The 56,465-nt window shown below is 67.7% G+C and carries 52 protein-coding genes and 1 tRNA gene (1 of these 53 running past the window's edge); 19 read left to right on the top strand and 34 right to left on the bottom strand.

The annotated features are described in order from the left end of the window. Nucleotides 1-778 carry the 5' portion of a ketol-acid reductoisomerase gene (gene ilvC / locus QLQ85_RS01890; RefSeq protein WP_282737440.1) on the bottom strand. Its footprint begins 239 nt before the window's first position, so 778 of the gene's 1,017 nt are visible here — the first part of the coding sequence; it begins with the start codon at nt 776-778; its stop codon lies beyond the left edge, outside the window. A gap of 174 nt (nt 779-952) precedes the next feature. On the opposite strand from ilvC, the gene ilvY reads away from it, so the two are divergent. Then, on the top strand, nt 953-1,840 hold the full coding sequence (ilvY, locus tag QLQ85_RS01885) for an HTH-type transcriptional activator IlvY (protein ID WP_282737439.1): 888 nt from the start codon (nt 953-955) through the stop codon (nt 1,838-1,840). A 57-nt stretch (nt 1,841-1,897) separates the two neighbouring features. Here ilvY and ilvN read toward each other — a convergent pair whose 3' ends face one another. Beyond that, nucleotides 1,898-2,389, bottom strand: a complete 492-nt coding sequence (gene ilvN, locus QLQ85_RS01880) for an acetolactate synthase small subunit (RefSeq protein ID WP_102626691.1) — start codon at nt 2,387-2,389, stop codon at nt 1,898-1,900. Then, nucleotides 2,389-4,113 carry an acetolactate synthase 3 large subunit gene (locus tag QLQ85_RS01875; protein ID WP_282720157.1) on the bottom strand — a complete coding sequence of 575 codons (1,725 nt, stop codon included), beginning with the start codon at nt 4,111-4,113 and terminating at the stop codon, nt 2,389-2,391. The genes ilvN and QLQ85_RS01875 overlap by 1 nt, the downstream gene beginning before the upstream one ends. A 485-nt stretch (nt 4,114-4,598) precedes the next feature. Between QLQ85_RS01875 and QLQ85_RS01870 the strand changes: the two genes are divergently transcribed. Then, on the top strand, nt 4,599-6,053 hold the full coding sequence (locus QLQ85_RS01870; RefSeq protein WP_282737438.1) for a sugar porter family MFS transporter: 1,455 nt from the start codon (nt 4,599-4,601) through the stop codon (nt 6,051-6,053). Between the two features lie 170 nt (nt 6,054-6,223). On the opposite strand, the gene clpB is transcribed toward QLQ85_RS01870, so the two are convergent. The 3 genes from clpB to rluD all read right to left on the bottom strand — a co-directional run bounded on the left by clpB (nt 6,224) and on the right by rluD (nt 10,730). Continuing rightward, nucleotides 6,224-8,806, bottom strand: coding sequence for an ATP-dependent chaperone ClpB (gene clpB, locus QLQ85_RS01865; protein ID WP_282737437.1), 2,583 nt, complete (start codon nt 8,804-8,806; stop codon nt 6,224-6,226). Nucleotides 8,807-9,004: 198 nt separating this feature from the next. Beyond that, the gene (gene pgeF, locus QLQ85_RS01860) at nt 9,005-9,760 is read right to left on the bottom strand and encodes a peptidoglycan editing factor PgeF (protein WP_282737436.1); all 756 of its coding nucleotides are present in this window, start codon (nt 9,758-9,760) and stop codon (nt 9,005-9,007) included. A gap of 10 nt (nt 9,761-9,770) precedes the next feature. Continuing rightward, nucleotides 9,771-10,730 carry a 23S rRNA pseudouridine(1911/1915/1917) synthase RluD gene (gene rluD, locus QLQ85_RS01855; RefSeq protein WP_282737435.1) on the bottom strand — a complete coding sequence of 320 codons (960 nt, stop codon included), beginning with the start codon at nt 10,728-10,730 and terminating at the stop codon, nt 9,771-9,773. A 157-nt stretch (nt 10,731-10,887) separates the two neighbouring features. Between rluD and QLQ85_RS01850 the strand changes: the two genes are divergently transcribed. Beyond that, nucleotides 10,888-11,712, top strand: a complete 825-nt coding sequence (locus QLQ85_RS01850; protein WP_282737434.1) for an outer membrane protein assembly factor BamD — start codon at nt 10,888-10,890, stop codon at nt 11,710-11,712. Between the two features lie 84 nt (nt 11,713-11,796). On the opposite strand, the gene QLQ85_RS01845 is transcribed toward QLQ85_RS01850, so the two are convergent. Beyond that, on the bottom strand, nt 11,797-13,428 hold the full coding sequence (locus QLQ85_RS01845) for an NAD+ synthase (protein WP_282737433.1): 1,632 nt from the start codon (nt 13,426-13,428) through the stop codon (nt 11,797-11,799). Nucleotides 13,429-13,529: 101 nt separating this feature from the next. On the opposite strand from QLQ85_RS01845, the gene QLQ85_RS01840 reads away from it, so the two are divergent. After that, nucleotides 13,530-13,790, top strand: a complete 261-nt coding sequence (locus QLQ85_RS01840; RefSeq protein WP_102626699.1) for a PP0621 family protein — start codon at nt 13,530-13,532, stop codon at nt 13,788-13,790. A 2-nt stretch (nt 13,791-13,792) separates the two neighbouring features. On the opposite strand, the gene thiO is transcribed toward QLQ85_RS01840, so the two are convergent. After that, nucleotides 13,793-14,878, bottom strand: coding sequence for a glycine oxidase ThiO (gene thiO, locus QLQ85_RS01835; protein ID WP_282737432.1), 1,086 nt, complete (start codon nt 14,876-14,878; stop codon nt 13,793-13,795). 80 nt (nt 14,879-14,958) lie between these two features. Between thiO and QLQ85_RS01830 the strand changes: the two genes are divergently transcribed. After that, complete coding sequence (locus QLQ85_RS01830; protein WP_282737431.1) at nt 14,959-15,522, top strand: GspH/FimT family pseudopilin; 564 nt, start codon at nt 14,959-14,961, stop codon at nt 15,520-15,522. A 16-nt stretch (nt 15,523-15,538) separates the two neighbouring features. Here the strand turns inward: QLQ85_RS01830 and QLQ85_RS01825 are convergent, their stop codons facing one another. From QLQ85_RS01825 to rplU, 18 genes are all read right to left on the bottom strand, one after another. Further along, on the bottom strand, nt 15,539-16,672 hold the full coding sequence (locus tag QLQ85_RS01825) for a pilus assembly PilX family protein (RefSeq protein ID WP_282737430.1): 1,134 nt from the start codon (nt 16,670-16,672) through the stop codon (nt 15,539-15,541). A gap of 30 nt (nt 16,673-16,702) precedes the next feature. After that, nucleotides 16,703-17,308, bottom strand: a complete 606-nt coding sequence (locus QLQ85_RS01820; RefSeq protein WP_282737429.1) for a PilW family protein — start codon at nt 17,306-17,308, stop codon at nt 16,703-16,705. Then, nucleotides 17,305-17,706 carry a type IV pilus modification protein PilV gene (gene pilV / locus QLQ85_RS01815; RefSeq protein WP_282737428.1) on the bottom strand — a complete coding sequence of 134 codons (402 nt, stop codon included), beginning with the start codon at nt 17,704-17,706 and terminating at the stop codon, nt 17,305-17,307. Before pilV ends, QLQ85_RS01820 begins: the two co-directional genes overlap by 4 nt. A gap of 47 nt (nt 17,707-17,753) precedes the next feature. Beyond that, entirely contained in the window at nt 17,754-18,218 is a 465-nt protein-coding gene (locus QLQ85_RS01810) for a GspH/FimT family pseudopilin (RefSeq protein WP_282737427.1), read from the bottom strand. After that, nucleotides 18,199-18,621, bottom strand: a complete 423-nt coding sequence (locus QLQ85_RS01805; RefSeq protein WP_282737426.1) for a type IV pilin protein — start codon at nt 18,619-18,621, stop codon at nt 18,199-18,201. The genes QLQ85_RS01810 and QLQ85_RS01805 overlap by 20 nt, the downstream gene beginning before the upstream one ends. Before the next feature lie 164 nt (nt 18,622-18,785). Next, nucleotides 18,786-19,754: a 4-hydroxy-3-methylbut-2-enyl diphosphate reductase gene (ispH, locus tag QLQ85_RS01800; RefSeq protein ID WP_282737425.1), complete on the bottom strand. Its 969-nt coding sequence runs from the start codon at nt 19,752-19,754 to the stop codon at nt 18,786-18,788. Between the two features lie 157 nt (nt 19,755-19,911). Continuing rightward, nucleotides 19,912-20,373, bottom strand: coding sequence for an FKBP-type peptidyl-prolyl cis-trans isomerase (gene fkpB / locus QLQ85_RS01795; protein ID WP_282720172.1), 462 nt, complete (start codon nt 20,371-20,373; stop codon nt 19,912-19,914). 98 nt (nt 20,374-20,471) lie between these two features. Then, on the bottom strand, nt 20,472-21,032 hold the full coding sequence (gene lspA, locus QLQ85_RS01790) for a signal peptidase II (protein ID WP_282737424.1): 561 nt from the start codon (nt 21,030-21,032) through the stop codon (nt 20,472-20,474). A 9-nt stretch (nt 21,033-21,041) separates the two neighbouring features. Further along, the gene (gene ileS, locus QLQ85_RS01785) at nt 21,042-23,876 is read right to left on the bottom strand and encodes an isoleucine--tRNA ligase (protein WP_282737423.1); all 2,835 of its coding nucleotides are present in this window, start codon (nt 23,874-23,876) and stop codon (nt 21,042-21,044) included. A 10-nt stretch (nt 23,877-23,886) separates the two neighbouring features. Further along, nucleotides 23,887-24,933: a bifunctional riboflavin kinase/FAD synthetase gene (ribF, locus tag QLQ85_RS01780; protein ID WP_282737422.1), complete on the bottom strand. Its 1,047-nt coding sequence runs from the start codon at nt 24,931-24,933 to the stop codon at nt 23,887-23,889. A 108-nt stretch (nt 24,934-25,041) separates the two neighbouring features. Next, nucleotides 25,042-26,109: a TPM domain-containing protein gene (locus QLQ85_RS01775; protein ID WP_282737421.1), complete on the bottom strand. Its 1,068-nt coding sequence runs from the start codon at nt 26,107-26,109 to the stop codon at nt 25,042-25,044. Between the two features lie 2 nt (nt 26,110-26,111). Then, complete coding sequence (locus tag QLQ85_RS01770; protein WP_282737420.1) at nt 26,112-26,723, bottom strand: LemA family protein; 612 nt, start codon at nt 26,721-26,723, stop codon at nt 26,112-26,114. Between the two features lie 73 nt (nt 26,724-26,796). Beyond that, a complete protein-coding gene (gene murJ, locus QLQ85_RS01765) occupies nt 26,797-28,320 on the bottom strand; it encodes a murein biosynthesis integral membrane protein MurJ (RefSeq protein ID WP_282737443.1) in 1,524 nt (507 codons plus the stop codon). Between the two features lie 226 nt (nt 28,321-28,546). Continuing rightward, a complete protein-coding gene (gene rpsT, locus QLQ85_RS01760; RefSeq protein ID WP_102626712.1) occupies nt 28,547-28,813 on the bottom strand; it encodes a 30S ribosomal protein S20 in 267 nt (88 codons plus the stop codon). 225 nt (nt 28,814-29,038) lie between these two features. After that, complete coding sequence (proB, locus tag QLQ85_RS01755) at nt 29,039-30,178, bottom strand: glutamate 5-kinase (RefSeq protein ID WP_282737419.1); 1,140 nt, start codon at nt 30,176-30,178, stop codon at nt 29,039-29,041. 179 nt (nt 30,179-30,357) lie between these two features. Next, nucleotides 30,358-31,545: an Obg family GTPase CgtA gene (cgtA, locus tag QLQ85_RS01750; protein ID WP_282737418.1), complete on the bottom strand. Its 1,188-nt coding sequence runs from the start codon at nt 31,543-31,545 to the stop codon at nt 30,358-30,360. A 101-nt stretch (nt 31,546-31,646) separates the two neighbouring features. Continuing rightward, on the bottom strand, nt 31,647-31,904 hold the full coding sequence (rpmA, locus tag QLQ85_RS01745) for a 50S ribosomal protein L27 (RefSeq protein ID WP_102626715.1): 258 nt from the start codon (nt 31,902-31,904) through the stop codon (nt 31,647-31,649). A 32-nt stretch (nt 31,905-31,936) separates the two neighbouring features. Beyond that, nucleotides 31,937-32,248 (bottom strand): 50S ribosomal protein L21, encoded by a 312-nt coding sequence (rplU, locus tag QLQ85_RS01740; RefSeq protein WP_102626716.1) that lies wholly within the window; start codon nt 32,246-32,248, stop codon nt 31,937-31,939. 245 nt (nt 32,249-32,493) lie between these two features. Here rplU and ispB point away from each other — a divergent pair, with 245 nt between their 5' ends. Then, nucleotides 32,494-33,495 (top strand): octaprenyl diphosphate synthase, encoded by a 1,002-nt coding sequence (gene ispB / locus QLQ85_RS01735; protein ID WP_282737417.1) that lies wholly within the window; start codon nt 32,494-32,496, stop codon nt 33,493-33,495. Between the two features lie 92 nt (nt 33,496-33,587). Further along, a tRNA-Pro gene (locus tag QLQ85_RS01730) sits at nt 33,588-33,664 on the top strand. A gap of 88 nt (nt 33,665-33,752) precedes the next feature. On the opposite strand, the gene QLQ85_RS01725 is transcribed toward QLQ85_RS01730, so the two are convergent. Next, on the bottom strand, nt 33,753-35,327 hold the full coding sequence (locus QLQ85_RS01725) for a phospholipase D family protein (RefSeq protein WP_282737416.1): 1,575 nt from the start codon (nt 35,325-35,327) through the stop codon (nt 33,753-33,755). After that, complete coding sequence (locus QLQ85_RS01720) at nt 35,311-35,553, bottom strand: hypothetical protein (RefSeq protein ID WP_282720182.1); 243 nt, start codon at nt 35,551-35,553, stop codon at nt 35,311-35,313. The genes QLQ85_RS01725 and QLQ85_RS01720 overlap by 17 nt, the downstream gene beginning before the upstream one ends. A 124-nt stretch (nt 35,554-35,677) precedes the next feature. Here QLQ85_RS01720 and QLQ85_RS01715 point away from each other — a divergent pair, with 124 nt between their 5' ends. Both QLQ85_RS01715 and rapA read left to right on the top strand, forming a co-directional pair. Then, a complete protein-coding gene (locus tag QLQ85_RS01715; protein WP_282737442.1) occupies nt 35,678-36,478 on the top strand; it encodes a TlpA disulfide reductase family protein in 801 nt (266 codons plus the stop codon). Nucleotides 36,479-36,595: 117 nt separating this feature from the next. After that, nucleotides 36,596-39,544, top strand: coding sequence for an RNA polymerase-associated protein RapA (gene rapA, locus QLQ85_RS01710; RefSeq protein WP_282737415.1), 2,949 nt, complete (start codon nt 36,596-36,598; stop codon nt 39,542-39,544). 226 nt (nt 39,545-39,770) lie between these two features. Here rapA and QLQ85_RS01705 read toward each other — a convergent pair whose 3' ends face one another. After that, the gene (locus tag QLQ85_RS01705; RefSeq protein WP_282737414.1) at nt 39,771-40,676 is read right to left on the bottom strand and encodes a TIGR01777 family oxidoreductase; all 906 of its coding nucleotides are present in this window, start codon (nt 40,674-40,676) and stop codon (nt 39,771-39,773) included. 148 nt (nt 40,677-40,824) lie between these two features. On the opposite strand from QLQ85_RS01705, the gene QLQ85_RS01700 reads away from it, so the two are divergent. The 8 genes from QLQ85_RS01700 (at nt 40,825) to QLQ85_RS01665 (ending at nt 48,406) form a co-directional block, all read left to right on the top strand. Beyond that, nucleotides 40,825-41,205, top strand: coding sequence for a sirohydrochlorin chelatase (locus QLQ85_RS01700; protein ID WP_282737413.1), 381 nt, complete (start codon nt 40,825-40,827; stop codon nt 41,203-41,205). 123 nt (nt 41,206-41,328) lie between these two features. Then, nucleotides 41,329-42,243: a MerR family transcriptional regulator gene (locus QLQ85_RS01695; protein ID WP_282720187.1), complete on the top strand. Its 915-nt coding sequence runs from the start codon at nt 41,329-41,331 to the stop codon at nt 42,241-42,243. 20 nt (nt 42,244-42,263) lie between these two features. Beyond that, entirely contained in the window at nt 42,264-43,682 is a 1,419-nt protein-coding gene (gene phrB / locus QLQ85_RS01690; RefSeq protein ID WP_282737412.1) for a deoxyribodipyrimidine photo-lyase, read from the top strand. Nucleotides 43,683-43,710: 28 nt separating this feature from the next. Next, nucleotides 43,711-44,151: a nuclear transport factor 2 family protein gene (locus QLQ85_RS01685; protein WP_282737411.1), complete on the top strand. Its 441-nt coding sequence runs from the start codon at nt 43,711-43,713 to the stop codon at nt 44,149-44,151. Between the two features lie 55 nt (nt 44,152-44,206). Further along, on the top strand, nt 44,207-45,010 hold the full coding sequence (locus QLQ85_RS01680; RefSeq protein WP_282737410.1) for an SDR family NAD(P)-dependent oxidoreductase: 804 nt from the start codon (nt 44,207-44,209) through the stop codon (nt 45,008-45,010). After that, complete coding sequence (locus tag QLQ85_RS01675) at nt 45,007-46,377, top strand: NAD(P)/FAD-dependent oxidoreductase (RefSeq protein ID WP_282737409.1); 1,371 nt, start codon at nt 45,007-45,009, stop codon at nt 46,375-46,377. The genes QLQ85_RS01680 and QLQ85_RS01675 overlap by 4 nt, the downstream gene beginning before the upstream one ends. Further along, entirely contained in the window at nt 46,374-47,138 is a 765-nt protein-coding gene (locus QLQ85_RS01670; RefSeq protein ID WP_282737408.1) for a DUF1365 domain-containing protein, read from the top strand. Before QLQ85_RS01675 ends, QLQ85_RS01670 begins: the two co-directional genes overlap by 4 nt. Beyond that, entirely contained in the window at nt 47,135-48,406 is a 1,272-nt protein-coding gene (locus tag QLQ85_RS01665) for an SAM-dependent methyltransferase (RefSeq protein WP_282737407.1), read from the top strand. Before QLQ85_RS01670 ends, QLQ85_RS01665 begins: the two co-directional genes overlap by 4 nt. A gap of 41 nt (nt 48,407-48,447) precedes the next feature. Here QLQ85_RS01665 and QLQ85_RS01660 read toward each other — a convergent pair whose 3' ends face one another. Beyond that, nucleotides 48,448-50,319 (bottom strand): putative bifunctional diguanylate cyclase/phosphodiesterase, encoded by a 1,872-nt coding sequence (locus tag QLQ85_RS01660; RefSeq protein WP_282737406.1) that lies wholly within the window; start codon nt 50,317-50,319, stop codon nt 48,448-48,450. Nucleotides 50,320-50,551: 232 nt separating this feature from the next. Here QLQ85_RS01660 and fabA point away from each other — a divergent pair, with 232 nt between their 5' ends. Both fabA and fabB read left to right on the top strand, forming a co-directional pair. Further along, entirely contained in the window at nt 50,552-51,067 is a 516-nt protein-coding gene (fabA, locus tag QLQ85_RS01655) for a 3-hydroxyacyl-[acyl-carrier-protein] dehydratase FabA (RefSeq protein WP_282720195.1), read from the top strand. Nucleotides 51,068-51,080: 13 nt separating this feature from the next. Then, on the top strand, nt 51,081-52,298 hold the full coding sequence (gene fabB, locus QLQ85_RS01650; protein WP_282737405.1) for a beta-ketoacyl-ACP synthase I: 1,218 nt from the start codon (nt 51,081-51,083) through the stop codon (nt 52,296-52,298). 79 nt (nt 52,299-52,377) lie between these two features. Here the strand turns inward: fabB and QLQ85_RS01645 are convergent, their stop codons facing one another. The 4 genes from QLQ85_RS01645 to QLQ85_RS01630 all read right to left on the bottom strand — a co-directional run bounded on the left by QLQ85_RS01645 (nt 52,378) and on the right by QLQ85_RS01630 (nt 56,184). Then, nucleotides 52,378-53,142, bottom strand: a complete 765-nt coding sequence (locus QLQ85_RS01645) for a lysophospholipid acyltransferase family protein (protein WP_282737404.1) — start codon at nt 53,140-53,142, stop codon at nt 52,378-52,380. A gap of 2 nt (nt 53,143-53,144) precedes the next feature. Beyond that, nucleotides 53,145-54,032: a sugar nucleotide-binding protein gene (locus QLQ85_RS01640; RefSeq protein WP_282737403.1), complete on the bottom strand. Its 888-nt coding sequence runs from the start codon at nt 54,030-54,032 to the stop codon at nt 53,145-53,147. Between the two features lie 49 nt (nt 54,033-54,081). Continuing rightward, nucleotides 54,082-54,708, bottom strand: coding sequence for a single-stranded DNA-binding protein (locus QLQ85_RS01635; RefSeq protein ID WP_282737402.1), 627 nt, complete (start codon nt 54,706-54,708; stop codon nt 54,082-54,084). A gap of 81 nt (nt 54,709-54,789) precedes the next feature. Then, nucleotides 54,790-56,184, bottom strand: a complete 1,395-nt coding sequence (locus tag QLQ85_RS01630) for an MFS transporter (protein ID WP_282737401.1) — start codon at nt 56,182-56,184, stop codon at nt 54,790-54,792. Between the last annotated feature and the right edge of the window lie 281 nt (nt 56,185-56,465).

Below are 56,465 nucleotides of genomic sequence, written 5' to 3'. Positions count from 1 at the left end.
CGTACTCGCCATACTCCGCGTTGTTGGAGATGGAGTAGTTCATGTTGGCGATGCCACCCTCGTACATCAGGTCGACGATCAGCTTGAGCTCGTGCAGGCACTCGAAGTAGGCCATCTCCGGGGCATAGCCGGCCTCGGTCAGGGTCTCGAAGCCGGCCTTGACCAGCTCGACCGCACCACCGCACAGCACGGCCTGCTCGCCGAACAGGTCGGTCTCGGTCTCGTCCTTGAAGGTGGTCTCGATGATGCCGCTACGACCACCGCCGACGCCGGCGGCATAGGAGAGCGCCAGCTCCTTGGCGGTGCCGGAGGCGTCCTGATGGATGGCGATCAGGTCGGGGATGCCGCCGCCCTTGACGAACTCGGAGCGCACGGTGTGGCCCGGCGCCTTGGGCGCGATCATGATCACGTCCAGGTCCTTGCGCGGCTCGATCTGGTTGTAGTGGATGTTGAAGCCGTGGGCGAAGGCCAGGGTGGCGCCCTGCTTCAGGTTCGGCTCGACTTCCTGCTCGTAGATCGCCTTCTGGTTCTCGTCCGGCGCCAGGATCATCACCACGTCGGCGGTTTCGCAGGCTTCCGGCACGCTGGCGACCTTGAGGCCGGCGGCCTCGGCCTTGGCGGCGGAAGAGGAACCGGCGCGCAGGGCGACGGTGACGTCGACACCGGACTCCTTCAGGTTGTTGGCATGGGCATGGCCCTGGGAACCGTAACCCACGATGGTGACCTTCTTGCCCTGGATGAGGGAGAGATCGCAGTCCTTGTCGTAGTAAACGTGCATGCTGTGCTCCTTGAAGTAAGCGGTTGGAAATCGTCTCAGCGTTGATGGCCACCCGCGCCGTCTGCCGCGGCACTGGGATTCTGTCGACCGATGTCGATACCTTACGCCAGCCGCCCCATTGCGTAAAACGCGATATTTGCAACGCTACATGCCACAATATGCAATACTTTCCCCATGGACATGCGCCCCCTGAAGCACTTCCTGGCCCTCGCCGATACCCTGCACTTCGGCCGCGCCAGCGATGCCTGCCACGTCAGCCCCTCGACGCTTTCCCGTTCGATCCGTCAGCTCGAGGAGAGCCTCGGCGTGCGCCTGTTCGACCGCGACAACCGCCACGTCAGCTTGACCCGCCAGGGCCAGACCTTCCAGCGCCATGCCCGGGAAACCCTGGAGCAGTGGGAGCATCTGCGGCTGTCGCTGATGAGCGAGGCACGCACCCTGACCGGCGAGATCAGCATCTACTGCTCGGTGACCGCCAGCTACAGCTTCCTCTACGAGCTGCTCAGCGAATTCCGGACCCGCCACCCCGGCATCGAGCTCAAGCTGCACACCGGCGACCCGGCCGAGGCCATGGCACGTGTACTGAGCGGCGACGAGGACATGGCGATCACTCCCCGCCCCCGCGGGGTGCCCGAGGCGCTGGCCTTCAAGTCGCTGACCCGCTCGCCGCTGGTGTTCATCGCCCCCCATGACCACCATCACTGGATACCGCCGACCCCCGAGTCACCCTCCGCCGAGCAGTGGCGCGAGGTACCGATGATTCTCTCCGAGGCGGGACTGTCGCGGGAGTACAGCAACACCTGGTTCCGGGCGCTGGGGATCGCGCCGCGGATCTACGCCCAGGTGGCCGGCCATGAGGCGATCGTCAGCATGGTCGGGCTGGGGTTCGGGCTCGGGGTGGTACCGAAGATCGTGCTCGACAACAGCCCGCTGGTGGAGCGGGTACGGGTCTTGCCGGTCAAGCCGGAACTGCCCCACTACGATGTCGGGCTCTGCGTGCTCGAGCGGCGCCTCAGGAGCCCCCTGATCCAGGCACTCTGGGATGAAGTGGTGGAGCGGTGAGGCACAAGAAAGCCGCCCCGAAGGGCGGCTTGTCGATTGGGCGGGCAGCGCCCTCGCTCAGAGGGACAACACCTTGTCGCCGCGGGCAATCCCCGACACCCCGGTACGCGCCACCTCGAGGATGCCCACCGGCCCCATGGCCTGCAGGAAGGCATCCAGCTTGCCGGCGTCCCCGGTGATCTGCACCGTGTAGAGGCTCGGCGATACGTCGACGATCTGCGCGCGGAAGATGTCCACGGTGCGCTTGACCTCGTCGCGGGCCGCGCCCAGCGCCTTGACCTTGATCAGCATCAACTCGCGTTCGATATGGTTGCCCTCGGTGAGGTCGACCAGCTTGACCACGTCGATCAGCTTGTTGAGGTGCTTGGTGATCTGCTCGATCACCCGGTCGTCGCCCACGGTGGTGACCGTGAGGCGCGACAGGCTCGGGTCCTCGGTGGGCGCCACGTTCAGCGTCTCGATGTTGAAGTTGCGCTGAGAGAACAGCCCCACCACGCGTGACAGGGCGCCCGGTTCGTTTTCCATCAGGATCGAGATGATATGGCGCATCAGGTCCGCTCCGTCTTCGAAAGCAGCATGTCACGCATGGAGCCCAGGGGCACCTGCATCGGATAGACGTGCTCGTGAGGATCCACGGCGACGTCGAGGAACACCAGCTCGTGCTTGTCGGCAAAGGTTCTCTCCAGTGCCGGCTCGAGCTCCTCGAGCGTCTCGACCTTCAGGGCGGTGAAGCCATACGACTCGATCAGTTTCTGGAAGTCGGGCAACGACTCCATGTAGGAGTGCGCATGACGGGACTTGTAGTTGAGGTCCTGCCACTGGCGCACCATGCCCAGGGAGGCATTGTTGAGGTTGACGATCTTCACGCCGCCCCCGAACTGCTTACAGGTCGACAGCTCCTGCATCATCATCTGGAAGCTGCCCTCGCCGGTGACGCAGATCACCTGCTCGTCCGGGAAGTTCTGCTTGATGCCCATGGCCGCCGGGAAACCGAAGCCCATGGTGCCGAGCCCCCCGGAGGTGATGAAGCGGTTGGGCTTGTCGAACTTGTAGTACTGGGCCGCGAACATCTGGTGCTGGCCCACGTCGGTGGTCACGTACGCCTCGCCGCGGGTGATCCGACACAACGCCTCGATCACCTCCTGGGGCTTGATCGCCTCGCCGGGCTGCGACGGCTCATAGAGCTTGCCGCGGCGCTCCTCGCGCCAGCCGTCGATCTTCTGCCACCACTCGGCCAGGGCCTCGGGGTTGGCGGCCTCCTTGCCCTGCAGCAGGCTGATCATCTCGTCGATGACGCCGGCCGCCGGCCCGACGATGGGCACGTCCGCCCGCACCGTCTTGGAGACCGAACTGGGGTCGATATCCACATGGATGATCTTGGCGGTGGGACAGAACTTGGAGGTGTTGTTGGTCACGCGGTCGTCGAAGCGGGCGCCGATGGCGATGATCAGGTCGGCATGGTGCATCGCCATGTTCGACTCATAGGAGCCGTGCATGCCGAGCCAACCGAGGCATTGGCGGTCGCTCTGCGGGTAGGAACCGATCCCCATCAGGGTGGTGGTGATCGGGAAGCCCAGCCGCTTGACCAGGTCGGTCAACCCCTCGCTGGCCCGGCCGGTGACCACGCCGCCGCCGGTGTAGAACACCGGGCGCTTGGCCTTGAGCATCAGTTCCACGGCCTTCTTGATCTGACCGGTATGCCCACGGGTGACCGGGTTGTAGGAGCGCAGCCTGACCTTCTTCGGATAGACGTACTCGTAGCGCTCGGTGGGGGCGGTCATGTCCTTGGGAATGTCCACCACCACCGGACCGGGACGCCCGGTCGCGGCCAGGTAGTAGGCCTTCTTGAGGACTTCCGGAATCTCGGTCGGGTGCTTGATCGAGAAGCTGTGCTTCACGATCGGGCGGGTCACGCCGATGATGTCGGTTTCCTGGAAGGCGTCGTCGCCGATCAGATGGCTCATCACCTGACCGCACAGCACCACCATCGGAATCGAGTCCATGTAGGCGGTGGCGATGCCGGTGACCGCATTGGTGGCCCCGGGGCCCGAGGTCACCAGCACCGTACCCGGCTTGCCGGAGGCCCGGGCATAGCCGTCGGCGGCATGGGTCGCGGCCTGTTCATGGCGCACCAGGATGTGCTTGACCTTGTCCTGACGGAACAAGGCGTCGTAGATGTGCAGCGCCGCGCCACCTGGATAGCCATAGATGTATTCGACGCCCTCATCCTGAAGGAAGCGGGCGATCATATCCGCGCCGGAAAGCAGTTCCACAGATGTTTCTCCCCTGGAGGTCTCGAGTGCGATCCGTGCCCGCTGATCGGGTCACGGGTTCGAGTGCGGCGGTATGCCGCTGCCGGCCTTGCCGGCACCTGATGCCAAACCCTGGCAGTAAGGGCCCTGTTGGGGCCTGCACTCTCATCACGGCGGATCGCCGCGTCGGGGCGTTGGCCAGGTCGGGCGGTTGGCCCGGACCCGGAAGTCCTTCGGCGGGTAGAGGCCAGGTGGCCTACCCTTCGCGCGGTAATGGGGGGTCGCCCGCAGGAGTCCGCGCCCGCAATCAGGAACGCTCAAGATTCCATTAGCATCACGAAGGTGTCAACCGGAGTGAGCCCCTACGGGCCTCGCCACGGCGGTTCCGGCCGTTTCGTCGACCACGAACTATACCAAAGTCTAGGGCGATCGAGTCGCACACGGCGGTCTTTGCTGCTGTAATAGCTTCTCAAGTGACACGATTCACCTGTCGTCTACGCCACGCGATGAGGCCCGAACAGCCCTTGCAGCCGCCAGATGAATCGATTCACTCGTTCGCCATCCCCCTCGAGAGGACAATGACAATGTCGCGTATCGTGCAATGGTCGATCACCGTGGCCCTGGCCGGTTTCCTGTTCGGCTTCGACACCGCGGTGATCTCGGGCGCCGACAAGCCCATCCAGGCCCTGTGGGGCCTCAGCGACCTCCAGCATGGCCTGCTGATCATGTCGATGGCGCTGTGGGGTACCGTGCTGGGCGCCATCTTCGGCAACTGGCCCACCGACGCCCTCGGTCGCCGCGCCACCCTGATCATGATCGGCGCGCTCTACCTGGTGTCCGCCATCGGCTCAGCGGTGGTCTCGGACCCGGTGCTGTTCGCCATCTTCCGCCTGCTCGGCGGCATCGGCGTGGGCATCTCCTCGGTGGCCGCTCCCACCTATATCTCCGAGATCGCCCCGCCGAAGTACCGCGGCTTCCTGGTCGCCATGTACCAGTTCAACATCGTCTTCGGCATCCTGATGGCGTTCATCTCGAACTACCTCATCGGTAGCCTGATGACCGAGGACGCCTGGCGCTGGATGCTCGGCATCGAGGCCGTCCCCGCCCTGCTCTACACCCTGTTGATCACGCGGGTACCGCGCAGTCCACGCTGGCTGATTCTCAAGCGCAACGACGTCGAGGAAGCCTCTCGCGTGCTGCGCCTGATCAATCCCGAGGCAAACGTCGACGCGGAGATCGCCACCATCCGCGCCGCCGAGGACGACGAGCGCAACGCCCACGCGCGCTTCTTCTCGCGTCGCTATCGGCTGCCGATCCTGCTGGCCTTCCTGATCGCCTTCTTCAACCAGCTCTCGGGCATCAACTTCATCATCTACTACGCCCCCCGGGTGCTCGAGGCCGCCGAACTCGGCAGTCAGGCGGCCCTGCTATCCACCGCCGGGATCGGCGTGGTCAACCTGGTGTTCACCATGATCGGCATGTCGCTGATCGACAAGCTGGGGCGTCGGACCCTGCTCTACATCGGCTCGCTCGGCTACCTGGTCTCGCTGGTGCTGATCTCCCGGGCCTTCTTCAGCGATGCCCTGGGGGGGCTCGAGGTGCCGATGCTGCTGGCGCTGTTCATTGCCGCCCACGCCATCAGCCAGGGCGCCGTCATCTGGGTATTCATCTCGGAGGTGTTCCCCAACCACGTGCGCGCCCGCGGCCAGTCCTTCGGCAGCTCGATCCACTGGATCTTCGCGGCTCTGATCACCCTGGTCATGCCCTGGGTGCTGGGCACCTTCAGCGGCGGCCCGGTGTTCGCCTTCTTCGCGGTGATGATGCTGCTGCAACTGGTGTTCGTGATGTTCCTCATGCCCGAGACCAAGAACGTCTCCCTCGAGGACCTGCAGAAGCACCTGGTCGGCGACGACGTCAGCCTGCGTCGCGTCCATCTGTCCAACGCTCGGGCCTCGACCTGATCGAATGCCCCTCCCGAGGCCCCGGGCGATAGGCCCGGGGCCTTTTCGTGCCCGCAAAAAAACCCGCCGGCATGGGGAACCGGCGGGCAATAGGGTTACAGGACGCAACCTGATTTCAGTGTAGCCAGTCGTCGACCGGATGACCGAGCGACAACGTAACGCTTTGTGTATCAGTGATGAAACACCAGGTGATCCTCCTCCGCGTCGACATGGATGACATCACCCGGAGCAAACTTCCCGGCCAGCAGGTCCTGGGCCAGCGGGTTCTCGATGCGGCTCTGGATCGCCCGCTTGAGCGGCCGCGCCCCGAATACCGGGTCGAAGCCCACCACGGCCAGCTGCGCCAGGGCGGCGTCGCTGACCTCGAGCGACAGGTCGTGCTCGGCCAGGCGTGACCGCAGGCGGTCGAGCTGGATGCCGGCGATGGCCTGGATCTGCTCCTGGCCAAGGGCGTGGAAGACCACCACCTCGTCGATGCGGTTGATCAGCTCCGGGCGGAAGTGGTCGCCGACCACCGCCATCACCATCTCCTTCATCTGCTCATAGTCCGCGTCGTCGCCGCCCATGCGCTGGATGATGTCCGAGCCCATGTTGGAGGTCATGACGATCACGGTGTTGCGGAAGTCCACGGTGCGTCCCTGGCCGTCGGTCAGGCGGCCGTCCTCGAGCACCTGCAGCAGGATGTTGAAGACATCGGCGTGGGCCTTCTCCACCTCGTCGAGCAGCAGCACCGAGTAGGGCTTGCGGCGCACCGCCTCGGTCAGGTAGCCGCCCTCCTCGTAGCCGACGTAGCCGGGGGGCGCGCCGATCAGTCGCGCCACCGAGTGCTTCTCCATGAACTCCGACATGTCGATGCGTACCATCGCCTCCTCGGTGTCGAAGAGGAAGTTGGCCAGCGACTTGCAGAGCTCCGTCTTGCCCACCCCGGTCGGGCCGAGGAACAGGAAGGAGCCGTTGGGCCGGTTGGGGTCGGCGAGTCCGGCGCGGGAGCGCCGCACGGCGTTGGCCACCGCGGTCACCGCCTCGTCCTGGCCGATCACCCGCTCGTGCAACGCCTCCTCCATGCGCAGCAGCTTGTCGCGCTCCCCCTCGAGCATCTTGGCCACCGGGATGCCGGTCCAGCGCGACACCACCTCGGCGATCTCCTCCTCGGTAACGTTGGAGCGCAGCAGCCGGTGCTTCGCGGTGTCGGCCTCGGCCTCGCTGCTCTCGGCGATCTTCTTCTCGAGCTCGGGAATCACCCCGTACTGGATCTCGGACATGCGCGCCAGGTCGCCCTGGCGACGCGCCTGCTCCAGGTCGACGCGCGCCCGGTCGAGCTCGTCCTTGAACTGGGCCGCCCCCTGGATGCTGGCCTTCTCGGCCTTCCAGATCTCGTCGAGGTCCGCGTACTCGCGCTCGAGTTCACCGATCTGCTCCTCCAGGCTCTCCAGGCGCTTCTTCGAGGCCTCGTCGGTCTCCTTCTTGAGGTGTTCGCGTTCCATCTTCAGCTGGATCAGCCGGCGATCGAGGCGGTCCATCTCCTCGGGCTTGGAGTCGAGCTCCATGCGGATGCGCGAGGAGGCCTCGTCGATCAGGTCGATGGCCTTGTCGGGCAGCTGACGGTCGGTGATATAGCGGGTCGACAGCTTGGCCGCGGCGATGATCGCGCCGTCGGTGATATCGACGCCGTGGTGCACCTCGTAGCGCTCCTTGAGGCCGCGCAGGATCGCCACGGTGTCCTCCTCGGAGGGCTCGTCGACCAGCACCTTCTGGAAGCGGCGCTCCAGGGCGGCGTCCTTCTCGATGTACTTGCGGTACTCGTCCAGGGTGGTGGCGCCCACGCAGTGCAGTTCGCCGCGGGCCAGGGCGGGCTTGAGCATGTTGCCGGCATCCATCGAGCCCTCGGCCTTGCCGGCGCCGACCATGGTGTGCAGCTCGTCGATGAACAGGATCACCCGGCCCTCCTCCTGGGCCAGCTCCTTGAGCACCGACTTGAGACGCTCCTCGAACTCGCCGCGGAACTTGGCGCCGGCCAGCAGCGCGCCCATGTCCAGCGACAGCACCCGCTTGTCCTTGAGCCCTTCCGGCACCTCGCCGTCGACGATGCGCTGGGCCAGCCCCTCGACGATGGCGGTCTTGCCCACGCCGGGCTCGCCGATCAGCACCGGGTTGTTCTTGGTGCGCCGCTGCAGCACCTGGATGGTGCGGCGGATCTCGTCGTCGCGGCCGATCACCGGGTCGATCTTGCCGCTGGCCGCCCGCTCGTTGAGGTCCAGGGTGTACTTCTCCAGCGCCTCGCGCTGGTCCTCGGCGTTGGGGTCGTCGACCCGCTCGCCGCCACGCACGCTGTCGACGGCGGTCTCCAGGGCCTTGCGGGTGACACCGGCCTGGGTCAGCAACTTGGTCACCGCTTGGCCCATCTCCAGCGCCGCCAGCAGCACCAGTTCGCTGGCGATGTACTGGTCGCCACGCTTCTGGGCCTCGCGGTCGGTGAGGTTGAACAGCTTGACCAGGTCGCGGGAGGGCTGCACCTCGCCATCGAAGTTGGCGACCCTGGGCAGGTCATCGAGGTGGCCCACCAGGCCGTCGCGCAGCCGGGCGGCATCGCCGCCGGCCTTCTGCACCAGCGCCTTCACGCCGGTGTCGGTGGCATCGAGCAGCGCCAGCAGCAGGTGACCGGGCTCGAGCTGGTTGTGGCCGCGGCCCACGGCCAGGGACTGGGCATCGGCCACGGCGTTCTGCAGCTTGGCGGTGAACTTGTCGAAACGCATGCGCTTTCCTCCATCGGGGTGGCGACGCGTTCGGACACGCCGCTCGTCCCTGTCGATTCGTCTTGACACACTCAATGGAGTCAGGGTGGGCCGCTTTCAAGGCGGCTGCCGGGGAAAGCGGATGCGGGTTGATGTAAATCAAGTTCAGTGAGAGAGCGGCGCCGGGACAGCCGCGTCTTCGATCGGTACCACGTTGGCCTATCTTAGCCAGATCACACTGGCCATCCGCCCGGTCTTGCCGTCGTCGCGGCGGTGGGAATAGAAGCGCGGCTCGCAGGCGGTGCAGAAGTGCCCGCCGCTGATGTGCGAGACGCCCAGCCGCTCAAGGCGCAGGCGCGCCAGCTTGTAGAGGTCGGCCATGTAGTGGCCGAGCCGGTAGGGGCTGGGTTCGAAGGCCTCGACCGTCTCGGGGTGCACGCCGACGAAGGCCCGCTGCACCTCGGGCCCGACCTCGAACTGGGCATTGGAAATGGCCGGACCGAGCCACGCCAGCACCTCCTCCGGCGGCACGCCGAGGGCGGCCACCGAGGCCTCGAGCACGCCGCCGGCCAACCCGCGCCAGCCGGCATGGGCCACCCCCACCCGCTGCCCGCGGCGATCACAGAAGAACACCGGCAGGCAGTCGGCGGTGAGCACCACGCAGGCGTGCCCCTGGTCGATGGCCACCGCGGCATCGGCCTCGGGCGGTTCAGCCGAGTAGTGTTGCTGGACCCGGGCGCCATGGACCTGGTTCAACCACAGCAGTGGCCGCTCGTCCTTGAGCTCCTTCTGCAGCAGGCGTCGGCACAGGGCCACATGCGCCTCGTTGTCGCCGACATGCCCGGCCGGATTGAAGGCGGCGAAGTCGTCCTGACTGGGGCCGGTCTCCCGGGTGGTGACGAAGGCCCCCACGGTGGCGGGGGCCGGCCAGTCGGGCAGGATCAGGGTCGGACGCAGGTCCGGGGCATCGCTCATTGCAGGGTCCTCAACGCATGGTCTCGACGTCGTCGCGGAGGTAGTCGAGCAGCAACAGGATGTCATCCGGCAGCGGCGCGCGGAAGGTCAGGGTCTCGCCGGAACCGGGGTGGACGAAGGCCAGCTTGCGGGCGTGCAGCGCCTGGCGGGGAAACTCGCGCAGCAGCGTCTTCAGCGCCTCGCCGGCGCCCCCCGGCAGCTTGAGCCGCCCACCGTAGACGGGGTCACCCACCAGCGGAAAGCGCAGATGCGCCAGGTGCACGCGAATCTGATGGGTGCGACCGGTCTCGAGCCGGCAGCGCACATGGGTATGGGCGCGAAAGCGCTCCACCACCCGGTAGTGGGTCACCGCCGGCTTGCCGGAGGCCGTCACCGCCTGGCGCTTGCGATCACGCGGGTGGCGACCGATGGGCGCGTCCAGGCTGCCGCCGGCGGTCATCACCCCCACCGAGACCGCATCATACTCCCGCGATACCGTGCGCGCCTGGAGCTGCTCCACGAGCGCGGTCTGCGCCGCCAGGGTCTTGGCCACCACCATCAAGCCGGTGGTGTCCTTGTCGAGCCGGTGCACGATGCCGGCCCGCGGCACGGCCGCCAGCGCCGGGCAGTGGTAGAGCAGCGCATTGAGCAGGGTGCCATCGGGGTTGCCCGCGGCCGGATGAACCACCAGCCCCGCCGGCTTGTCGATCACCAGCACCTCGTCGTCCTCGAAGACCACCTCCAGCGGGATCTCTTCGGGCTCGAAACGGGTATCGTCCTCGATCTCGGCCAGCAGTTGCAGCCGCTCGCCACCGTAGACCTTGTCCCTGGGCCTGGCGGGGCTGCCGTCGACGGTCAGGGCGCCGTTCTTGATCCAGCCCTTGAGACGCTCCCGTGAAAAATCGGTGAACAGTTCGGCAGCGGCCTGGTCTAGACGCAGGCCGGCCATGCCATCGGGAACGCGTTGCTGTGCTTCCAGGGTCTGGGACATGAGCGAGAGAGAGGCCCGTATGCAGATGGCGGAAAGGATTCGGCGGCGGCGCCTGTCGCGCAGGATGACTGCGTTTTGCCGCGCGGTGCTTTATAGTGAGCGAGTTTGCGGCCGATTCTAGCACGGCCAATCCGGGTTGTTTGATACGAGGATCACGATGCGCGTTTTCACCACCCCTGCCCGCCTGGCCTCCCTGCTGCTGGCCACGGCCCTGCTGGCCGGCTGCGCCAGCAATGGTTCCCAGGATGAAGAGGAAGACGAGTTTGCCGGCGTCGCCGAGCGCGAGCTCTACGAAGAGGCCCGTGAATCCCTGGATCGCGGCCGCTTCCCCTCGGCGATCACCCGGCTGGAGGCCATCGATACCCGCTTCCCGTTCGGCAACCACGCCGAGCAGGCCCAGCTGGAGCTGATCTACGCCTATTACGAGACCAGCGACTGGGAGGCCACCCGCGCCGCCGCCAGCCGCTTCATCCGCCTGCACCCCAGCCACCCCCAGGCCGACTACGCCCTCTACATGCGCGGCCTGGCCGCCTGGCAGGCCGGACGCTTCAGCCTCGAACGGCTGCGCCTGATCGACATCTCCAAGCGTGACCTGGGGGCCTCGCGGGACGCCTATACCGACTTCCGCGAACTGGTCAACCTCTACCCCGACAGCGAGTACGCACCGGATGCCGAGCAGCGCATCGTCTACCTGCGCAACCTGATGGCCCGTCACGAGCTGCACGTGGCCGACTTCTACCTGCGCAAGGGCGCCTATCTCGCCGCCGTGGAGCGCGGCCGCTGGGTGGTCGAGAACTTCCCGGAAACCGAAGCCACCCGCGATGCCCTGGCGGTGATGGTGGAAGGCTACCTCGGCCTGGATATGCGCGACCGGGCCCGTGAGGTGCTGACCGTGCTGCTCGAGAACGCGCCACGCCACAAACAGCTGCGCGGGCGCACCTTCGCGCCGAAGCATGTCAGGGCGCAGTCGCTCTCGGCCTGACGCCCGCCCAGACGTAAAAAAACCGGCGCTGCCATCGCAGCGCCGGTTTTTTTCTGCAAGCTTACGGCTTCAGGCTTCCAGCTCTCACTCCCCCGGCTGCCAGCCGTTGACGATGGGGTAACGGCGGTCGCGGCCGAAGCCGCGCGGGGTGACACGCACGCCCACCGGGGCCTGGCGGCGCTTGTATTCGCAGCGGTCGACCAGCCTGACCACCTTGTAGACGTCGTCGCGCTCGAAGCCGGCCTCGATGATCGCCTCGGCACTCATGTCGCCCTCGATGTAGCGCACCAGGATGGCGTCGAGCACGTCGTAATCGGGCAGCGAATCGCTGTCTTGCTGGTCCGGTGCCAGTTCGGCGGAGGGCGGCCGCTCGATGACCCGCTGAGGAATGGCCGGCGACTGGGTGTTGCGCCAGCGGGCCAGGCGGTACACCCAGGTCTTGTAGACATCCTTGATGGCGTTGTAGCCGCCCACCATGTCGCCGTAGAGCGTCGCGTAGCCCACCGCCATCTCGCTCTTGTTGCCGGTGGTGAGCACCATCAGGCCCTTCTTGTTGGAGATCGCCATCAGCAGCACGCCGCGACAGCGCGACTGCAGGTTCTCCTCGGTGGTGTCGCGCTCGGTGCCGGCAAAGCTCTCGGCGAGGGTCTCCATGAACGCCTCGACCATCGGCTCGATGGGCAGCACCTCATAGCCGACGCCGAGCAGCTTCGCCTGTTCGGCGGCGTCTTCCTTCGAGATGTCCGCCGTGTAGCGATAGGGCATCATCACCGCCTGCACGCGCTGCGGGCCCAGGGCATCCACGGCAATGGCCAGCGACAGGGCCGAGTCGATGCCGCCGGAAAGCCCCAGCACCACGCCCTCGAAGCCGCTCTTGTTGACGTAGTCGCGCAGCCCCGTGACCAGCGCGCAGTAGAGGTTCTCTTCCGGCGCCACTTCCGGGTCGGTCTCGCCCGGTTGAGGCACCCACTCCCCCTGCTGAAGCACGAACTGCACCGGCATCAGCCCGACCGCCCAGTGGGGTGCCTGCACGCACAGCTTGCCCCTGGCATCCACGCAGGCCGACCCCCCATCGAACACCAGCTCGTCCTGGCCACCGATCATGTTGACGTAGACCAGCGGTCGCGCCGCCTCGGCGGCACGCTCCTTGAGCAGGCGCAGGCGCTCCTCGGGCTTGTCCTGATGGAAAGGCGAGGCGTTGAGACTGATCAGGATATCGGCACCGGCATCGCGGGCCTGGCGCACCGGCGCCTCGTCCCAGATGTCCTCGCAGATCAGGAGCCCCAGCTTCGCCCCCTTGTGGTCGATCACCAGCGGCTGGGTGCCCGCGGCGAAGTAGCGCTGCTCGTCGAACACCTGGTAGTTGGGCAGCGCCTGCTTGGCATACTCGCCGAGCCATTCGCCGTTGTAGAGCGCGCCGGCCAGGTTCCAGAGGTGTCCCTCGCGGCGACCGGGGTAGCCGACGATCACCAGCACATCACGCACCACCTTCTCGGCCATGCGGGTGCGGGCATGGCGCAGGCGGCTCTCCATGGCGGGTCGCAGCAGCAGGTCTTCCGGCGGATAGCCGGTCAGGAACAGCTCGGGCAGCACCACGATGTCGGCACCATGCTCGATGCGGGCCTCGCGCACCGCCTCGATGGCACGGTCGGTATTGCCGGGAATGTCCCCGACCAGCGGGTCCAGCTGAGCCATCACCAGCGTCAGGTCTTGCATGGGCGTAGAAATCTCTCGAGAATCCGTGGGTACCCTCATTGTCCCGCAAGGGCGGCCAAGTGGCAAAGACGGCCGCCCTTCATCAGGGAGTCTCACAAAGGATGAACCTGTTGCTCATTCGCCTGATCATTTTCGCCGTGCTGTTCTTCGCCGGCCTCAAGCTCTACCGCATGTACCGGGAGTGGAAGCTCGAACGCCAGGAACTGCTCGAGGATGACGAACGGCAGGAGGGCAACCAGATGGTGCGCTGTACCTGGTGCAAGGTCCATGTGCCGGAGAACGAGGCGCTGCGCGAGAAGGAGGAGTGGTTCTGCTGCAGCGCCCATCGTGACAAGTATCTGGAAGAGCAGAAGTCCGAGTAGCGTTATCGCGCCACACGATAGGGAGCCGGATCGAGAATCGGCTCGCGCCCCAGCAGCAGATCCACCAGCACCCGGGTCGAGGCCGGGGCCAGCACCAGGCCGTTGCGGTAGTGCCCGGCGTTCACGCTCAGGTTATCCACCCCCGGTACCGTGCCGATGAAGGGCACGCCATCCGGCGAACCGGGACGCAGCCCCGCCCAGTGGTGCTCCACCTCGCAGTCGGCCAGCGCCGGGATGATCGTCACCGCGCTCTGCCAGAGGGATTCCCGGGCCTCGTTCGTCGTGCTCTTGTCGAAGCCGCACTCTTCCAGGGTGGAGCCGGCCAGCACCCGGCCATCGGCCCGGGGAATCACGTAGCGCCCGTCCATCAACACCACCCGCTTCACCAGACCCGGCGGCGCCTTGAACAGGATCATCTGCCCCTTCACCGGCCGCACCGGCAGCCGGACATCGACCCGCTCGAGCAGGCCCGCCGCCCAGGCACCACCACAGACGATCACCTGCCCCCCCGAGACCGCCCCGGAAGCGGTACGCACCGCGCTGATCCGCCGGCCGGCCCGCTCGAAACCGGTGACCTCGCACTGCTCGCGCAGGGTGACCCGGGGCATGGCAGCCAGCCGAGCGCGCAGCGCCTGCACCAGCCGCGGGTTGCGAATGCTGCCCAGGGTCGGCATCCACAGCGCCTCGGCAAGCCCCGGGGCCGCCTGCGGTTCCTTGGCGTAGAGGAAGTCCGCATCGACCCGCTCGAGCGGCTTGCCCACATCCCGCGCCCAGGCCATGGCGTGCGCTTCGTCATCGACCCGCAGGTAGAGCAGCCCCTTCTGGCGGTACTCCGGATCGATGCCGGTCTCCTCCAGCAGACGCAGCGCCAGCTCGGGGTAGCTGCCCTCCGACCAGGTGGAGAGCCGCGAGATCGGCGTGCTGTAGCGCCAGGGATAGAGCGGCGAGACGATGCCGCCGCCGGCCCAGGAGGCCTCGCGACCGCAGTCGCCACGTTCGAGCAGGGTCACCGAATGGCCGGCATCGGCCAGTTGCAGCGTCGTCATCATGCCGATGACGCCGCCACCCACGACAAGGAATTCACTCACAGGCATTGTCCGAAATGGCTTACAGAGAGGCGCGGTGGCTTGGCTAGGGTGAAGTGACCACCCCAGGGAAGGAGGGAGCCATGCGCCCCGTCACCGCGCGCGCCTTGTACCTTACCGGCAAGCGAGAGCCGCTGGCAAAGCACCGCCAGCGCGGCCTGACGCTGATCGAGCTGGTCGTCGCCATCGCCGTGCTCGTCATCCTGGTCACCTGGGCCATCCCGGGCTTCCAGAACTTCACCGCCCGCAACGAGGTCGCCGCCGAGGTCCTGCGCCTCAAGACCGCCCTGGCCATGGCGCGCAACACCGCCATCACGCGGAGAACGGCCATTTCGATCTGTGCCAGCCCGGGGCCAGCCTACGACACCTGTACATTCGACAACTGGGGGCACGACTGGGTCATCGTCGACGGCGAGGTGACGGAAGGCGTCCTGGCGGGAAACACCGTCCTCAGCGTGCTGGAAGCCTCAGATCAGGTCGAGGTCAGCTTCAACAGGGATGACCGCCCGATACGGTTCTCCGCCATGGGCTGGTCACAAGGTTACAACGGCACTTTCAATGTGTGCGGAAAACATGGTGCAAGCACATCACTTGTACTAAACAATGCTGGAAGGGTTCGCGCAACAGCCGCTCCCCCCAGTTGCTAATACCTAACCGAAACCATTAATCAACAACCTCTCGCCAGCTGCTGACGTAGTAAGAACTGTGAGTGCTAACATTCTGGGTATTCCACATTGTTTCGGCAGAAGTCCCCGAAAGCAACTCGAAGGCATCATCCAGTGCTTCACCATCATAAGCATAGTCGGCATTACCGCCACCCGAAACGGTCACATTGGCACTATCATAAACCAGAGTCGAAGCACTCGAGTCGATAGGCGCCGCTATCATCGCTCCATTGATGCCACCATCACCACCACCACTCAGGCTATAGTTATTCCCGAGAACGATCACCAGCCCTTCGAAATAGGGGGTTCCGCTAACATCGAAATCGCCATTGACAACCAGCAGCCCTCTACCCGACCAATTACCGGACACAGTGAAGTCACCGTCTATATAAGTCAACTTAGCATCCGGAGAGCCATCTAGGGTGGTTGTACCATAAGTATCAACATCTGACGACGCAGAGAAGGTCCGCCCCGAGCCATCGGCAACACTCTTCACCTCAGTAATGAAGCTTTCAAACGCGACTGGATCCTGCAAAATGCTCTCACTAATCGAGTCAGAAATTCCACCAGAGTAATTATCCTCCCTATCACCAATCTCTGCCAAGACATCGTCCCTGTTGCCCGCAGTTGAAATAGCCGGGAGGTGGCCACCATCCCCTCCACTCGATATCTGCCCTTCGACGACAAAGGCATTTGAGTTTGCCGCATTGAATGCAGACAACGGCGTAGGAAGATTAATGGGTGATAAACCAAGAAATCCTGATGACAGGATGTATTCTATCACTACCTCTCTGACCACCCCACCTACACTCCCTTGCGCATTAATCGTCGCGATCCCTCCCCCCGAGCTCTTGCAGGCATCATAGCTGTATGACACAACTGCCTGGGTGTTACCAACGTTGCCTGAACCGCTTGTACAAGTACCATTTCCCAACGAAGCAAAGCTGACGGTATTCAGTGCTTCATCACCACCATACTCGGCAGCCATATAGGCGCTGGCAGCTGCTCTCCGGTTCCCCGAAGCTGACTCCTCGATCTGCGCCGATTGCATTCCTGACACCCCAACCATCAAGGCCGCAGTCACCAGCACTAGGCTGACTATTAGAGCGGAACCTCGCTGCCGTTTTTTCATACCGCCTCCTGTGCTACAAACTCACATTGTTCAGTTGAGGCTTTCTATGACCTTTTTTCGATTCGTCACGACATAACTCACATCGGCTGTCGTAGAACTCTCACCGGACATCAAAGAAAATCCGATATCAACCTCAATATAGGGCGAGCCTCCCGAAGTGACATCTCCGCGAAACTCCAGCGACCTCACTCCTTCTATGACCTCGACCCCTCCCGTTGGGTAAAGATCATACTCTGACGCCGAAGAACACTTTACCTGCACTCTCAACGAATCATCATCTGTCGGCTTGAAGTATTCCACCCCCACGAGCTGGTCTCCACCACAATAGGGATCATAACCAGACGAGGACTCATCAAACTCGATAAGCAGATTCGCAGAACTTGACACTCGACTACCTCCAGAAACAGGAGCCACTTGGCCATTGGCAATGCGAATTTCTCGAAAAAGCGTTTCGGCAACATAGTCAAGATTGCTCTGTCGCCACGTCAGCTCTTCTACACGGTTTAGTGCCAGCCTCCCTGACACGAACAATTGAGTTGCCCCCAGTATCACAAGAAGCCCTATCACCAATGCCACCATCAACTCGACGAGCGTAAAGCCTCGCTGCTTTTCCCGCCCCCGACTAAGAGCCTTCATGACACATCTCCAGGCAAGCGAATTACATACACTAGATTCGACACATTCTCTCCACCGAATCTGTCATCTTGCCATTCGACGGTTATGGTATAGGTACAATCATTCTTTGAAATAGTGCTGCCATCATGAACCAGCCCGGGAAGGAGCTGACTCCATTCACCATACCAAGCCACCGACCATGCATCACCGGTATTCGTTGTCGGACAAACAGGTGGGTTATTGGCCAATTCCGCCCATAGCCTTTCTCCCGCATCCTGAGCCGCCAAGGTGGCAATTGAACGCTGATAGGATACATGAGCTGCCTGCATGGATTTAACTTGCATCGCAGCAACCCCCAGAAAACCAAAACTGAGTACCAAGAGGGCCACCAGCACCTCAAGCAAAGTAAAACCATTCATCGACCTATTATTCATAATCAGTCGCCAATCGAGTATATGTGAAACGCTTACTTTGCCACCCTTCCCGTCACATTAATTTCTATAACACCTGTTAGCGAAGCACTGCTGACAGTCACAGTGCAGCCCTCCTCCCAGCCACTACAACTATCACGCCGCCCGAGACTATTGAAAGAAACGGAGCCTGACGGAACACTCACGTCACCATCTTCCCCCTCCCTCACCATGAGCTCGTTGGCAGGCGAGGCGGAGTCAGTCACCACAAGCCTCCAGGTTCCATCGGCCTGAGAAATGGTCGCGGTAACGTTCTCACGACGCTTGATGGCCTCGCTTCGAGCATAATAGAAACCAGAAAGCACCTCGTTATACTCGATGGCGAATTGATTCCGCTCCAACAGACCCCGAAAATTAGGCACGGCCACGGTCGCCAGGATTACTGCCACGGCAAGTGTCACCAACAACTCAACCAGAGTGAAGCCGGCACGTTTTTTATCATTACCAGCAGTCGGTTCCACCTGCCCCCCTCACGCCTTGGTGGTTCAGCGTAAAGTTGCCACAAGCATCCCCAGACTGGGCTCCCTGTGGGGCGGCTTGCAATGTGAATGTCGATGCCGTCAACGTCGTAGCCGTGATTTCATAAAATTCCTCTTCCGAGTCAACGGGAAAAGTGACGCAGTCCGTGTAGTCACTGGATACCGTGTAGCACCGCTCGAGCTGTCCGGCGACGCTGGTCAACGTCGACATGGCATCGGTTCGCCGCGCCTCCTGCACATACCTTGTGTAACTGGGATAGGCGATCGCGGCGAGAATCCCGATCACGGCTACCGCAATCATCAGTTCGATGAGCGTGAAGCCGGCGGCTCGCCGGGTGGTGCCTGAAGGGCCCTGGGGCCTGCGTCGGGTGCTCTGCTCGGTCACGCGGCGCGTCTCCATGGTGTCGTTACATTTGGTTTCAGTATGTATCAAGAAACTCATTCTCGATAGGGCACGGGACCAAAAAAGCCGGGCCTGAGCCCGGCTTTCCTGCCTTGCGGTTCTTGCGGCTCCAGCGACAGCCGGTTAGCAGCCACTCGCCCTGCAGTCTAGTCGCTGGCGATCACCCGCTCACGCAGCTCCCGCGGCATCGAGAAGGTGATGGTCTCGGCGCGACCATCGAGTTCCTGCGGGGCCGCGGCGCCGAGCGCCTGCAGCCGCTCGATCACTCCCTGCACCAACACTTCGGGGGCACTGGCCCCGGCGGTCACGCCCACGGCCTTCACCCCGTCCAGCCAGGCGGCATCGATCTGCTCGGCGCTGTCGATCAGGTAGGCCGGGGTGCCGACCCGCTCGGAGAGCTCGCGCAGCCGGTTGGAGTTGGAGCTGTTGGGGCTGCCCACCACCAGCACCAGGTCGCTGCCGGCGGCCAGTTCCCGCACCGCATCCTGACGATTCTGGGTGGCGTAGCAGATATCGTCATTGCGCGGCCCCTGGATCTCGGGAAACCTGGCGCGCAACGCCTCGATCACCCGGGCGGTGTCATCCATGGACAGGGTGGTCTGGGTGACGAAGGCGAGTCGACTCGCCTCCCTGACCTCGAGCCGTTCGACGTCGGACTCGTCCTCCACGAGATAGATGCGGCCGCCATGGGAAGTGTCGTAGCGCCCCATGGTGCCCTCCACCTCGGGATGGCCCTCGTGGCCGATCAGGATGCACTCCTGGCCACGCCGGGCGTAGCGCAGCACTTCCATGTGCACCTTGGTGACCAGCGGGCAGGTCGCGTCGAAGACACGCAGCCCGCGGCGGTCGGCCTCTTCCTGCACCGCACGCGAGACGCCGTGGGCGGAGAAGATCACGATGACGTCGTCGGGCACCTCGTGGAGTTCCTCGACGAACACCGCGCCGCGCTGGCGCAGGGTATCGACCACGAAGCGGTTGTGGACCACCTCGTGGCGCACGTAGATCGGCGGGCCGAAGACATCGAGGGCGCGGTTGACGATCTCGATGGCGCGGTCGACGCCGGCGCAGAAGCCGCGCGGGTTGGCCAGCCTGATCTGCAAAGAATTAGCTTGCATGGTTGCCTTGCCTTGATGCTCAACGCACCGGTAACGAATTGCGGGCGCCGGGGTGGGCCCCTATGGGGTCAGACCGCCGGATCATCATGTCTGTCGCAGTGCCACTTACCCAGCCTGACCGACTCCGCCGGGGTCTGACCCCAACGCCGCGGTGCCCTCAATGGGTGGTGGCGGGCTTCACGTCGATCACTTCCACCTCGAAGGTCAGGGTACGCCCCGCCAGCGGATGATTGAAGTCCACTTCCACCTGGTCGTCGTCGATGCGGGTGATCACGCCGGGCAGTTCGCCGCCGGCGGCATCGGCGAATGACATCACCATCCCCACTTCCGGCTCATCGCTCTCGAAGTCGTCGCGCTTGAGCAGTTGGATGTTCTGCGGATTGTGCTGGCCGAAGGCGTGCTCCGGGGTGATCTCGAAGCTGCCGGTGTCGCCGTCGGCCAGCCCCTTGAGCGGCGCCTCGAAGCCCGGCGGCAGGTTGCCGTCGCCGACCTGGAAGGTGGCGGGCGCCTTGTCGCGGGTGGAGTCCACCACGGTGCCGTCTTCCAGCTTGAGGGTGAAGTGCAGGGTCACTTCCATGCCCTCGTCGATACGATGCCCCTGTGACTGTTGGTCGCTCATTGCGTTCTCTCGAAACTCGCGGGTTGCCGCCTGGCCCATCGCCATGGGACGCCGCAACCGTGAATGAATTCGCTCAGCGGGGCGTGTCGTGGCCGCCGCTAGCCCTGGCGCCGCCGTGCCCGGCGCCGCTCGCCGAGGGTGGACTCCCAGATCAGCCCGATGGCCCCCAGGGTGATGCCGATGTCCGCCACGTTGAAGGCCGGGTAGTACCAGCCGGCGACGTGGAAGGAGAGGAAGTCGACCACATAGCCGTGTACCAGTCGATCGTAGAGGTTGCCCAGGGCACCACCGATGATCAGCGCCAGCGACACGGCGAGCAGTTTCTCGTCGGCCTTGAGCCGCGTCATCCAGATCGTCAGGCCGATGCTGGCCCCCACCGCGATCACGGCGAAGAACCAGCGCTGCCAGCCGGGGTGGCCGGCCAGGAAGCTGAAGGCCGCACCGGTGTTGTGCAGCAGCGTCAGGTTGAAGAACGGCAGCACTTCCACCGGCTGGGCATAGCTCAGCAGGCCGGCGGCCAGCGCCTTGGTGCCCAGGTCGAGCACGATCACCGCCGCGGCCAGCCACAGCCAGCGCAGCGGGCGGCGCAGGGGTTCCACCTGGGTATCCTTCCGGGGCTCTCGCTTGCCGCTCACGCTCAGTTCGCCTCTCTCGGCCATCTCATCGACTCATGCAAAATGTCGGGTTTCACCGGGACCATCCGGCAGGTTGCTGATGCAGCGCCCGCACAGATCGGGGTGCTCGCCGTGCGACCCCACATCCTCGCGATGGTGCCAGCAGCGCTCGCACTTCTTGTGTGCGCTCGCCGCCACGGCCACCTTCAGGCCGTCGAGGTCGGTGGCTTCGGCGGCCTGGCCGTCGGCGAGCGGTGCCAGGTGCACCTCGCTGGTCAGCATCACGAAGCGCAGTTCGTCGCCCAGCTTGGTCAGGGTCGCCCGCAGCTCGTCGTCGACGAACAGCGTCACCTCGGCGGCCAGGCTGCCCTTGATGGTCTTGGCGTTGCGGGCGTCTTCCAGGCACTTGTTCACCGCCTGCTTGACCTCGAGCACCTGCTCCCAGAAGTCGCGCCCCATCTCGGCACCGTCCGCCAGGGTCGAGAGTCCGCCATAGTAGCTCTCGAGCAGCACGCTGTCGCCGCGCTTGCCGGGGATGTTCTCGAAGATCTCCTCGGCGGTGAACGACAGGATCGGCGCCACCCAGCGCGACAGCGCTTCCACCACCTGGTAGAGCGCGGTCTGGGCACTGCGGCGCGCCACCGACTCGGCCTGGGTGGTGTACTGGCGATCCTTGATCACGTCCAGGTAGAAGCCACCCAGCTCGCGGGCACAGAAGCCATGCACCTGCTGGTAGACATCGAGGAAGCGATACTCCTCATAGGCGCGCTCGATGCGCGCCTGGAGCTGGGCGGCGCGGTCGACCACCCACTGGTCCAGCACCAGCATGTCGTCGAAGGCCAGGGCGTCGCGCTCGGGCTCGAAGCCGTTGAGGTTGGCGAGCAGGAAGCGCGCGGTGTTGCGGATGCGACGGTAGACGTCGGCGGTGCGCTTGAGGATCTCGTCGGAGACCGCCATCTCGCCGGCGTAGTCGGTGGAGGCGACCCACAGGCGCAGGATATCGGCGCCGAGCTTGTCCATCACCTCCTGGGGCGCCACCACGTTGCCCACCGACTTGGACATCTTGCGGCCATGGGCATCCACGGTGAAGCCGTGGGTCAGCAGGCCGCGATACGGCGGATGGCCGTCGATGGCGCAGCCGGTCAGCAGCGAGGAGTGGAACCAGCCGCGGTGCTGGTCGGAGCCCTCCAGGTAGAGGTCGGCCCGCGGCCCCTGGTCGTGGCCGTGGGGGTGGGAGCCGCGCAGCACGTGGCGGTGGGTGGTGCCGGAGTCGAACCAGACGTCCAGGGTGTCGGTGACCTTGTCGTAGTCGGCGGCCTCCTCGCCCAGCAGCTCGGCCGGGTCGAGACGGAACCAGGCGTCGATGCCCTCGACCTCGACGCGCTGGGCGGCCAGCTCCATCAGCTCGACGGTGCGCGGATGCAGCTCGCCGGTGGCCTTGTGCAGGAAGAAGGGGATCGGCACGCCCCAGTTGCGCTGGCGCGAGATGCACCAGTCCGGGCGGTTGGCGATCATGGCGTGCAGCCGCGCCTGGCCCCAGGCCGGGGTGAAGCGGGTCGCCTCGATGCCCTCCAGCGCCTTTTCACGCAGGGTCTTGCCGTCCTTGCCCTCGATGTCCATGCCCACGAACCACTGGGCGGTGGCCCGGTAGATCACCGGGGTCTTGTGGCGCCAGCAGTGCATGTAGCTGTGGGTGATGGTCTTGTGGGCCAGCAGCGCCCCGACCTCGGCGAGCTTCTCGACGATCCGCGGGTTGGCCTTCCAGATCAGCTGGCCGCCGAAGTACGGGAGGTCGTCGGCGTAGACACCATCGCCCTGCACCGGGCTCTTGATCTCGCTGAAGTCCATGCCGTGGGCGCGGCAGGTGACGAAGTCGTCGACGCCGTAGGCCGGGGCCGAGTGGACGATGCCGGTGCTGCCGACCTCGGACTCGACGTAGTCGGCCAGGTAGACCGGCGACAGGCGATCGTAGAGGGGGTGGCGGAAGGTGACGCCGTCGAGCCGCTCGCCGGTGGCGGTGGCGATGATCTCGCCCTCGAGCTCGAAGCGCTCGAGGCACGACTCCACCAGCTCCTCGGCCAGCACCAGCAGCCGTTCGCCGGCATCGACCAGGGCGTAGGTGAACTCGGGGTGGACGTTCAGCGCCTGGTTGGCCGGCACGGTCCAGGGGGTGGTGGTCCAGATGACGATGGCGGCGGGCTTGGGCAGCGCCTCCAGGCCGAAGGCGGCGGCCAGCCCGGCCTCATCGGCGGCCGGGAAGGCCACGTCGATGGCATCGGACTGCTTGTCGGCGTACTCCACCTCGGCCTCGGCCAGGGCCGAGCCGCAGTCGAAGCACCAGTTGACCGGCTTGAGGCCCTTGAAGACGAAGCCCGCCTCGACCATGTCGGCGAGCGCACGGATCTCGCCGGCCTCGTTGGCGAAGTCCATGGAGCGGTAGGGGTTGCCCCAGTCGCCGACCACCCCCAGGCGCACGAAGTCACTCAACTGCGCCTGGATCTGCTCACCGGCGTACTCGCGGCACAGCGCGCGGGCGCGCTCGGGGGCGAGGTGCTTGCCATGGGTGGTCTCCACCTTGTGCTCGATGGGCAGGCCGTGGCAGTCCCAGCCCGGCACGTAGGGGGCATCGAGGCCGGCCAGGTTCTTCGACTTGACGATGATGTCCTTGAGGATCTTGTTGACGGCGTGACCGATATGGATGCTGCCGTTGGCGTAGGGAGGACCGTCGTGCAGCACGAACAGCTCCCGTCCCCGGCGCTCCTCGCGCAGGCGATGGTAGAGATCCAGCTTGTCCCACTGGGCCAGCCGTTCGGGCTCACGCTTGGGCAGCATGCCGCGCATGGGAAAGTCGGTTTCTGGCAGGTTCAGAGTGTGCTTGTAGTCGCTCATATCCTGGGGGTCAGCCGTCGTCGTGGTCGGCGGGCAGGCCCGCCGAGGAATCGGAAATCACGGCCTCGCGCGCCAAGGGCGCCGATGCCAGAGGAAGGGTGTCGTCCGCCGCCTGCTCGCCGGCGGCAGCGTGTTCGAGAAAGTACCGCCGCGCACGCTGCAGGTCGGTGCCGATCTGATGCTTGAGGGCGTCGAAATCCGCGAACTTCACCTCGCCGCGCAGCTTGGCGCAGGGGAAGACCGTCAGTCGCTGGCCGTAGAGGTCGCCGTCGAAATCGAACAGGTGCACCTCCAGCACGGGTCGCTGACTCCCCAGGGTGGGACGCCAGCCGATGTTGCCCACGCCGGGCAGACGGCGGCCGTCGGGCAGCTCGCCGATCACCGCATAGACGCCCTGCAGCGCCAGCGGCCGGGGCGGCTGGGGCAGGTTGGCGGTGGGCACGCCGATGGTGCGGCCGAGCTGCTGGTCGGGCACCACCCGGCCGCCCAGGCGGTAGGGGCGCCCCAGCATGCGCGCCGCGCCGCTGAAGTTGCCGCTGGCCAGCAGGGTGCGCACCCGGCTGCTGGAGACCCGCTCGTCGTCGAGGGTGAAGGTGCGGGTATGCTCGACGCTGAAGCCCCGCGCCTCGCCCACCTCGGTGAGCAGGTGGAAGTCGCCGCGACGGTCGCAGCCGAAGCGGAAGTCGTCGCCCACCACCAGGTGGCGCACGCCCAGGCCGTCGATCAGCACCCGGTCGATGAATTCCTCGGCGGTCAGGCTGCGCAGGGCGTCGTTGAACGGCAGGCAGAGGATGCGCTCGACGCCGGCCTCGACCAGCAGGCGCACCTTCTCGCGCAAGCGGGTCAGCCGCGGCGGGGCCTGGTCACCGGCGAAGAACTCGCGGGGCTGGGGCTCGAAGACCACCACCGTCACCGGCAGGCCGAGCACGGCGGCCTGCTCGCGGCACTGGTCGAGGATCGCCTGGTGGCCGCGGTGCACCCCATCGAAGTTGCCGATGGTGGCCACGCAGCCGCGGTGTTCCTCGCGCAGATTGTGCAGTCCTCGAATCACTCGCATGGGAATCGCCACGGGCCCCGTAGAGGTTGGAACATGTAAAGTGCAGGATTATACCGGACAGCCGGCCCCTTGACAGCCGCGGCCGGTTGGTCTTTGCTCCGGGCCGACCTAAGGCACCACGGGATAACCATTGGCATCCAGCGCCATGCCCTCGAAACCGAACCCGTAGGGGCCGAGGGCCCCGACCTCCAGGCGCCAGCGATTGTCGCGGCCGAAACGCACGGCCTGCATCATGCCGGCCAGGTCCAGGCGCCAGGCCCCGCCCTCGCGAACGAAGAAGTACGGCGGGCAGCGGCGCTCGGCCAGGGGGGCGAGCAGCACCACGCGACGGGCGTCGGCGGCGATCAGCTCCCGGGCGACCGGACAGCCCGCCAGGCTGCGTGCCATGTTGTCCATCTGCGCCGGGGTCATCACCCAGTCGGCCAGCATGCGTCGCGTCTCGCGGCCGTAGATCACCAGCTCGGGGTTGTCGTTGCGCTGCTGCATGGCGCGGCGATAGGCCGCCAGCACATCGTGCGGTGTGGCACCGTCGCCGATCGCCACCTGTGCCTCGTCGGCAGCCGTGGCCCCCTCCCCCAGGCGCGCCGGCATGCGTGCCCCGGCCCCCCCACTGCCCGCGAGGGCCGGGAGCACCTCGCCCTCGGCGGTCTCGGCCTGCGCCACGATCAGCTCCGTACTGGCCAGGATGCCGTCGGCGACCCGCCCCACGGCGAAGAACTCGGTCATCTGGCGCGCCTCGACATAAGCGACGAAGGCATCGACGAAGACCGCCTCCAGCCCATGCCCCACCTCGAGGCGCACCTCGTTGGCCGCCACGTCCAGCACCAGCAGCAGGCCCCGGCCGGCGTCCCCGCCCGCCCCCAGCTCGTGGCGCCGGAAATGATCGACGGCGAAGCGGTCCAGGTCGCCGAGCTCGCGCCCGATCACCACCCGGTAGTCGATGCCGTGGTCGGCCCGCAGCAGCGCATGGTAGTCACTCAGGCGCTCCCGCTCGGCGTCCGCCAGCAGCCCGACCCGATCCTCCACCAGCTCGGGGCCCCGCGGCCACCAGGGCGAGCCGAGCAGCACCAGCGCCGCCAGCCCCAGGAGCCCCCACCAGGCAAAGCGCCACCCCCACCCGGCCAGCAGCAGCGCCAGGATCAACAGCCCGGCGCCGACCACCGGCACGACGGCCACGGCTAGAACTCCACCGCGAAGGGCTCGGAGGCGGCGGGGCTCGCCTCGAAGTAGTCCCGCGACCGCAGCCCCATCGGCTCGGCGACCCAGCGGCCCACGAAACCGCGCAGGCCGGCGTTGTATTCGCGCACCGCCTCGTTGTAGCGCATGCGCGCCACATTGAGGCGATTCTCGCTGCCCTCGAGCTGGGCCTGGAAGCGCAGGAACTGGTCGCCGGAGCGCAGTTCGGGATGCTCGCCGGCTTGCCGCATCAGCCGGCCGAGGTCCTGGGACAGGGCCGCGTCCAGCCCGGCGATCCGCGAGGTCTCGATCTCGCGGGTCTTCTCCAGCGCCTCGCTCAACGCCTCGGCACGCTCACGGACCAGGCGCACCAGGGTCTCGCTCTCGTGCGTCATGTATTGCCGCAGGCTGCGCACCAGGTTGGGCACCAGGTCGGCGCGGCGCTGCAGGTTGCTCTCGACATCGGCCCAGGCCGCGTCGACGGCCTCTTCACCCGCCACCAGCCGATTGTGGGCCAGCCAGGGCACGCTGATCAGCCCCACCCCCAGCAGCACGATGATCAGCAGCCGCACGATCCCACCATCGATGCGGCGCTTCCCGTTCCCTGCGTCCATGCCGGCCCCTCCCGATCTTTGCGATGTACCATCCCATGATAGTAGCGCCGGTCGACACCGCCTGCAGGAGCTCCTAGCCCTTCATCCGGAAATGCCGGACCCGCACGCCGAACGCCGCCAGCCAGGCGAAATAGACCGCCGCGCCTGCCGCCACCAGCGCCGCCAGCCACTGCACCCGGGTCCACACGCCCCAGCCCAGCCACTGCTGCCAGTCGGGCGCGAGCCACGCCAGGCCCACGCCCATCACCGTGCACCCGCCCAGCAGTTGCACGGCGTAGCGCCCCCAGCCGGGCTGGAACACCAGCACCCGCTCCTTGTGGAGCAGCCAGCCCAGCAGGCCGGCGTTGAGGAAGGCCGAGAGCGCCGTGGCCAGGGCCAGGCCGGCGTGGGCCAGCGGCCAGATCAGGATCAGGTTGAACACCATGTTGGCGACCATGGCGATGATGCCGATCTTCACCGGGGTCCGGGTGTTCTGGCGGGCGAAGAAGCCCGGCGCCAGCACCTTGATCAGCATGAAGGCGACCAGGCCCAGCGAATAGGCGCGCAGGCTCATGGCGGCCATGGCGATGTCGCGCTCGGTCATGGCGCCGTAGTGGAACAGCGAGATCAGCAGCGGCTCGGCGAGCACCGCCAGGGCCAGCGCTGCGGGCAGGCCCAGCAGCAGCACGGCGCGGATCGCCCAGTCGAGCATGGCGGCGAAGTGCTCGCCGGACTGTTCGGCATGCCGCTTGGAGAGCGCCGGCAGGATCACGGTACCGATGGCGATGCCGAACACCCCCAGCGGCAGCTCCACCAGGCGGTCGGAGTAGTAGAGCCAGGAGACGCTGCCCGGCGCCAGCAGCGAGGCCAGCACGGTGTCCAGCAGCAGGTTGATCTGGGAGACCGAGACGCCGAACAGTGCCGGCGCCATCAGCACCAGGATGCGCCTCACCCCGCTGTGGGCGAAATCGGGCCAGGGCCTGGGCATCAGCCCCAGCCGCACCAGGAAGGGCACCTGGAAGGCGAGTTGGGCGACCCCCGCGATCAGCACCCCCCAGGCCAGCGCCATGGCCGGCTCGTCCATCACGGGGGTGAGCAGCAGTGCCGACCCGATCAGCGAGAGGTTGAGCAGCACCGGGGTGAAGGCCGGCACCGCGAAGCGATTCCAGGTGTTGAGCACGCTGCCGGCGAAGGCGGTCAGCGAGACCAGCAGCAGGTAGGGGAAGGTCAGCTGCAGCATGTCGGCGGTGAGCGCCAGCTTGGCCGGGTCGCGGCCGAAGCCGGGGGCGAAGACCCACACCAGCCAGGGAGCCGCCAGCATGAAGACGGCGGTGATCAGCGCCAGCACCGCGGTGAGGCTGCCGGCCACCGCATCGAGCAGCTCGCGCACCTCGCGCTTGCTGCCGCGGGTGGCGTATTCCGAGAGCACCGGCACGAAGGCCTGGTTGAAGGCCCCCTCGGCGAACAGGCGGCGCATGAAGTTGGGGATCTTGAAGGCCACGAAGAAGGCGTCGGCACCGTTGCCGGCACCGAACAGGGCGGCCACCACCACGTCGCGCATCAGCCCCATGACCCTCGAGAGCAGGGTCATGACGCTGACCACCAGCCCCGAGCGCATCAGGCCACCGCCCTTGGGCGCCACCACGCGGTCGTCGTCGGCCGGCACGGCAGGCGTGTCGCGGGCCGGCACGGGAGGCTGTCGATCCTGTTCGCGGTCGTTCACGGCTCTCTTCCTTGGGAGACCTCGGGGTGACGGGCACAAAAAAACCGGCCACAGCCGGTTTTTCTGTTCAAGTGCCTATCCGGCCGTAAGAAACATCCGCCCCCGAGGGAGCAGGCGAGTCTCAGGCGGCCAGGGCCTTGATACGCTTGTTCAGGCGGCTCTTCAGGCGCGCGGCCTTCTTCTTGGAGAGCACGTCCTTGTCGGCGATGCGATCGATGACCGGCTGCGCCTTCTGGAAGGCGGTCATGGCCTCGGCGTGATCACCACCGTTGATGGCCTTGATGACGCGCTTGATGTAGGTGCGCACCATGGAGCGCTGGCTCGCCTTCAGGACACGACGACCTTCCGCCTGGCGGGCACGCTTGCGGGCTTGCTTGCTGTTTGCCACTGAACTGTCTCCTTGGAGATTCTGTCGCCGCCGGCTTCTTGACGGCTTCGATAACGTATTGATCCGGCAGGAAGGTTTGAGCCTTTCCGCCGGTGTGGCCATCTGGCCGACCGCTTGACATCAGCGATCGTTCACGGGCCGTGTCTGAGAGGATGGCGTATTCTATCACGCACCCCGCCCCCTGGCCATACTCGCGAACGGCGACAGGCCGCCGTCGGCGCGCCCTCAGAGGACGACGAGGTTGTCCCGGTGGATCAGCTCCGGCGCCTCCATGAAGCCGAGGACCGCCGCGATCTGGTGGCTCGGCTTGCCGAGGATCTGAGCGGCGTCCTCGGCGCCATAGTTGACCAGTCCCTTGGCGACCCGGTGCCCCTGCTCGTCGACACAGAGCACCATGTCGCCGCGGACGAAGCTGCCCGACACCGCCTTGACGCCGACCGCCAGCAGGCTGGAACCGCTGCCACGCAACACCTTCACCGCGCCGGCGTCCAGGGTCAGGGTGCCGCGCACCTGCAGCTGGCCGGCCAGCCAGCGCTTGCGCGCCGCCATCGGGGCCTGCTCCGGGCTGAGCAGGGTGCCCAGCCGCTCGCCCGCGGCCAGCCGGGTGAGCACCTCGGGCTGGCGGCCGCTGGCGATCGCGGTATAGGCCCCGGAGCGCGCCGCGAGCCGCGCCGCCTGGACCTTGGTGGTCATGCCGCCACGCCCCAGGGCGCCGCCCCCCCCGGCCACCGCGGCCAGGCTCGGGTCGTCGGCGCGCCCCTCGTGGATCAGCCGGGCCCCGGGGTCGTGGCGCGGGTCGGCGTCGAACAGCCCCTCCTGGTCGGTGAGGATGACCAGGGCATCGGCCTCCAGCAGGTTGGCCACCAGGGCGCCCAGGGTGTCGTTGTCGCCGAAGCGGATCTCGTCGGTGACCACGGTATCGTTCTCGTTGACCACCGGCACCACGCGCAGGCCGACCAGGGTGCGCAGCGCCGAGCGGGCGTTGAGGTAACGCTTGCGATTGGAGAGGTCGTCGTGGGTCAGCAGCACCTGGGCGGTGAGCAGGCCATGGCGAGCGAAGTGGTGCTCGTAGCACTGGGTCAGGCCGTTCTGCCCCACCGCGGCGGCGGCCTGGAGCTCATGCACCGCCGAGGGGCGGGCCTGCCAGCCGAGGCGCACCATGCCGGCCGCCACCGCGCCGGAGGAGACCAGCACCACCTCGATGCCGCGCCGGTGCAGCTCGGCGATCTGGTCAACCCAGCCGCCGATGGCCGCCTCGTCGAGGCCGCGACCGTCGTTGGTCAGCAGCGCACTGCCGATCTTCACCACCACCCGGCGGGCACCACTCAGCGCCTCGCGGCCGACCACCTGCCCGTTGCTTTCCATTCGCTCCTCAACCCTGACGTGATATCCGCTAGCCCGGAGCAGGGAGCTATGCCGAGGTCGCCCCTATGGGGTCAGACCCCAGCCAAACTGCCCGGACCGTCTTCGTGCCCTTCGCCAGCGAGTGACGCCACCGCCGGGGTCTGACCCCATAGGAAGCACCAGCGCCGGCGACCGATTCCTCAAGGGGCGTACTCGACCTCGACGTCGTAGTCATCATCATCGAAGTCGTCGTCGTCCTCGTCGTCCCGCTTGCGCTTACGGCCCAAGCGCGCCTCGGTGCGGGCCACCGCCTCCTCTTCCATGCGGGCGCGCATCTCGCGGGCGCGCTCGGCGGCCTCCTCGTCCTCGTTTTCCAGCCGACGCTGCTCGGTGAGCCAGCGATGGGCGGCCTGGACCAGCACCTCGGTGCCGTCACTGGAGATGGCGGAGATGCGAAACACCGGGCCCTCCCAGCCGAGGCGACGCACGATCTCGTCGACCCGCGCCTCGCGCTCCTCTTCCGGCAGCAGGTCGAGCTTGTTGATCACCAGCCAGCGAGGCAGTTCGGCGAGCGCCGGCGAGAACTGGCCCAGTTCGCGGATGATCGCCTCGGCGGCCTCCACCGGGTCGGACTCGTCGAAGGGGGCCACATCGATCACATGGAACAGCAGGCGGGTGCGGGTCAGGTGCTTGAGGAAGCGCAGCCCCAGGCCGGCGCCGTCGGAGGCGCCCTCGATCAGCCCCGGCACGTCGGCCATCACGAAGTGCTCGTGGGTGCCGAGCTTCACCACGCCGAGGTTCGGCACCAGGGTGGTGAAGGGGTAGTTGGCGACCTTGGGCTTGGCCGCGGAGACGGCCCGGATCAGCGTCGACTTGCCGGCATTGGGCATGCCCAGCAGGCCCACGTCGGCCATCACCTTCATCTCGAAGCGCAGGTTGCGGCGCTCACCCTCGGTGCCCGGGGTGGTGCGCCGCGGCGCCCGGTTGGTCGACGACTTGAAGTGGATGTTGCCGAGCCCGCGGCGCCCCCCCTGGGCCACCAGCACCACCTGGCCGATCTCGGTGACGTCGGCGATCACCTCGAGGGTGTCCTCGTCGATCACCGTGGTGCCCACCGGCACCTTGACGTGCAGGTCCTCGCCGGCCTTGCCGCTCATCTGCCGCCCCATCCCGGGCTTGCCGTTCTGGGCCTTGTAGAAGCGCTGGTACTTGAAGTCGATCAGGGTGTTGAGCGCATCGTCACCGATCAGGTAGACGCTGCCGCCATGGCCCCCGTCGCCACCGTCGGGCCCGCCCTTGGGCACGTACTTCTCGCGGCGGAAGCTCAGGCAGCCGTTACCGCCATTGCCGGCTTCCACGATGATCGAGGCTTCGTCGACGAACTGCATCTGTCACTCTCCAGGCGGCAACCAGCCACCCCAACCGCCATGATATAAGTACAAGAAGGCCCCGCCTGGGCGGGGCCTTCCTGCTGCAAATCCGCGCGCTCTCAGGCAGAGACGACGCTGACGAACTTACGGTTCTTCGGCCCCTTGGTCTCGAACTTGATCACGCCATCGTTCAGGGCGAACAGGGTGTGATCGCGGCCGAGGCCGACGCCAGTGCCGGCGTGGAACTTGGTGCCGCGCTGACGCACGATGATGTTGCCGGCGGTTACCGCCTGGCCACCATAGAGCTTGACGCCAAGGCGTTTGGATTCGGAATCGCGGCCGTTACGTGTGGAGCCGGCTGCCTTCTTATGTGCCATGGAATAAACCTCCGTTCAGGGGAGTGGACCGCTTACGCGGAGATCCCGGTGATCTTGACTTCAGTGAACCACTGACGGTGGCCCTGACGCTTCATGTGGTGCTTGCGGCGGCGGAACTTGATGATGGTCACCTTGTCGCCACGGCCGTGGGAGACGACCTCGGCGGCCACCTTGGCACCGTCGACCAGCGGCGCGCCGACCTTGACGTCGTCGCCATCGGCCACCAGCAGCACTTCGTCGAACTCGACGGCTTCGCCGGTCGGCACTTCCAGCTTCTCGAGCTTGAGGGTCTGGCCTTCCTGAACGCGGTACTGCTTGCCACCGCTCTTGATAACTGCGTACATGCTTCTCTCTCCGGAACTCATCCTGGGTTGGCTCTTCATCGGCCTGCTTCGAGTGGCGCCCCTTCCGGCAGCCATCTGACAGGGAGCGTGATGAGTGGGCCGCGCATTATAACCATGCCCGCGACGCCATACAACCCGCCGCCCCCTTCTCCTCGCCCCCCGACCGCTTCGCCTTGACGCCCCCATGGGGGCCCCATAGCATGGCCGGCAACCCAAGGCCCCTCCTTACTGTCGATAACGCCCACATGCCTGCCAACGCCTCGCCGCCGACCACCGCTGCCGCCCCCTCGCCCATCCATGCCGTGGTCGCCGAGGACTTCGCCGCCGTCGACCGCACCATCGTCGCTCAGCTCGCCTCACGGATCCCGCTGGTCGAGACCATCGGCCAGTACATCATCCAGAGCGGCGGCAAGCGCCTGCGCCCGCTGCTGGTGCTGCTGGCCGCCCGTGCGCTGGACTACCAGGGCGACGAGCATGTGACGCTCGCCACCCTGATCGAATTCATGCACACCTCGACCCTGCTGCACGACGACGTGGTCGACGAGTCGCACATGCGCCGCGGCAAGGCCACCGCCAATGACGCTTGGGGCAACGCCCCCTCGGTGCTGGTCGGCGACTTCCTCTATTCACGCTCCTTCCAGATGATGGTCGGGGTGGGATCGATGCGGATTATGGAGGTGCTGTCGGCGGCCACCTGCACCATCGCCGAGGGCGAGGTGCAGCAGCTCACCAACGTGGGCAACCCGGATACCGACGAGACCACCTACTTCGAGACCATCCAGGGCAAGACCGCCATGCTGTTCGAGGCGGCCTCCCACAGCGGCGCCATCCTCGCCGGAGCCACCCCCGAGCAGGAGGCCGCCCTGCAGTACTACGGCCGTTACCTGGGGCTGGCCTTCCAGCTGATCGACGACCTGCTCGACTACCAGGGCGATGCCGAGGCCATGGGCAAGAACGTCGGCGACGACCTGGCCGAGGGCAAGCCGACCCTGCCGCTGATCCAGGCCATGGCCGCCGGCACCCCCGACCAGGCCCGCCTGGTTCGCCAGGCGATCCGCGAGGGCGGGCTCGAGCACCTCGACGAGGTACTGGCCATCGTTCGCGAGACCGGCGCCCTGGACTACACCCGCGCCCGGGCCGAGGAGATGGCCGCCAAGGCCCTGGAACAGCTCGAGCGGCTGCCGGTCAGCGACTACCGCGACAGCATGGCCGAGCTGGCCCGCATGGCGGTGGATCGCCAGGCCTGACAACGGGATACCCGCCCGGGGGCTTGCACGGCGACGGCGTTTGCGTATAATGCGCTTCCGTCGGCGAGGCAACGCGCCCCGCGACGCAAGATCGGAGTATAGCTCAGCTTGGTAGAGCGCTGCCTTCGGGAGGCAGAGGTCGTAGGTTCGAATCCTGCTACTCCGACCAAAGAACATCGCAAAAGCCGCCACCTACGGATCATGCCGGGTGGCGGTTTTGCGTTGCCCGGCACGAAGCGCACGTCGAGCACCCACGCTCACAGCCAGGGCTCCAGTTTCAACACCCGGCTGAGCCAGGCGCGGAAGTGGTGCCAACGGCGGCCCGGCTCGCGCTCGAGACGCACCAGCTCCTCATCGACTTCCGCCAGCCAGAACAGCCCTCCGGCGTCGTCCAGCACGACCTCGTAGCTGAGTGCCGGGCTCATGCCGATGTCGGCCAGCGCCAGGAACTCGTCATTGAGGCTGGTACTCTCGACCAGCACTCCCACCTCGGTATTCCACCACAGCGAGCGCGGGTCGACATTGAAGGAGCCGACGAACAGCCGCTCATCGTCGAAGCTCAGCGCCTTGATGTGCAGGGCCGACGAGAAGGAGCCGGAAATGCCGATGGCGGCCTCCTCCCCGCGGTGGTGCTGGGCACGCAATTCGAACAGCCGCACGCCACTCTCGAGTAGCGCGCGGCGACGCGACATGTAGGCGCCGTGGACCTCCGGCAGGTCGCCGGCTTCCAGCGAATTGGTGATCACCGCCACCCGCACCCCGGACTCGACCAGTCCGGCCAGCAGGCGGGTACCGATCTCGGTGGGCACGAAATAGGCGGAGATGATCACGAAGCGCGACTCGAGCTCGGACAGCTGATCTTCCAGCGCCCCGCCCAATGTCGCCTCGAGGGGCGGCCGGCCAGGCATCCGCAGCTTGCCGGGCGGATCCCACACCGCCTCGCCCTGCCCCCAGTGAAGCGCATCCGCCAGCGCATCGCGTGCCGACACCCCCCGACGGTCACGCAGCGCGGTGACATAGGGGGACTCGTGCTGCTCTTCCAGCCAGCCACCGAGTTCATCACGCAGCGCCTGCCAGGCACCCGCCGGGACCGCATGATAGCGCCCGATCGGCTGGGCCAGGCCGTGATTCCAGTAGAGGTCGAAGCTCAGCGAGAGCGGATCGACCACCGGGCCCACCGCCAGCAGGTCGAGGTCGGCGAAGTTACGCGATTCGTCGGCATTGTAGTACGCGTCGCCCAGGTTGCGCCCACCGGTGATCGCCACCGCATTGTCGACGACCCAGAGCTTGTTGTGCATGCGCCGATGGGTGCGCCAGACCGTGGGTGCCGCGGCCAGCACCCAGGTCACCAGGTGGTCGCGACCGAAGGCGACCGGGTTGAAGACCCGCACCTGGACATTGGGGTGGCTGTCCAGGGCGGTGAGGCGCCCGGCCTGGCCTATGGCACCGACGTCATCGAGCAGCAGGCGCACCACGACGCCCCGTTCGGCGGCATCGAGCAGGCGACGCAGCAGGACCCGGGTGGTCTGCCCGTCGTCCATCAGGTAGGTCTGGACATCCACGCGTCGCTCGGCCTCCTCGACCAGGCGGGCCCGTACCGCGAAGGCCTCCTCGCCGTTCGCCAGCAGCGCGAAGCCGCTGTCACCGCCGTTCGTCCGCGACGCCTCGCGGGCCCAGCGCCCCAGGGCCGTGGCCTCGATCTCGCCGGGCCGCAGCGCCACGCCGTGCTCGCGGACCACCGGCGGCGCCGCACAGCCGGCCAGCAGCGAGAGCACGACCAACCAGCAGGGCAGCCGGCCACGTCGCCGGCGATGCTCAGGCGGCATCATCATCGTCGTCCGCCAGTCGTCGCGCCAGGGCCTTGCGCGACCGGTTGCGCCGATACAGCCGCACCAGGGCGATCCATAGCGCGGCCGTCACCATTGCCGCCAGGGTCACCCCCTGCCAGGGGCGGGCGGCATCGCCCATCATGGTCTCGAGGGTGATGATGAGAATGAACCCCAGCGCCTGGCTGGCAATGGCCAGGGCGCGCAGGGTGTCGAAGGCAGGCTTGGCCATGGATGCTCCCGCACGAGTATGAGTGACAGCCTCGCACGCTGGCAGTAGGCTAGCCGTCGAACTCGTCATTGTAACGCGCCTGTTCGTGGACGCCGACCCTCTCTCCTGGAGCCTCGCCCCCGCCATGGATGCCATCGCCCTGGGTCCCGCGCTGATCTCGGTACCCCGTCTCTATGCCTTCGCTGCCGCCCTGCTCCTGCTGCTGGCCAGCGCCTGGCTGCTCGGCCTGCCGCGCCGCGAGCACGCCCGCTGGTTCAATGGCCTGGTGCTGGCCTGGCTGGTCGGCGCCCGCCTCGGCCACGTGGCCCTGAACCTGGACGCCTATGTCGCCGCGCCGCTGGACATCGTCAAGCTCTGGCAGCCGGGCTTTCATGGCCTGTGGGGCATGGTGGCGGCATTGATCTGGACCGGCTGGGCCCTGCGCGCCCACCTGCTGCGCCTGATCGGCGCCATGGCCCTGGTGGTGGGCAGCTCGAGCCTGTGGCTGGTGCTGGTGACCCTGGCCCCGCTGGGCGACGACATGCCGCTGCGCGAACTGCCCGACATCGCCCTGGAGAACCTCGAGGGCGAGCCGGTCGAGCTGCGCTCGCTGCGCGGCGAGCTGGTGGTGGTCAACCTCTGGGCCACCTGGTGCCCCCCCTGCCTGCGCGAGATGCCGTTGCTCGCCGAGGCCGACGCCCGCGACGGCGTGACGGTCGTGGTGGCCAACCAGGGCGAGGACCTGCTGCAGGTCGTTCGCTATCTCGACGAACAGGACCTGGCGTTCCGCTACCCACTGCTCGACCCGCACCAGGAGCTGATGGTACTGACGGAGTCTCCCGGGCTGCCCACCACCGTGCTGTTCGACGCCGAGGGGCGCGCCGTGGAGCGCCACGTGGGGGAGCTCAGTCGTGCCCAGCTCGACGGCTGGTTGCGGAAGCCCTGACCCCGCCCGTCACACTTAAGCCGCGCCGGCCTTTGCTGTAAGATACCGCGCCCTGTTGCCGCCATCCCGGCGATGGCGGCGAACGAGCGCACCGTTTTCAGCATCCTCCGAGGCATCATGAGCGACTATTCACCCGGCCAGCGCTGGATCAGCGACGGCGAAGCCGAACTCGGCCTGGGCACCATTCTCGGCTGCGACTTCCGCAGCGTCACCGTGCTCTTCGGCGCCAGCCAGGAAACCCGCACCTACAGCAGCCGCCAGGCCCCGCTCACCCGGGTGGCATTCGGCAGCGGCGATCGCATCCAGGCCGCCGAGGGCTGGAGCCTGACCGTCGACGACAGCAAGGAGGTCGACGGCCTGATCGTCTACATCGGCGAGGATGAACAGGGCGAGCTGCGCGAACTGCCCGAGGCCCAACTGGCCGACACCATGCAGTTCGACCAGGCCCGCGACCGCCTACTCACCGGCCAGGTCGACCGCAACGACTGGTTCGACCTGCGCTTTCGCACCCTGCACCACTTCCATCGCATCGAGCAGAACCCGGCGCTGGGCCTGGCCGGGCCGCGCATCGACCTGATTCCCCACCAGCTCTACATCGCCGACGAGGTAGCCCGCCGCCACGCCCCACGGGTGCTGCTCGCCGACGAGGTGGGCCTGGGCAAGACCATCGAGGCGGGCCTGATCCTGCACCGGCTGCTGCTCACCGGCCGCGCCGAGCGGGCGCTGATCCTGGTGCCGGCGAGCCTCACCCACCAGTGGCTGGTCGAGTTGCTGCGCCGCTTCGCCCTCGAGGTGACCCTGCTCGACGAGCAGCAGAGCCAGGCCCACGGCGAGGCCAACCCCTTCGAGGCCGGCCAGTTGGTGCTGGCCAGCCAGGACTGGCTGTTCGCCAACCCTCGCCGCCAGGCCCAGGCCGAGGCCTGCGACTGGGACCTGCTGATCGTCGACGAGGCGCATCACCTGGCGTGGTCCGACGAGGTAGTGGGGCCGAGCTACGCCTGCGTGGAGCGGCTGGCGGCGGCGGTGCCGGGCCTGCTGCTGCTCACCGCCACCCCGGAGCAGATGGGACTGGAAAGCCACTTCGCCCGGCTGCGGCTGCTCGACCCGGACCGCTACCACAGCGTCGAGCGCTTCCGCGAGGAGGAGGCGCACTACGTGGAGGTGGCCGAGGCGATCGACGCCCTCGAGCGCCTGCCCGGCGGGGCCGGCGATCGCGAACGGGTCGCCGCGGTGATCGACGAACCCGACAGCCTGGCGTTGCTCGAGACCCTGGCCAACGGCGAGGCCGGCGCCGCCCAGCGTAGCGCCGCCCGCGACCAGCTGCGCGATCAGCTGCTCGACCGCCACGGCACCGGGCGGGTGATGTTCCGCAACAGCCGCCGCCACGTGGGGGGCTTCCCCGAGCGCCGGCTGCATGTCGCCCGCCTCGAGCTGCCGTCGTCCTACCGCCGGGTCCTGCGCCGCCTGGAACGCGACGAGGACTACCTGGACGAGTTGCTGATCGAGACCGGCCTCGACCACCCCGAGGTGCTCGTCTACCTGGACACCATGTACCGCGCGCTCGCCGACGACCCGCTCAATACCGAGCCCTGGTGGCAGTTCGACCCCCGCGTCACCTGGCTGCTCGAGCGGCTCGCCGACACCGCCGACGACGGCTTCGCCGACGACAAGGTGCTGGTGATCGCCCACGACCGCGAGACCGCCCAGGGGCTCGCCGAGGGGCTGCGCGTGCTGGGCGGCCTCCATGCCCCGGTGTTCCACGAGGGCCTCTCGCTGGTGGAGCGCGATCGCGCCGCCGCCGCCTTCGCCGACGAGGAGGAGGGCTGCCAGGTGATGGTCTGCTCGGAGATCGGCTCCGAGGGGCGCAACTTCCAGTTCTGTCGCCACCTGGTGATGTTCGACCTGCCGCTGCACCCGGACCAGCTCGAGCAGCGCATCGGGCGACTCGACCGCATCGGCCAGCGGCATGCCATCGAGCTCCACGTGCCGGTGTTCGAGGGCAGCCCCGGCGAGAAGCTGCTGCGCTGGTATCGCGACGGCATGGACGCCTTCAGCAGCCCCCATGGGGTCGGCAGCGAGATCTTCACCGCCTTCGGCGATGCCCTGGCCGACGCCCTGCTCGACGACGAGAGCCTCGCCGAGGTGATCGAGGAGACCCGGGCGCTGTTCGAGAACCGCCTGGCCGAGCGCGATGCCGGGCGCAACCGCCTGCTGGAGCTCAATGCCTGCCGCCATGAGCGTGCCGAGACGGTGGCCGCGGCGATCCGCGAGCTCGACGAGGACCGCGCCCTGCCGCGCTACCTGGACCAGGCGCTGGACATCTTCGGCGTCGACAGCCAGGAACTCGGCGGCGGCCTCCTCCACCTGCAGCCGAGCCCGCAGATGCTCGACGGCCTGCCGGGGCTGGTGAAGGGCGAGGAGGGCTTCTCGGCCACCTTCTCCCGGCGACGCGCCCTGGCCCGCGACGACGTCCAGCACCTCTCCTGGGAGCACCCGCTGCTGCGCGAGATGATGGGCCGCATCCTCGACGGCACCATGGGCAACACGGCCCTGGCGCTGCTCAAGCACCCGTCGATTCCCGCCGGCCGGCTGATGGCCGAGATGGTCTTCCGCACCCATTGCCCGGCCCCCAGGCGGCTGCACCTCAACCGCTTCCTGCCGCCCACTGCGGTGCGGGTGCTGCTCGACGAGTCCGGCGCCAGCCTCTCCGACAAGGTCTCCTTCACCGGGCTGTCGAAGAACCTGCAGAAGGTCAAGAAGGCCATGGCCCGCGACCTGATCCGCAGCCGCCACGACCAGTTGCGCGAGCTGATCGATCGCGGCGAGAGCGAGGCCGAGCGGGAGCTCTCCTCCATCGTCGAGGCGGCCCAGCGGCGCATGCGTGCCGAGCTGGACGGCGAGCTCAACCGCCTGGAGGCGCTGGCCCTCCATAACCCGGCGGTGCGCGACGACGAGCTCCAGGCCCTGCGCGAGGAGCGCAGCGACCTGGACGCCGCCATCGACGGGGCCCGCCTGCGCCTCGACGCCGTGCGGGTCATCGTCACGGTGGGCGAGGAGACGCGCTGAGGCCATCGAGGCCTGTAGAGCTGCCGAAGTGACTCAGAGCGAGGGGCGCCGAGGGCAGGCCGAAGTGGAGGTCATTTGCCATGGATGGCAAATGTAGCGCCCAGGGAGGGGTTTACAGCGCCTCCTCGCAGGCCTGTCGGCGGATCAGCCCCGAGCGGTGACGCCGCTGCCTTGTCGAACCCGGGCGATGGCTAGTGGGGCTGATCCGGCGATACGACTCAGGACATCAGCCCAGGATATCGGCCAGCGCTGCCTCCAGCGTCGGAAAGCGGAACTCGAAGCCGGCGTCGAGCAGCCGCTTCGGGCGCATGTCGGCGCCGGTCAGCAGCAGCCGCGACATCTCGCCGAAGGCGGTCTCGAGCACGATGGCGGGCACCGGCAAGACCGCCGGGCGGCGCAGTTGCTTCGCCAGCACCCGGGTGAACTCGGCGTTGGTCACCGGATGCGGGGCACTGCCGTTGAAGGGGCCCTCGAGCTCCTCGTTGTCGAGCAGGAACTGGATCGCGCGCACCAGGTCTTCCCGGTGCACCCAGGGCATGAACTGCTGGCCGTCGCCGAACCGCCCCCCCAACCCCAGCCGGAAGGGCGGCAGCATCTTCTGCAGGGCGCCTCCCCCCTGATCGAGCACCAGGCCGGTACGCAACAGTGCCACCCGGGTGCCGAAGTCCGCCGCCTCACTGGCGGTATCCTCCCAGCGCTTGCACAGGCGATGGGTGAACTCGTCATGGGGCGGGGTCTCCTCGGTCACCTCCCGGTCGCCCTGGTCGCCGTAGTAGCCCATGGCCGAGGCCGACACCATCACCGCCGGGGCACGCCCGCCGGCCGAGGCGAGCTGCTCGCAGAGCATCACCAGGTCGCGGGTGACGTTGACCCGCGAGTCGATGAGCCGCTTCTTCTGGTCGTCGCTCCAGCGCCGGGCGGCGATGGATTCCCCGGCCAGGTTGACGATGGCGGCGGGCGGCGTGTCGACGAAGTCCAGCACCGAACGGCGGATGTCGGTACCACTCGGCAACCGGTCACGCACCCGATCCGGCTCCCGGGAGACCACCAGCGGGCGATGCCCGGCCTCCTTGAGCCGCTGACACAATCGCTGCCCGACGAAGCCGCTTCCCCCGGTGATCAGCACTCGCATCGTGGATCCCTCCTTAGGCGCCGATGAGTTATACAGTCGTTGTACACTTCTGCTAGTCTAGCTGAAACCCCTTTCAGTTGCGCGAACCTGCGGCGCCCAGGCGTCCTGACATTCAGCCACGACTCTCGACATCCGGAGGTTCCCCGGCATGCCCTACGCCCTGATCCTGCTCGCCCACGGCTCCAGCGACCCCCACTGGCGGGCCCCCTTCGAGCGCCTGGCCGAGGCGCTGGCCCGACGCCTGGAGACCCCGCTGCGACTCGCCTACATGGAGCTCAGCGAGCCCTCCCTGGAGACCACCGTGGCCGAGCTGGCAACGGCCGGTGTCGAACGGGCCGAGATCCTGCCGCTGTTCTTCGCCGCGGGACGCCACCTGCGCAAGGACGTTCCCGGGCAGGTCGCCGCCCTGGCCAACGCCCACCCCGGCATCGAGCTGCATCTGCTGCCGCCGGTGGGCGAGCATCCGGCCTTCGTCGAGGCCCTGGCCGCCGTGATCGCCGAGCAGGCCGGCGAGTCCGCGTCCGGCTGAAACGCCGAGGCGAATACCCGGCCCCATGTTGTACATTGACAGTGACTTGTACAAAATCAGCCCCTGAACTCCGGCCGCCTCGACACCGGCGGGGCAAGCGATCAGCAAGAGGCACAGCCGCCCATGAGTGACAAGGCGACCCACCCGGCCGACACGCCGCTCTATCCGATCCGGGAGGTCTCCCGGCTGACCGGCGTCAATTCGGTCACCCTGCGGGCCTGGGAGCGCCGTTACGGCCTGATTCGGCCCCGCCGCACGCCCAAGGGCCATCGCCTCTATGCCCGTGACGACATCGACCGCATCGAACGCATCCTGCAGTGGCTCAATCGTGGCGTGCCGGTCAGCCAGGTGCGGGAACTGCTCGAACAGCCCGAGCCGGTCGAGGCGCCGGCCCCCTCCGCCGGCGACTGGCCGAGCCAGCGCCACCAGCTGGTCGCGGCCCTGGAGGCCTTCGACCTGCCTCGGCTGGAGATCCTGTTCAACCAGAGCCTGGCCCTCTATCCGGTCACGACCTGCGTCGCCGAGCTGTGGCAGCCGGTGATTCGCGAGCGGGAAGAGCACTGGGACGACCAGCTCGGCGCCCTGCTCCAGCGCCGTACCCTCGAGGCCTTCCTGCGCACCCGTATCGGCACCCGGCTCTATCATGCCAACCAGACCGCCACCGGACCGCTGGTGCTGATCGGCCAGCTGCCGGAAGACCCCGGCCCGCTGTGGATGCTGCTGGCGGCGCTGACCGCCAGCGACGAGGGCTATCGGGTGCAGCTGTTCGATGCCCCGTTGCCCTTCACCGAGCTGCCGCTGGCCATGGAGCGCTTCCAGGCCTCGGCCCTGCTGCTGGCCAGCGGCAAGGCCGAACGTGCCGACCTGATACGACGCCAGCTACCGCGCCTGGCCGAGCAGCTCGATGCCCCGCTGGCCCTGTGTGGTCCGGTGGCCCGGATACGGGCCGCCGACCTGGACCCGAGCCGGGTCGAAGTGCTGGGCGACGACCTGCCCCAGGCCATCGCCCGCCTGGGGTCACTGATCAGGGATCGCTGAACGACCGACGGAGCCCACCCATGCCCGCCCCCGTGCTGATCTGGTTCCGCAGCGACCTGCGCATCCACGACAACCGCGCCCTGGCCGCCGCGGCTCGCCAGGGGCCGGTGATCGCGGTCTTCCTGCGCTGCCTGCCCCACTGGCAGCGCCATGGCCACGGCGCCAACAAGCTCGACTTCTGGGCACGTGGCGTGGCGGCACTCAAGGCCTCGCTCGAGGGTCTCGGCATCCCGCTGCTCCATCGCGAGCTCGACGACTTCGCCGAAGCCCCCGAGACACTGCTGGTCATCGCCCGGGACACCGGCGCCAAGGCACTGCACTTCAACCACGAGTATCCCCTCGACGAGGTGCGCCGCGACGCGGCGGTGATCGGCGCCTTTGCGTCCGCCGGGCTGGCGGCGCGGGGGCATCACGACAGCGTCGCCTTTTCCCCCGGCGAGCTGCTGACCGGCAAGGGCGACTACTATGGGGTCTTCACCCCCTTCGCCAAGGCCTGGCAGCGCCGGCTCACTCCCGAGCGCCTGGCGCTCAGCGACGCCCCCACGCCCCAGGCGCGCCTGCCCATCGCCGCGGACCCGCTGCCCGGGCTACCCGAGCTCGATGACACCCCGATTGATCGCCGGACATGGCCCGCCGGCGAGCAGGCGGCCGCCGACCGGCTCGAGCGCTTCCTGCGCTTTCGCGGCCGCCACTATGCCCACCGCCGCGATGCCCCGGCGATCCGCGGCACCAGCGAACTCTCGCCCTATCTGGCGCTCGGCATGATCTCCCATCGCCAGTGCCTGCAGGCGGTGCTGGCCGAGAACGACGGTAGCCTCACCGAGGGCGACGCCGGGCTCACGGCCTGGGTCAGCGAACTGGTGTGGCGGGAATTCTACCGGCACGTCGCCTTCGGCTTTCCCCGGGTCTGCCGCCACCGCGCCTTCCAGGCCCCCACCGAGGCCCTCGCCTGGCGCGACGACGACACCGGCTTTCGTGCCTGGTGCGCGGGGCGTACCGGCTATCCCATCGTCGATGCGGCCATGCGCCAGCTGGTGACCACCGGCTGGATGCACAACCGGCTGCGCATGATCACCGCCATGTTCCTCGCCAAGCACCTGCTGATCGACTGGCGACGCGGCGAGGCCTTCTTCCTGCGCCACCTGGTCGACGGCGAGTTCTGTGCCAACAACGGCGGCTGGCAGTGGGCGGCCTCCACCGGCACCGATGCCGCCCCCTACTTCCGCATCTTCAACCCCACCACCCAGTCGCAGCGCTTCGACCCGGGCGGCGCCTTCCTCGCCGAGTGGCTGCCCGAGCTGGCCGCCTTGCCGGCCCGGGCCCGTCATGCGCCGCCGCGTGACCCGCTCGAGAAGCTCGACTACCCGCCCCCCATCGTCGACCACAAGGCCGCCCGGGCCCGCGCCCTGGACGCCTTCAAGGCCCTCAAGCCGGCCTGAACCCCGCCCCCCACCGGAGGAGATCGCCATGCACCGGGACCCCGCCCTGGAGGCCTTCTGCGCCTTCTTCAATAAACTAGACAAGACATGTACAAAAAAGCTATACATGTTCTACACAGGAGACGTATCCTTCGTCGACCCCCTGCACCGCATCGAGGGTCGAGAGGCGCTGGAAGCCTACTTCACCGCCCTGTACGAGAACGTCACATCATGCCGGTTCGACTTTCACCACCGGCAACGCCAGGGCGACACCGCCTTCGTCACCTGGACCATGCAGCTGGTGCACCCGCGACTCGATGGCGGCCGGATGATCGCGGTGGAGGGCTGCTCGCGGCTGGACTTCGCACCGGATGACGCCGGTCGGGTGGCACGACACCGCGACTACTTCGATGCCGGCGCCCTGGTCTACGAGCGCCTGCCGCTGCTGGGCGGCGCGGTGAGACTGGTCAAGCGGCGCCTGGGCCGATGAGGGGTCGGGTATGCAACGAGGCGCCTGTCGGCGCACAACGATCGAGGGGCGAGGCATGACGGCATTGCATGGCAGGCAGCGGATCTGGCTGACCGGGGCGACCTCGGGCATCGGCCGCGCCCTGGCCGAGCGGCTGCTCGCTCAGGGGCACCGGGTCGCCCTGAGCGCTCGCAGCGCGTCGGCGCTCGGCGAACTCGCCGGCGACCGGGACGACGCCCTGCCGCTGCCCCTCGACGTGAGCGACCGCGCCGCCGTGCGACGGGCCGGGGAGCGTCTCGCCGAGGCCTTCGGCGGCCTGGACCTGGTGATCCTCAATGCCGGCACCTGCGAATACCTCGACGCCCGCGACTTCGACCTGGACCTCGTCGAGCGGGTCTTCGCGCCCAACCTCTTCGGCGCCCTGCACTGTGTCGACGCCGCCCTGCCGCTGCTGCGCCGGGCCCGCGCCGAGGGCGGGCGGCCGCTGCTCGCCGCCACCTCCAGCGCCTCGGCCTATCTCCCCCTGCCGCGGGCCGCGGCCTACGGGGCCTCCAAGGCGGCGCTCAGCCACTTCATGGAGTCGCTGCGGCTTGACCTGCATGCCGAGGGCATCGACATCAGTTTGATCCACCCGGGCTTCGTCGAGACGCCACTGACCGCGCGTAACGACTTCCCCATGCCCATGCGCATCACCGCCCCGGCGGCCGCCGACGCGATCCTCACGGGGCTGGCAAGGCGCCGGCTCGATATCCACTTCCCGCGCCGCTTCACCCTGCCGGTCCGGCTGCTGGGCATCCTGCCGCCGGGCCTGCGCCACTGTCTCGGCCTGCGCCTGACCCGTACCACGGCAGGCCAGGGAGCACCGGAGCCACGCCCATGACCGCCCCCTTCCTCCCGCCGTCGCGCCAGCGGAATGGCGCCCAACGCATCGCCGTGATCGGCAGCGGCATCGCCGGCATGGCCGCGGCCTGGTACCTCTCTGGTCGCCATGAGGTGACCCTGTTCGAAGCCGCCGAGCGCCTGGGTGGCCATACCGCCACCATCGATGTGTGGCTGGAGGGGCGCCACTACGCCATCGATACCGGCTTCATCGTCTTCAACGACCGGACCTACCCCCATTTCCGGCGCCTGCTGTCGAGGCTCGGCGTGGCCAGCCAAGCCACCGAGATGAGCTTCTCGGTGCACGAGACGGCCCGGGACTTCGAATACAATGGCCACACCCTGGCCTCGCTGTTCGCCCAGCGCCGCAACCTGCTGCGTCCGCGCTTCTACCGCCTGCTGGGCGACATCCTGCGCTTCAACCGTGAGGCGACCCGGGCCCTGGAGGCCGGCGGCCTGGATCCGGCCATGACGCTCGGTGCCTGGCTCGACGCCCGCGGCTACGGCACCGACTTCCAGCTGCGCTACCTGCTGCCGATGGGGGCGGCCATCTGGTCGGCCAGCCTCGGCGACCTGCGCGCTTTCCCGCTGCTCTTCTTCGTGCGCTTCTTCGGTCACCACGGCCTGCTGTCGATCGACGACCGACCCCAGTGGCACACCCTGGTGGGCGGCTCTCGCGCCTACATTCCCGCGCTGACCGCCCCCTACGCCGAGCGCATACGCCTGGCCACGCCGGTGCACCACCTCCAGCGCGACCCGCATGGCGTGCGGGTGTGCACCGCCGCCGGCGCCGAGACCTTCGACCAGGCGGTGCTGGCCTGTCACGCCGACCAGGCGCTGGCGATACTCGACGACCCGAGCGACGCCGAGCGCGAGATTCTCGGCGCGCTGCCCTACCGGGACAACGAGGTGGTGCTGCACACCGATACCCGTCTGCTGCCGCGCCGGCGCCGTGCCTGGGCGAGCTGGAACTACCGTCTGGACGGCCGCGGCGAGGACGCGCGGGTCTCGGTGACCTACGCCATGAACATCCTGCAGCGCCTGGACGCCCCGCACACCTTCTGCGTGACGCTCAACGACGCCGCCGCCATCGACCCCGCCCGGGTGCTGGGCCGTTTCACCTATGCCCATCCTCAGTTCACCCTCGCCGGCCACGCTGCCCAGGCGCGTCACGGCGAGATCTCCGGCCCCGCGCGACGCACTCACTTCTGCGGCGCCTACTGGCGCTACGGCTTCCACGAGGATGGCGTCTGGAGCGCCCTGCGCGTCGCCCGGGCCCTGGGCTGCGACGCGGATGACACGCCCTGCGCGGCCGTCATGGGCGCCCCCCCGGTGGGCCGGATCGTCGCACCGGAGGCCCGCGGATGATCGACTCCCCGCGCTCGCGGATCTACCGCGGCAGCCTGCGCCACCGCCGCTTCCTGCCGCGCCGGCATGCCTTCGCCTACGGGGTATGGATGGCCTGGCTCGACCTCGACGAGTTGCCCGAGCTGTTCGATGGCGTGCCCGGCTTCAGCGCCCGGCGCCCGGCCCTGGCCCGCTTCCGCCGCGAGGACTACCTCGCCCCCCACGACCGGCCACTCGAGGACGCGGTGCGCGAGGAACTGGCGCGCCGGCTCGGCTTCGCCCCCGACGGCCGCATCTGCCTGCTCACCCAATTGCGCACCCTGGGGGTCGGCTTCACCCCGCTCTCGCTCTATTACGCCTACGATGCCCACGGCGAGCTGCGCGCCGTGCTCGGCGAGGTGACCAACACCCCCTGGGGAGAGCGCGCCCGCTACGCCTGCGCGGTGTCCCCGCACCGCCATGCCCACACCGCCGAGTTCGCCAAGACGCTGCACGTCTCGCCCTTCCACCCCATGGACATGACCTACCGCTGGCGCTTCACCACCCCGGGCGAGCGGCTGGCGATGCACATGGAGACCTGGCAGGCGGGGCAGCGCCACTTCGACGCCACCCTGACGCTCGAAGGCCGGCCGGCGACCCGCCGCGTGCTGCTCGCGACCCTGGCCCGCCAGCCCTGGATGAGCACCAAGACGCTCGCCGGCATCCACTTCGAGGCGCTCCGGCTCTGGCTCAAGCGCGTGCCCGTCCATGACCACCCCCGTCGCGAGGAGACCTCGTCGTGAATACGCTTCGCTCCGCCACCCCGGCCCGCCCGGTCCCGGCCGATGCCGATCGCCCGACTCGCTGGCTGAAGCCGCGCCTGCTGGCCCGGCTCGACCGCCTGGAGGGGGGTGACATCACCCTGATCGAGGGTCATCAGCGCCATCGCCTGGGCCAGGGTGGCGATCTCGCCGTGACCCTGGTGATACGCGACAGCCGGGTCTGGAAGCGTGTCGCGCTGGGCGGTACCGTGGGCGCCGCCGAGGCCTACATGGACGGCGACTGGGACGCCGATGACCTGGTGGCGCTGATCCGGCTGTTCGCGCTCAACCTGGAGCGGGTCAACGGTGAGCTGGAGAACGGCCCCGCCCGCCTGGGGCGCTGGCTGCTCAGTGCGCTGCACGCCCTGCAGCGCAACACCCGCCAGGGGGCCCGCCGTCACATCGCGGCCCACTACGATATCGGCAACGACCTCTTCGCCACCTTCCTCGACCGGCAGCACTGGATGTACTCCAGTGCGGTCTTCCCCCACGCCGAGGCCAGCCTGGAGGAGGCCTCGACCCACAAGCTCGAGCTGATGCTCGACCGGCTCGACGTGCACCCCGGCCACCACCTCCTGGAGATCGGCACCGGCTGGGGAGGGCTGGCCATCCACGCGGCGAAGACCCGGGGTTGCCGGGTCACCACCACCACCATCTCCGAGGCGCAGTACGCCCACACCGCCCGGCGCATCGAGGCCGAGGGCCTGGGCGAACGGATCACCCTGCTTCGCCAGGACTACCGGGAGCTCACGGGGCGCTACGACCGGCTGATCTCGGTGGAGATGATCGAGGCGGTGGGCCACCACTACCTGGATACCTACCTGGCGACCCTCGACCGGCTGCTCGGCGACGACGGCCTGGCCATGCTGCAGGCCATCACCATCCGCGACCAGCGCTTCGAGGCGGCCAAGCGCGAGATGGATTTCATCAAGCGCTACATCTTCCCCGGTGGTTTCCTGCCCTCGCACCGCGCCATCCTCGACGGCCTGGCCCGGCACACTTCGCTCAACGTGCTGGCGCTGGACGAGATCGGCCTGCACTATGCCCGCACCCTGCGCGAGTGGCGCCACCGCTTCGAGGCCAACCTGGAGACCGTACGCAGGCTCGGCTACGAGGAGCGCTTCATCCGCATGTGGCGCTACTATCTCTGCTACTGCGAGGGGGGCTTCCTCGAGCGCACCATCGGCACCTGCCACCTGCTGCTGGCCAAGCCCGGCGCTCGACCGGCCCCGCAGACCGGGGCCCTGTGACCGGCAGGGCCACCCCGGTCTGGCCATCGCCCCGCCGGGAGCTAGGCGGTCGCTTCCGCCGCCACCCGGGCGCCGTCCGGCGAGCCCCCGGCCGACTCGTGCTCCTGCCACTGCGCCTCGAGCAGCTCCGCCGGCAGCGGACGGGCATAGAGGAAGCCCTGCACCAGGGAGCACCCCGCCGCCCGCAGGAAGTCCCGCTGGGCGATCGTTTCCACCCCCTCGGCGATCACCTCGAGCTCGAGCCCCCTCGCCATGGCCAGCACTGCACCGACGATGGCCGCGTCGGCACGATCATCGGGCAGGGCCTTGATGAAGGCGCGGTCGAGCTTGAGCTTGTCCAGCGGCAGCTTCTTGAGGTAGCCCAGCGACGAATACCCGGTACCGAAGTCATCGATGGCGATGGGGTGGCCACGCTCGCGCAGCACGCCGAGGCGCGGGGCGATATCGCCGGCCCGCTCGTCGAGCAGCACCGACTCGGTGATCTCCAGGCCGAGCCGTTCGGCCGATATGCCGTGCCGGGCGAGCCCGGCGGCCAGCGCCGACTCCAGCTCGCCCTGGAACATCTGCAACGCCGAGACGTTGATCCACACCGGCACCTCGGGCATGCCGAGACGCCGCCAGCACGCCAGTTGCGCCAGCGCCTGGTCGATCACCCAGTTGCCCAGCGAGGCCATCAGGCCGTGGCGCTCAGCCAGCGGGATGAAGTCCGCCGGCGAGATCATGCCGTCCCGCGGATGACGCCAGCGCAGCAGCGCCTCGAGGCCGACCAGGGCACCATCCGCCAGGTGATGCTGCCCCTGGTAGTGGAGCTCCAGCTGGGTGCCGGTGGCCAGCGCATGACGCAGCTCGTTGACCAGCCCCAGCTGGGGGCTGTCCTGCATGTCCAGCGCCGGCCGGAAGCGCTGGCTGTGATTGCGCCCATGGCGCTTGGCGGCATAGAGCGCCGACTCCAGCCGCTGGAAGAGCACGCCGGACTCGCGGCCGTCCTCGGGCGCCCGGCAGCTGCCGATGGTCAGACCGAAACGCAGCGAGTGCCCCTCGATCTCGAAGGGCTCGCCCAGGTGGGCCTGGAGGGCGGCAATCCAGTTGTCATGGTCGTCGAAGGTGGTGGTGCGGATCACCATGAACTCGTCGCCACCGAGGCGGCCTACCACGCCGCCGGCCACGTGGCCGGCGAGCCGCTGGCCGAAACGCGCCAGCAGGCGGTCCCCCATCTCCACCCCCAGGCCGTCGTTGATCGACTTGAAGCCGTCGATGTCGATCAGCGCCATGTCCAGGCTCTCGCCGGCCCGCAGATGGCGCAGCCGGGAGTCGAGCAGGTCATGCAGGCGGCGACGGTTGGGCAGGCCGGTGAGCGGATCCTCGAAGCCGATGCGACGCAGGTCCCGCTCCCGGGCCTTGTGCATCGAGATGTCGGTGAACAGGCAGACGTGGTGGGTGATGCGCCCCTGCTCGTCGCTGACCGCCCGGACCCGCAGCCACTCGGGGTACTCGTCGCCATGCTTGCGCCGGTTCCAGATCTCCCCCTCCCAGCGCCCGGTACTGCGCAGGGTCTGCCAGTAGCGCTCGAAGAAGGCCTTGTCGTGGCGCGGAGCGGAAAGGGTGGTGGCGTTGCGGCCGCGCACCTCCTCGGCGGAATAACCGGTGATGCGGGTGAAGGCGGGATTGACCGCCTGGATGCGATTGTCGGCGTCGGTGATGATCACTCCGTCCTCCGACAGCGCCAGGGCATCCTGGCCCAGTCGGGCACGCTGGTGCTCCAGACGCACCTGTCGCCAGGCGTCCATCAGCCCCAGCGCCACCAGGGAGGCGGCCGCCAGGCGCAGGGCGACGCCGGGCAGCCAGATACTCGCCGACAGGGCGGCGAGGCCGGTCCAGAGCAGCGGGCGGTTGAGCGAGAAGGCTGGCCACATGGGGAAGACTCGGCTCGGGCGGGTGGATGGCATCGCGCCTGGCGCGGGCGATATATTCGTACCCCCCGATATCGGCAGCCGGCCGCATAACTGTAACCCGGCGAGGGTGGGCGGGTTTCAACGCCTGCGGCCCGGCGTGCATTCCCGGGCCACGGACAGTAGACTAGTCGGGCCGCTCGGCGGCAGCATGCCGTTCGCGGCATACAACAACGTCGACACTCGGAATGATTCAGTGACCAAGCAACACTCCTTTGATCGTGAAGAACTGCTGGCCTGCTCACGCGGCGAGCTGTTCGGCCCGGGCAACGCGCAGTTGCCGGCTCCCAACATGCTGATGCTCGACCGCATCACGCGCATCTTCGAAGACGGCGGCGATCACGGCAAGGGCGAGCTGATCGCCGAGCTGGATATCCGTCCCGACCTGTGGTTCTTCGACTGCCACTTCCCCGGCGACCCGGTGATGCCCGGCTGTCTGGGCCTCGATGCCATGTGGCAGCTGGTCGGCTTCTACCTGGGCTGGCTGGGCCACCCGGGGCGTGGCCGGGCGCTGGGCTGCGGCGAGGTCAAGTTCACCGGCCAGATCCTTCCCGAGGCAGAGAAGGTCACCTACCGGATCAACATCAAGCGCATCATCACCCGGCGCTTGATCCTCGGCATGGCCGACGGCACCGTATCCGTCGATGGCCGCGACATCTATCAGGCCAATGACCTGCGCGTCGGCCTGTTCACCTCCACCGCGAACTTCTGATCAGGAGGCTTCCATGCGACGAGTGGTAGTCACCGGCCTGGGCATCGTGTCCTGCCTGGGCAACGACCGGCAACAGGTTCTCGAGGCGCTCAAGGCGGGGCGCTCCGGCATTCGCTTCAAGGAGGAGTACGCCGAGCGCGGCTTCCGCAGCCAGGTCGCCGGCGTCGTCGACATCGACCTCGATGCCCTGATCGACCGCAAGCTGCGTCGTTTCATGGGCGACGCCGCGGCCTACGCCTATGTTTCCATGGCCCAGGCCATCGAGGACGCCGGCCTCACCCCGGAGCAGGTCTCCGATGAGCGCACCGGCCTGATCGCCGGCTCCGGCGGCGCCTCCAGCGCCAACCAGGTCGAAGCCGCCGACGTGATGCGCGAGAAGGGCCTGCGACGAGTCGGCCCCTACCGGGTCACCCGCACCATGGGCAGCACCGTCTCCGCCTGCCTGGCCACGCCGTTCCGGATCAAGGGCGTCAACTACTCGATCTCCTCGGCCTGCGCCACCTCGGCCCACTGCATCGGCAGCGCCATGGAGCAGATCCAGCTGGGCAAGCAGGACGTGGTCTTCGCCGGGGGCGGCGAGGAGGAACACTGGACCCTGTCGTGCCTGTTCGACGCCATGGGGGCGTTGTCGACCCACTACAATGACACCCCCGACAAGGCCTCGCGGCCCTACGACAAGGCCCGCGACGGCTTCGTGATCGCCGGCGGCGGCGGCATGCTGGTGCTCGAGGAGCTCGAGCACGCGCGTGCCCGCGGCGCCAGGATCTACGCCGAGGTGACCGGCTACGGCGCCACCTCCGACGGCCACGACATGGTCGCGCCCTCCGGCGAGGGTGCGTCACGCTGCATGCGTCAGGCGCTGGCCACCGTGAACGGCGAGATCGACTACATCAACACCCACGGCACCTCCACCCCGGTGGGCGATGTCGCCGAGCTCAAGGCGATTCGCGAGGTGTTCGGCGACAGCACCCCGGCGATGAGTTCCACCAAGTCGCTGACCGGCCACTCCCTGGGGGCCACCGGCGTGCAGGAGGCGATCTACTCGCTGCTGATGATGGAGAACGACTTCATCGCCGCCTCCGCCAACGTCGAGACCCTCGACGAGCAGGCCGACGGCTTCGACATCGTCACGACGCGTCGCGACGGCGTGAAGGTCGAACGCGTTCTCTCCAACAGCTTCGGCTTCGGTGGCACCAACGCCTGCCTGGTGCTGGAGAAGTTCCGCGACTGACCCCGGCGGAGCCGGGCCGATACGCAAGAGGCGCCCCGATGGGGCGCCTCTTGCGTCGTGACCACCGGCGAGCGGTGCGTCAGGCCATCGGCTTCTCGGCCGCCGGGGCCGCTTCCGGCATCGTCGGCCGGGGCACCTCGGAGATCTCCGCGAGCCGCGCCTCGATCCACGCCTCCACCTCGACCAGCACCTCCTCGGGCGAGCGCCCGACGGTCTCGATGGGCTCGCCGACCACCAGCGAGAGACGCCCGGGGTTCTTCACCCAGTGCCTGCCCGGCCAGCGCTCGCCGGCATTGTGGGCCACCGGTACCACCGGTCTGCCCGCCCGACAGGCGATCACCGCGCCGCTCTTGTTGTAGCGCTTGCGGCACCCCGGTGCCACCCGGGTGCCCTCGGGAAAGATCAGCACCGACAGCCCCTCCTCCAGGCGCGTCTTGCCTTGGCTGAGCACCTGTCGCATGGCCCGGGCCGGCTTCGAGCGATCCAGGGCGATGGGGTGCAGCAGGCGCAACCCCCAGCCGAACAGTGGAATGTTGAGCAACTCGCGCTTGAGCACCGTGCACACCGGCGGCTTGATCAGCTGCAGGTAGACCGTCTCCCATTCACACTGGTGATTGGCCAGGATCACGCAGGGCCCCTCGGGCAACCGCTCGCGCCCGCGAACGTCGTAGCGCACCCCACAGGCGAGGCGGAACCAGGCGATGATGAAGTGGTTGTAGAGATTCAGCAGCCGGTAGCGCTTGGCCAGCGGCAGCAGGGGCGCCACCGGCAGGAACAACACCCCGCTGATCAATATGGCCAGAAAATAGCCGGCATAGAACAGCAGGCTACGCAGCACGTTCATGGTCACTCCTCGACCTCCGAGTCGGAGCGGATGCGGTCGTTGGCACGGCACCAGGCATCCAGCATGCGACCCAGCTCCAGCCGCCAGGGTTTCTGGTGCACACCGAACACCGCCAGCACCCGACGACAGTTGAGCACCCGGCGCAGTGGCTGGTCGTGGTGGTGGCGGAGCGCCTTGACGCCGCCCAGTTCGAGGTGCTCGCCACGGCCCTCCAGGCGGGTCGCCAACTGGGTGCGCACCATGGAGATGAAGGTGTAGGCGCTGACCGGCTCGGTACCGGCCAGGTGGTAGCTGCCCCAAGCACCGGCACCGCAGTGCTGCTGCTGGAGCATGCCGATCAACGCCATGGCCACGGCATCCGCCGAGGTCGGGCAGAAGGTCACGTCGGACTCGCCGCGCAGCTCTCCTCCCGCCACCAGGGTATCGATCAGTTCATTCAGCCAGGCGTTGCTGCCCTCCAGGGCGAACAGCGGCCCCAGCCGCACGATCAGGTGCCGCGGGTGCTCGGCGCGGATACGATCGCCGGTGGCGACCAGCCGACGCAGGCTCTCATCCCGCGGGGCGGGGATGACATGCTCGTCGATCGGCGCCTCGAAGCCATCCTGGTAGAGCTGGTCGGAGACGCACCACACCAGCGGCACGTCGGCCGTCAGACAGGCCTCCATGCACGCCTCCACCGCCTCGGCATGGGCGGTGACGGCGGCCGGCTCGGCGCTGATCGGCCGCGCCAGGGGCGGAATCACCAGGGCATCGGGGGCGATCTCCTCGAGCCGCCCCTCATCGAGCGCGAGGCCGACCTCGATGACCAGTTCGGTATCGCTACGCCGGCTGGCCTCCCGGACCAGCGCCAGGCTCAGGCAGTGGCCGGCATCGAGTATCAGCAGCTTCACGGCGTCTCCTTCGGGTTCCAACGCCGCCCGGGCATCAGTGGCAGCTCACTCAGAACGGGATCTCGTCGTCGAAGTCATCGAAGCTGCCCGGGTCGGGAGCACCATAGTTGCCGCCCTGCTGGCCGCCGCCCTGCTGGGGCGCCGGCTGGGGCGCCGGCTGGGGCGCCGGCTGCGGAGCCGGGCGTTGCTGGGGCTGGCCGCCGCCGAAGCCGCCACCCTGCTGGGCCGCGTTGCCATACCCGCCCGGCGCCTGCTGCTGCCCCGGATAGCCCCCCCCTTGCTGGGGAGCCATGCCGCCGCCCTGCTGGGCTGAGCCGCTACCCTGGAAGTCGCCGCCGCTGCGGGAATCGAGCATCTGCATGTCGTTGGCGACGATCTCGGTGCTGTAGCGGTCCTGGCCGTCCTGGCCCTGCCACTTGCGGGTCTGCAGCCGCCCCTCGATGTAGATGCGCGCCCCTTTCTTGAGGTACTGCTGGGCGATCTCGGCGAGCTTGTTGAACATCACCACCGTGTGCCATTCGGTACGCTCCTGGCGCTGGCCGCTCTGGCGGTCCGTCCAGGTATCGGTGGTGGCGAGGCGCAGGTTGGCGACCGGATTGCCGGAAGGCATGAAGCGAACTTCCGGATCCTGTCCCAGGTTGCCGATGAGAATGACCTTGTTGACGCCGCGGGCCATGAGGGACTCCTTGCTGTCGTGAATTCGTGATGCGGTGGAATGCGTGGCGCGAACGGCGCCCTGTGTCAGATCATACGCTGCTCAGGCGTCGCTGTGGCCCCTGCGTGACTCAATCAGCCGCGTCAGGGCCTCCTCGTCGAGGCGCTGGCGATCCACCTTGAGGTAGGCTAGCCGCTCCTCGGGCACCACCAGCACGTCCTCGACCCCGGCCACCTCGGCGAGATGCGCCATCAGCGTCTCCAGCGCGTCGCCATGGGGCTCGCCCTCCAGCGCCACCACCTCGCTGGAGAGGTGCCGGGGGGCCGTCATGCCGACCATCAGCGCCAACCACACCAGGCCGAGCAGGGCACAACCGAGAAAGACCGCCGACAGCCCCCACTGCTGGGCCAGGAAACCGCCCAGCACCCCGCCCAGGAAGGCGCCGAGAAACTGGCTGGTGGAATAGATGCCCATGGCGGTGCCCTTGGCCCCGGCCGGGGCCAACTTGCTGAGCATCGAGGGCAGGGTGGCCTCGAGCAGGTTGAACGCGGTGAAGAACAGCAACAACCAGCCGAACAGCCCCCACCACCCCGCGGCGAGCCCCGCCAGCCCGCCCAGGCTAAGGGTGATGGCGGCGATCGCCAGCAGGCACATGGCCTTCATGCGGCGCTGCTTCTCGGCGACGATCACCAGCGGCACCATGAAGGCGAAGGCCAGCACCATGACCCCCAGGTAGGTCAGCCCATGGCGCTCGAGGGCGATGCCCGCCTCCAGCAACCGGAAGGGCACGGCGACGAAGATCGCCATCAGGATCAGGTGCAGGGCGAAGATCGACAGGTCCATCCGCCACAGATCGCTGCGGGCGACGATCGCCCGCCACTGGTCACGGTCGAGCCCCACGTCGCGGTGGCGCAACCGGCGTGGCGCCGGCGGTACCAGCTTCCACAGCACCAGCAGCCCGAGGACGGCGAGCAGCGCGGTGAACCAGAACACCGCCGACAGCCCCCGCCACGACGCCAGCCAGGGCCCGAGCACCATGGCCACGGCGAAGGCCACACCGATCGACAGGCCGATGGTCGCCATGGCCGCGGTGCGGACCTGCTCGCGGGTCTGATCGGCGAGCAACGCCATGATCGCCGCGGCCACCGCCCCGCTGCCCTGCAGGCAGCGCCCCAGCACCACCCCGCCGATGCTGTCCGCCTGGGCGGCGACCACGCTGCCGATCAGGAACAGCAGCAGCCCGGCGGCGATCACCGGCTTGCGACCGAGGCGATCGGAGAGCAGGCCGAAGGGAATCTGCAACACCGCCTGGGTCAGTCCGTAGATACCCAGCGCCAGGCCCACCAGCAGCGGCGTGGCGCCGGCCAGATCGTCGGCATGGAGTGCCAGTACCGGCAACACCATGAACAGGCCCAGCATGCGCGTGGCATAGAGGCCGGCCAGGCCCGTGATGGCGCGCCGCTCGGTGGCTAACAGCAGTCCTGAGACCTTTCGCATAGAGTTTTCGGCATTCCGTGAGCGGGCATCGTCTACCCGTTGGTGGACCGCACATTCTAGCGGCTCGCCGCCCCCCAGGGAAAGCCGCTCGCCGGCAACGCTTTTGCCGGTGATGCGGCGGCGGACGTATAATCGGGCTTTTGCCGTGCGTCTCGAGGTGGGAATGGACAGGATTCTGGTCAGGGGTGCCCGCACCCACAACCTCAAGCAGATCGATGTGGAGCTGCCCCGCGACGCCCTGATCGTGGTCACCGGGCTCTCCGGCTCCGGGAAGTCGTCGC

This window comes from Halomonas kalidii (genome assembly GCF_030010475.1).
GTDB lineage: Bacteria > Pseudomonadota > Gammaproteobacteria > Pseudomonadales > Halomonadaceae > Halomonas > Halomonas heilongjiangensis.
The sequence above is the reverse complement of the archived record's forward strand: the minus strand, read 5'-3'. Positions and strand labels throughout refer to the sequence as shown.

Coding starts and splice junctions, on each gene's coding strand:
- ilvY (WP_282737439.1), top strand. CDS start 953: ATGGACATGCGCCCCCTGAAGCACTTCCTGGCCCTCGCCGATACCCTG.
- ilvN (WP_102626691.1), bottom strand. CDS start 2,389: ATGCGCCATATCATCTCGATCCTGATGGAAAACGAACCGGGCGCCCTG.
- QLQ85_RS01870 (WP_282737438.1), top strand. CDS start 4,599: ATGAGGCCCGAACAGCCCTTGCAGCCGCCAGATGAATCGATTCACTCG.
- clpB (WP_282737437.1), bottom strand. CDS start 8,806: ATGCGTTTCGACAAGTTCACCGCCAAGCTGCAGAACGCCGTGGCCGAT.
- pgeF (WP_282737436.1), bottom strand. CDS start 9,760: ATGAGCGATGCCCCGGACCTGCGTCCGACCCTGATCCTGCCCGACTGG.
- rluD (WP_282737435.1), bottom strand. CDS start 10,730: ATGTCCCAGACCCTGGAAGCACAGCAACGCGTTCCCGATGGCATGGCC.
- QLQ85_RS01850 (WP_282737434.1), top strand. CDS start 10,888: ATGCGCGTTTTCACCACCCCTGCCCGCCTGGCCTCCCTGCTGCTGGCC.
- QLQ85_RS01845 (WP_282737433.1), bottom strand. CDS start 13,428: ATGCAAGACCTGACGCTGGTGATGGCTCAGCTGGACCCGCTGGTCGGG.
- QLQ85_RS01840 (WP_102626699.1), top strand. CDS start 13,530: ATGAACCTGTTGCTCATTCGCCTGATCATTTTCGCCGTGCTGTTCTTC.
- QLQ85_RS01830 (WP_282737431.1), top strand. CDS start 14,959: ATGCGCCCCGTCACCGCGCGCGCCTTGTACCTTACCGGCAAGCGAGAG.
- QLQ85_RS01825 (WP_282737430.1), bottom strand. CDS start 16,672: ATGAAAAAACGGCAGCGAGGTTCCGCTCTAATAGTCAGCCTAGTGCTG.
- QLQ85_RS01820 (WP_282737429.1), bottom strand. CDS start 17,308: ATGAAGGCTCTTAGTCGGGGGCGGGAAAAGCAGCGAGGCTTTACGCTC.
- pilV (WP_282737428.1), bottom strand. CDS start 17,706: ATGAATGGTTTTACTTTGCTTGAGGTGCTGGTGGCCCTCTTGGTACTC.
- ispH (WP_282737425.1), bottom strand. CDS start 19,754: ATGCAAGCTAATTCTTTGCAGATCAGGCTGGCCAACCCGCGCGGCTTC.
- fkpB (WP_282720172.1), bottom strand. CDS start 20,373: ATGAGCGACCAACAGTCACAGGGGCATCGTATCGACGAGGGCATGGAA.
- lspA (WP_282737424.1), bottom strand. CDS start 21,032: ATGGCCGAGAGAGGCGAACTGAGCGTGAGCGGCAAGCGAGAGCCCCGG.
- ileS (WP_282737423.1), bottom strand. CDS start 23,876: ATGAGCGACTACAAGCACACTCTGAACCTGCCAGAAACCGACTTTCCC.
- ribF (WP_282737422.1), bottom strand. CDS start 24,933: ATGCGAGTGATTCGAGGACTGCACAATCTGCGCGAGGAACACCGCGGC.
- QLQ85_RS01770 (WP_282737420.1), bottom strand. CDS start 26,723: ATGGACGCAGGGAACGGGAAGCGCCGCATCGATGGTGGGATCGTGCGG.
- murJ (WP_282737443.1), bottom strand. CDS start 28,320: ATGCGCTCGGGGCTGGTGGTCAGCGTCATGACCCTGCTCTCGAGGGTC.
- proB (WP_282737419.1), bottom strand. CDS start 30,178: ATGGAAAGCAACGGGCAGGTGGTCGGCCGCGAGGCGCTGAGTGGTGCC.
- cgtA (WP_282737418.1), bottom strand. CDS start 31,545: ATGCAGTTCGTCGACGAAGCCTCGATCATCGTGGAAGCCGGCAATGGC.
- rpmA (WP_102626715.1), bottom strand. CDS start 31,904: ATGGCACATAAGAAGGCAGCCGGCTCCACACGTAACGGCCGCGATTCC.
- rplU (WP_102626716.1), bottom strand. CDS start 32,248: ATGTACGCAGTTATCAAGAGCGGTGGCAAGCAGTACCGCGTTCAGGAA.
- ispB (WP_282737417.1), top strand. CDS start 32,494: ATGCCTGCCAACGCCTCGCCGCCGACCACCGCTGCCGCCCCCTCGCCC.
- QLQ85_RS01725 (WP_282737416.1), bottom strand. CDS start 35,327: ATGATGATGCCGCCTGAGCATCGCCGGCGACGTGGCCGGCTGCCCTGC.
- QLQ85_RS01720 (WP_282720182.1), bottom strand. CDS start 35,553: ATGGCCAAGCCTGCCTTCGACACCCTGCGCGCCCTGGCCATTGCCAGC.
- QLQ85_RS01715 (WP_282737442.1), top strand. CDS start 35,678: ATGGATGCCATCGCCCTGGGTCCCGCGCTGATCTCGGTACCCCGTCTC.
- rapA (WP_282737415.1), top strand. CDS start 36,596: ATGAGCGACTATTCACCCGGCCAGCGCTGGATCAGCGACGGCGAAGCC.
- QLQ85_RS01705 (WP_282737414.1), bottom strand. CDS start 40,676: ATGCGAGTGCTGATCACCGGGGGAAGCGGCTTCGTCGGGCAGCGATTG.
- QLQ85_RS01700 (WP_282737413.1), top strand. CDS start 40,825: ATGCCCTACGCCCTGATCCTGCTCGCCCACGGCTCCAGCGACCCCCAC.
- QLQ85_RS01695 (WP_282720187.1), top strand. CDS start 41,329: ATGAGTGACAAGGCGACCCACCCGGCCGACACGCCGCTCTATCCGATC.
- phrB (WP_282737412.1), top strand. CDS start 42,264: ATGCCCGCCCCCGTGCTGATCTGGTTCCGCAGCGACCTGCGCATCCAC.
- QLQ85_RS01685 (WP_282737411.1), top strand. CDS start 43,711: ATGCACCGGGACCCCGCCCTGGAGGCCTTCTGCGCCTTCTTCAATAAA.
- QLQ85_RS01680 (WP_282737410.1), top strand. CDS start 44,207: ATGACGGCATTGCATGGCAGGCAGCGGATCTGGCTGACCGGGGCGACC.
- QLQ85_RS01675 (WP_282737409.1), top strand. CDS start 45,007: ATGACCGCCCCCTTCCTCCCGCCGTCGCGCCAGCGGAATGGCGCCCAA.
- QLQ85_RS01670 (WP_282737408.1), top strand. CDS start 46,374: ATGATCGACTCCCCGCGCTCGCGGATCTACCGCGGCAGCCTGCGCCAC.
- QLQ85_RS01660 (WP_282737406.1), bottom strand. CDS start 50,319: ATGTGGCCAGCCTTCTCGCTCAACCGCCCGCTGCTCTGGACCGGCCTC.
- fabB (WP_282737405.1), top strand. CDS start 51,081: ATGCGACGAGTGGTAGTCACCGGCCTGGGCATCGTGTCCTGCCTGGGC.
- QLQ85_RS01645 (WP_282737404.1), bottom strand. CDS start 53,142: ATGAACGTGCTGCGTAGCCTGCTGTTCTATGCCGGCTATTTTCTGGCC.
- QLQ85_RS01635 (WP_282737402.1), bottom strand. CDS start 54,708: ATGGCCCGCGGCGTCAACAAGGTCATTCTCATCGGCAACCTGGGACAG.
- QLQ85_RS01630 (WP_282737401.1), bottom strand. CDS start 56,184: ATGCGAAAGGTCTCAGGACTGCTGTTAGCCACCGAGCGGCGCGCCATC.